59 protein-coding genes (1 of these 59 running past the window's edge) are annotated in these 57,671 nt (G+C 45.3%); 12 read left to right on the top strand and 47 right to left on the bottom strand.

The genetic code is table 11. The annotated features are described in order from the left end of the window. From BTA30_RS06385 to BTA30_RS06290, 20 genes are all read right to left on the bottom strand, one after another. A protein-coding gene (locus BTA30_RS06385) for a S8 family serine peptidase (protein ID WP_076760433.1) crosses the window boundary here: on the bottom strand, positions 1-1,023 show its 5' portion. Its footprint begins 480 nt before the window's first position; only the first 1,023 of its 1,503 coding nucleotides appear in the window; the start codon lies at positions 1,021-1,023; its stop codon lies beyond the left edge, outside the window. A 366-nt stretch (positions 1,024-1,389) separates the two neighbouring features. Then, positions 1,390-2,523 (bottom strand): cell division protein FtsZ, encoded by a 1,134-nt coding sequence (ftsZ, locus tag BTA30_RS06380; protein WP_076760432.1) that lies wholly within the window; start codon positions 2,521-2,523, stop codon positions 1,390-1,392. A 34-nt stretch (positions 2,524-2,557) separates the two neighbouring features. Next, a complete protein-coding gene (gene ftsA / locus BTA30_RS06375) occupies positions 2,558-3,856 on the bottom strand; it encodes a cell division protein FtsA (RefSeq protein WP_076760431.1) in 1,299 nt (432 codons plus the stop codon). Between the two features lie 183 nt (positions 3,857-4,039). Next, complete coding sequence (locus tag BTA30_RS06370; RefSeq protein WP_076760430.1) at positions 4,040-4,393, bottom strand: small basic family protein; 354 nt, start codon at positions 4,391-4,393, stop codon at positions 4,040-4,042. After that, entirely contained in the window at positions 4,393-5,118 is a 726-nt protein-coding gene (locus BTA30_RS06365) for a DUF881 domain-containing protein (RefSeq protein WP_076760429.1), read from the bottom strand. The genes BTA30_RS06370 and BTA30_RS06365 overlap by 1 nt, the downstream gene beginning before the upstream one ends. Positions 5,119-5,143: 25 nt before the next feature. Further along, a complete protein-coding gene (locus BTA30_RS06360) occupies positions 5,144-5,836 on the bottom strand; it encodes a DUF881 domain-containing protein (RefSeq protein WP_076760428.1) in 693 nt (230 codons plus the stop codon). Further along, a complete protein-coding gene (locus BTA30_RS06355) occupies positions 5,833-6,621 on the bottom strand; it encodes a cell division protein FtsQ/DivIB (protein WP_076760427.1) in 789 nt (262 codons plus the stop codon). Before BTA30_RS06355 ends, BTA30_RS06360 begins: the two co-directional genes overlap by 4 nt. A 204-nt stretch (positions 6,622-6,825) precedes the next feature. After that, on the bottom strand, positions 6,826-7,737 hold the full coding sequence (gene murB, locus BTA30_RS06350; RefSeq protein ID WP_076760426.1) for a UDP-N-acetylmuramate dehydrogenase: 912 nt from the start codon (positions 7,735-7,737) through the stop codon (positions 6,826-6,828). A gap of 28 nt (positions 7,738-7,765) precedes the next feature. After that, positions 7,766-8,863 carry an undecaprenyldiphospho-muramoylpentapeptide beta-N-acetylglucosaminyltransferase gene (murG, locus tag BTA30_RS06345; RefSeq protein WP_076760425.1) on the bottom strand — a complete coding sequence of 366 codons (1,098 nt, stop codon included), beginning with the start codon at positions 8,861-8,863 and terminating at the stop codon, positions 7,766-7,768. An 81-nt stretch (positions 8,864-8,944) separates the two neighbouring features. Continuing rightward, a complete protein-coding gene (gene spoVE / locus BTA30_RS06340; RefSeq protein WP_076760424.1) occupies positions 8,945-10,045 on the bottom strand; it encodes a stage V sporulation protein E in 1,101 nt (366 codons plus the stop codon). A gap of 51 nt (positions 10,046-10,096) precedes the next feature. Next, positions 10,097-11,452 carry a UDP-N-acetylmuramoyl-L-alanine--D-glutamate ligase gene (gene murD, locus BTA30_RS06335; protein WP_076760423.1) on the bottom strand — a complete coding sequence of 452 codons (1,356 nt, stop codon included), beginning with the start codon at positions 11,450-11,452 and terminating at the stop codon, positions 10,097-10,099. After that, a complete protein-coding gene (gene mraY / locus BTA30_RS06330; protein ID WP_076760422.1) occupies positions 11,453-12,427 on the bottom strand; it encodes a phospho-N-acetylmuramoyl-pentapeptide-transferase in 975 nt (324 codons plus the stop codon). 141 nt (positions 12,428-12,568) lie between these two features. Then, the gene (locus tag BTA30_RS06325) at positions 12,569-14,035 is read right to left on the bottom strand and encodes a UDP-N-acetylmuramoyl-L-alanyl-D-glutamate--2,6-diaminopimelate ligase (protein WP_076760421.1); all 1,467 of its coding nucleotides are present in this window, start codon (positions 14,033-14,035) and stop codon (positions 12,569-12,571) included. A 205-nt stretch (positions 14,036-14,240) separates the two neighbouring features. Next, a complete protein-coding gene (locus BTA30_RS06320; RefSeq protein WP_076760420.1) occupies positions 14,241-16,175 on the bottom strand; it encodes a stage V sporulation protein D in 1,935 nt (644 codons plus the stop codon). Positions 16,176-16,321: 146 nt separating this feature from the next. Beyond that, on the bottom strand, positions 16,322-18,460 hold the full coding sequence (locus BTA30_RS06315) for a penicillin-binding protein (protein ID WP_076760419.1): 2,139 nt from the start codon (positions 18,458-18,460) through the stop codon (positions 16,322-16,324). A 6-nt stretch (positions 18,461-18,466) separates the two neighbouring features. Beyond that, the gene (gene ftsL, locus BTA30_RS06310) at positions 18,467-18,820 is read right to left on the bottom strand and encodes a cell division protein FtsL (RefSeq protein ID WP_076760418.1); all 354 of its coding nucleotides are present in this window, start codon (positions 18,818-18,820) and stop codon (positions 18,467-18,469) included. A gap of 31 nt (positions 18,821-18,851) precedes the next feature. After that, a complete protein-coding gene (rsmH, locus tag BTA30_RS06305) occupies positions 18,852-19,790 on the bottom strand; it encodes a 16S rRNA (cytosine(1402)-N(4))-methyltransferase RsmH (protein WP_076760417.1) in 939 nt (312 codons plus the stop codon). A 68-nt stretch (positions 19,791-19,858) separates the two neighbouring features. Further along, entirely contained in the window at positions 19,859-20,290 is a 432-nt protein-coding gene (mraZ, locus tag BTA30_RS06300) for a division/cell wall cluster transcriptional repressor MraZ (RefSeq protein WP_009328555.1), read from the bottom strand. A 125-nt stretch (positions 20,291-20,415) separates the two neighbouring features. Next, positions 20,416-22,032 (bottom strand): bacillithiol biosynthesis cysteine-adding enzyme BshC, encoded by a 1,617-nt coding sequence (bshC, locus tag BTA30_RS06295; protein WP_076760416.1) that lies wholly within the window; start codon positions 22,030-22,032, stop codon positions 20,416-20,418. 84 nt (positions 22,033-22,116) lie between these two features. Further along, positions 22,117-22,998: a 2-dehydropantoate 2-reductase gene (locus BTA30_RS06290; RefSeq protein ID WP_076760415.1), complete on the bottom strand. Its 882-nt coding sequence runs from the start codon at positions 22,996-22,998 to the stop codon at positions 22,117-22,119. 184 nt (positions 22,999-23,182) lie between these two features. Here BTA30_RS06290 and BTA30_RS06285 point away from each other — a divergent pair, with 184 nt between their 5' ends. Further along, positions 23,183-23,662: an N-acetyltransferase gene (locus BTA30_RS06285; RefSeq protein ID WP_076760414.1), complete on the top strand. Its 480-nt coding sequence runs from the start codon at positions 23,183-23,185 to the stop codon at positions 23,660-23,662. Positions 23,663-23,698: 36 nt separating this feature from the next. On the opposite strand, the gene gerR is transcribed toward BTA30_RS06285, so the two are convergent. From gerR to BTA30_RS06270, 3 genes are all read right to left on the bottom strand, one after another. After that, positions 23,699-24,304: a sporulation-specific transcriptional regulator GerR gene (gene gerR / locus BTA30_RS06280; protein WP_076760413.1), complete on the bottom strand. Its 606-nt coding sequence runs from the start codon at positions 24,302-24,304 to the stop codon at positions 23,699-23,701. A 156-nt stretch (positions 24,305-24,460) separates the two neighbouring features. Beyond that, positions 24,461-24,634: a 50S ribosomal protein L32 gene (gene rpmF / locus BTA30_RS06275; protein ID WP_003181522.1), complete on the bottom strand. Its 174-nt coding sequence runs from the start codon at positions 24,632-24,634 to the stop codon at positions 24,461-24,463. 23 nt (positions 24,635-24,657) lie between these two features. Beyond that, complete coding sequence (locus BTA30_RS06270; protein ID WP_076760412.1) at positions 24,658-25,173, bottom strand: YceD family protein; 516 nt, start codon at positions 25,171-25,173, stop codon at positions 24,658-24,660. A gap of 218 nt (positions 25,174-25,391) precedes the next feature. On the opposite strand from BTA30_RS06270, the gene BTA30_RS06265 reads away from it, so the two are divergent. Beyond that, on the top strand, positions 25,392-26,639 hold the full coding sequence (locus BTA30_RS06265; protein WP_076760411.1) for a nucleotidyltransferase: 1,248 nt from the start codon (positions 25,392-25,394) through the stop codon (positions 26,637-26,639). 17 nt (positions 26,640-26,656) lie between these two features. Here BTA30_RS06265 and BTA30_RS06260 read toward each other — a convergent pair whose 3' ends face one another. Next, positions 26,657-27,679: a SepM family pheromone-processing serine protease gene (locus tag BTA30_RS06260; protein WP_076760917.1), complete on the bottom strand. Its 1,023-nt coding sequence runs from the start codon at positions 27,677-27,679 to the stop codon at positions 26,657-26,659. A 278-nt stretch (positions 27,680-27,957) separates the two neighbouring features. Here BTA30_RS06260 and ylbJ point away from each other — a divergent pair, with 278 nt between their 5' ends. Next, on the top strand, positions 27,958-29,178 hold the full coding sequence (gene ylbJ / locus BTA30_RS06255) for a sporulation integral membrane protein YlbJ (protein ID WP_076760410.1): 1,221 nt from the start codon (positions 27,958-27,960) through the stop codon (positions 29,176-29,178). An 18-nt stretch (positions 29,179-29,196) separates the two neighbouring features. On the opposite strand, the gene coaD is transcribed toward ylbJ, so the two are convergent. The 10 genes from coaD to BTA30_RS06215 all read right to left on the bottom strand — a co-directional run bounded on the left by coaD (position 29,197) and on the right by BTA30_RS06215 (position 34,389). Next, positions 29,197-29,682 (bottom strand): pantetheine-phosphate adenylyltransferase, encoded by a 486-nt coding sequence (gene coaD / locus BTA30_RS06250; protein WP_076760409.1) that lies wholly within the window; start codon positions 29,680-29,682, stop codon positions 29,197-29,199. Then, on the bottom strand, positions 29,675-30,241 hold the full coding sequence (gene rsmD, locus BTA30_RS06245; protein ID WP_076760408.1) for a 16S rRNA (guanine(966)-N(2))-methyltransferase RsmD: 567 nt from the start codon (positions 30,239-30,241) through the stop codon (positions 29,675-29,677). Before rsmD ends, coaD begins: the two co-directional genes overlap by 8 nt. 48 nt (positions 30,242-30,289) lie before the next feature. After that, on the bottom strand, positions 30,290-30,424 hold the full coding sequence (locus BTA30_RS24080; protein WP_275666933.1) for a hypothetical protein: 135 nt from the start codon (positions 30,422-30,424) through the stop codon (positions 30,290-30,292). 105 nt (positions 30,425-30,529) lie between these two features. After that, positions 30,530-30,802: a YlbG family protein gene (locus BTA30_RS06240; protein ID WP_076760407.1), complete on the bottom strand. Its 273-nt coding sequence runs from the start codon at positions 30,800-30,802 to the stop codon at positions 30,530-30,532. A gap of 68 nt (positions 30,803-30,870) precedes the next feature. Continuing rightward, positions 30,871-31,320, bottom strand: coding sequence for a regulatory iron-sulfur-containing complex subunit RicF (ricF, locus tag BTA30_RS06235; RefSeq protein ID WP_076760406.1), 450 nt, complete (start codon positions 31,318-31,320; stop codon positions 30,871-30,873). 282 nt (positions 31,321-31,602) lie between these two features. Continuing rightward, the gene (locus BTA30_RS06230; RefSeq protein ID WP_076760405.1) at positions 31,603-31,842 is read right to left on the bottom strand and encodes a YlbE-like family protein; all 240 of its coding nucleotides are present in this window, start codon (positions 31,840-31,842) and stop codon (positions 31,603-31,605) included. Between the two features lie 14 nt (positions 31,843-31,856). Then, positions 31,857-32,255 (bottom strand): YlbD family protein, encoded by a 399-nt coding sequence (locus BTA30_RS06225; RefSeq protein ID WP_076760404.1) that lies wholly within the window; start codon positions 32,253-32,255, stop codon positions 31,857-31,859. Positions 32,256-32,494: 239 nt separating this feature from the next. Then, positions 32,495-32,629 (bottom strand): hypothetical protein, encoded by a 135-nt coding sequence (locus BTA30_RS24075; RefSeq protein ID WP_275666935.1) that lies wholly within the window; start codon positions 32,627-32,629, stop codon positions 32,495-32,497. A 118-nt stretch (positions 32,630-32,747) separates the two neighbouring features. After that, a complete protein-coding gene (locus BTA30_RS06220; RefSeq protein ID WP_076760403.1) occupies positions 32,748-33,791 on the bottom strand; it encodes a CAP domain-containing protein in 1,044 nt (347 codons plus the stop codon). Positions 33,792-33,942: 151 nt separating this feature from the next. Further along, the gene (locus tag BTA30_RS06215; RefSeq protein WP_076760402.1) at positions 33,943-34,389 is read right to left on the bottom strand and encodes a CBS domain-containing protein; all 447 of its coding nucleotides are present in this window, start codon (positions 34,387-34,389) and stop codon (positions 33,943-33,945) included. A 173-nt stretch (positions 34,390-34,562) separates the two neighbouring features. Between BTA30_RS06215 and BTA30_RS06210 the strand changes: the two genes are divergently transcribed. Continuing rightward, positions 34,563-34,922, top strand: a complete 360-nt coding sequence (locus BTA30_RS06210; RefSeq protein ID WP_076760401.1) for a YugN family protein — start codon at positions 34,563-34,565, stop codon at positions 34,920-34,922. Positions 34,923-34,978: 56 nt separating this feature from the next. Here BTA30_RS06210 and ctaG read toward each other — a convergent pair whose 3' ends face one another. From ctaG to cyoE, 6 genes are all read right to left on the bottom strand, one after another. Then, a complete protein-coding gene (ctaG, locus tag BTA30_RS06205; RefSeq protein WP_076760400.1) occupies positions 34,979-35,872 on the bottom strand; it encodes a cytochrome c oxidase assembly factor CtaG in 894 nt (297 codons plus the stop codon). Positions 35,873-35,906: 34 nt separating this feature from the next. Further along, complete coding sequence (gene ctaF / locus BTA30_RS06200) at positions 35,907-36,236, bottom strand: cytochrome c oxidase subunit IVB (RefSeq protein ID WP_076760399.1); 330 nt, start codon at positions 36,234-36,236, stop codon at positions 35,907-35,909. A 1-nt stretch (position 36,237) separates the two neighbouring features. Beyond that, the gene (gene ctaE, locus BTA30_RS06195; RefSeq protein ID WP_076760398.1) at positions 36,238-36,861 is read right to left on the bottom strand and encodes a cytochrome c oxidase subunit III; all 624 of its coding nucleotides are present in this window, start codon (positions 36,859-36,861) and stop codon (positions 36,238-36,240) included. Beyond that, on the bottom strand, positions 36,861-38,729 hold the full coding sequence (gene ctaD / locus BTA30_RS06190; protein WP_083696856.1) for a cytochrome c oxidase subunit I: 1,869 nt from the start codon (positions 38,727-38,729) through the stop codon (positions 36,861-36,863). The genes ctaE and ctaD overlap by 1 nt, the downstream gene beginning before the upstream one ends. A gap of 32 nt (positions 38,730-38,761) precedes the next feature. Further along, on the bottom strand, positions 38,762-39,829 hold the full coding sequence (gene coxB / locus BTA30_RS06185) for a cytochrome c oxidase subunit II (protein ID WP_076760396.1): 1,068 nt from the start codon (positions 39,827-39,829) through the stop codon (positions 38,762-38,764). Positions 39,830-40,105: 276 nt separating this feature from the next. Next, positions 40,106-41,032 (bottom strand): heme o synthase, encoded by a 927-nt coding sequence (gene cyoE / locus BTA30_RS06180; protein ID WP_076760395.1) that lies wholly within the window; start codon positions 41,030-41,032, stop codon positions 40,106-40,108. 400 nt (positions 41,033-41,432) lie between these two features. Between cyoE and BTA30_RS06170 the strand changes: the two genes are divergently transcribed. Further along, positions 41,433-42,347, top strand: a complete 915-nt coding sequence (locus BTA30_RS06170; protein WP_076760393.1) for a COX15/CtaA family protein — start codon at positions 41,433-41,435, stop codon at positions 42,345-42,347. An 83-nt stretch (positions 42,348-42,430) separates the two neighbouring features. Here BTA30_RS06170 and pyc read toward each other — a convergent pair whose 3' ends face one another. The 4 genes from pyc to glsA all read right to left on the bottom strand — a co-directional run bounded on the left by pyc (position 42,431) and on the right by glsA (position 48,846). Beyond that, the gene (gene pyc, locus BTA30_RS06165; protein ID WP_076760392.1) at positions 42,431-45,877 is read right to left on the bottom strand and encodes a pyruvate carboxylase; all 3,447 of its coding nucleotides are present in this window, start codon (positions 45,875-45,877) and stop codon (positions 42,431-42,433) included. Between the two features lie 77 nt (positions 45,878-45,954). Beyond that, the gene (locus BTA30_RS06160) at positions 45,955-47,166 is read right to left on the bottom strand and encodes an FtsW/RodA/SpoVE family cell cycle protein (protein WP_076760391.1); all 1,212 of its coding nucleotides are present in this window, start codon (positions 47,164-47,166) and stop codon (positions 45,955-45,957) included. A gap of 339 nt (positions 47,167-47,505) precedes the next feature. After that, entirely contained in the window at positions 47,506-47,787 is a 282-nt protein-coding gene (locus tag BTA30_RS06155; RefSeq protein WP_076760390.1) for an Fpa/YlaN family protein, read from the bottom strand. Positions 47,788-47,916: 129 nt separating this feature from the next. Then, complete coding sequence (gene glsA / locus BTA30_RS06150; protein ID WP_076760389.1) at positions 47,917-48,846, bottom strand: glutaminase A; 930 nt, start codon at positions 48,844-48,846, stop codon at positions 47,917-47,919. A 117-nt stretch (positions 48,847-48,963) separates the two neighbouring features. Here glsA and BTA30_RS06145 point away from each other — a divergent pair, with 117 nt between their 5' ends. Further along, complete coding sequence (locus tag BTA30_RS06145; RefSeq protein WP_076760388.1) at positions 48,964-49,446, top strand: hypothetical protein; 483 nt, start codon at positions 48,964-48,966, stop codon at positions 49,444-49,446. A 75-nt stretch (positions 49,447-49,521) separates the two neighbouring features. Here BTA30_RS06145 and BTA30_RS06140 read toward each other — a convergent pair whose 3' ends face one another. Continuing rightward, a complete protein-coding gene (locus BTA30_RS06140; protein WP_076760387.1) occupies positions 49,522-50,850 on the bottom strand; it encodes a PhoH family protein in 1,329 nt (442 codons plus the stop codon). A 154-nt stretch (positions 50,851-51,004) separates the two neighbouring features. Here BTA30_RS06140 and BTA30_RS06135 point away from each other — a divergent pair, with 154 nt between their 5' ends. From BTA30_RS06135 to BTA30_RS06120, 4 genes are all read left to right on the top strand, one after another. Continuing rightward, positions 51,005-51,616, top strand: coding sequence for a YhcN/YlaJ family sporulation lipoprotein (locus BTA30_RS06135; RefSeq protein ID WP_076760386.1), 612 nt, complete (start codon positions 51,005-51,007; stop codon positions 51,614-51,616). 119 nt (positions 51,617-51,735) lie between these two features. Further along, entirely contained in the window at positions 51,736-51,942 is a 207-nt protein-coding gene (locus tag BTA30_RS06130) for a YlaI family protein (RefSeq protein ID WP_076760385.1), read from the top strand. Positions 51,943-52,083: 141 nt separating this feature from the next. After that, the gene (locus BTA30_RS06125; RefSeq protein ID WP_076760384.1) at positions 52,084-53,580 is read left to right on the top strand and encodes a monooxygenase; all 1,497 of its coding nucleotides are present in this window, start codon (positions 52,084-52,086) and stop codon (positions 53,578-53,580) included. 71 nt (positions 53,581-53,651) lie between these two features. Continuing rightward, positions 53,652-54,161, top strand: coding sequence for a MarR family transcriptional regulator (locus BTA30_RS06120; RefSeq protein WP_076760383.1), 510 nt, complete (start codon positions 53,652-53,654; stop codon positions 54,159-54,161). Positions 54,162-54,179: 18 nt separating this feature from the next. Here the strand turns inward: BTA30_RS06120 and BTA30_RS06115 are convergent, their stop codons facing one another. Together BTA30_RS06115 and typA are read right to left on the bottom strand one after the other, a co-directional pair. Further along, positions 54,180-54,503 (bottom strand): YlaH-like family protein, encoded by a 324-nt coding sequence (locus tag BTA30_RS06115; protein WP_076760382.1) that lies wholly within the window; start codon positions 54,501-54,503, stop codon positions 54,180-54,182. Positions 54,504-54,560: 57 nt separating this feature from the next. After that, complete coding sequence (gene typA, locus BTA30_RS06110; RefSeq protein ID WP_076760381.1) at positions 54,561-56,399, bottom strand: translational GTPase TypA; 1,839 nt, start codon at positions 56,397-56,399, stop codon at positions 54,561-54,563. A gap of 155 nt (positions 56,400-56,554) precedes the next feature. Between typA and BTA30_RS06105 the strand changes: the two genes are divergently transcribed. Both BTA30_RS06105 and BTA30_RS06100 read left to right on the top strand, forming a co-directional pair. Then, the gene (locus BTA30_RS06105) at positions 56,555-56,743 is read left to right on the top strand and encodes a YlaF family protein (protein WP_076760380.1); all 189 of its coding nucleotides are present in this window, start codon (positions 56,555-56,557) and stop codon (positions 56,741-56,743) included. 339 nt (positions 56,744-57,082) lie between these two features. Continuing rightward, a partial coding sequence (locus tag BTA30_RS06100; protein WP_076760379.1) for a hypothetical protein occupies positions 57,083-57,671 on the top strand: 589 nt, incomplete at its 3' end.

The following is a 57,671-nucleotide window of genomic DNA, read 5'->3' as shown; positions in this document are numbered from 1 at the left end:
ATACCATTCATTGAGTCCACGTTCGCCTGCCCAAGAATTGTTGACGACATCCGGAGCCTTTTCGGGGTGCGCTTTTCCCTTTGCATCTTTCGGCGCCAAAATCCATTCGCCCGCCGCCAACAGGTCTTTTTCACTGCCGCCGTCCTTTGAGAAAGCTTTAACAGCGATCCATTTCGCAGTGGGGGCAACACCGATCTGGTTTTTTCCGCCGGCCTCAGAACCGACCATCGTGCCGGTGACATGTGTGCCGTGGCCTAAATCATCGTACGGCGTTTTCTTTTTGCTTGTGGCGTCAAACCAGTTGTATTCGTTGTCCGGGCTATTCGGTTTGGACGGATTATATCCGCGGTACTTTTTTTTCAAAGCAGGGTGATCCCACTCGACGCCTGTGTCAATTGAAGCCACGACCGCTCCTTTGCCTTTATAGTGTTTTTTCCAAACATCTGGTGCATGCACTTGCTGAATGTTGGAAGCAGGACGTGCAGCTGCAGATGTGTTGGCGTCGATTGTCGCTTTTTCAGCTTTATTCAGGTTGATCTTTTTGTTCGGAAGCACCTTTTCCACTTCTGGAAATGATGCCGCTTTTTCCATGACGTCTTTAGTGGCTGTCACGGCAATGCCATTTACGATATAAAAAGATTCCAGTTGTTTTGCCGCACCTTTTTTCTCTTCTTTTTCCAAATAGGTTTTGACATCTTTCTGCGTTCTATCGGCTTTTGCCCGCAATGATGCCAAGACAGCTGAGCGCTTGAGCTGTTTTACCCTTTTCACCGTCATAATACTTGCTTTGGCCCTTTTCTCAGCGGCTTTAGCCGATTGCTGCAAGTTGGCCTGGTCTTTCATTTTAATTAAGAATGTGACTTTCTCTTTTTTTTCGAAGTTTTTGTAAAGAGAGTTTGATATTTTGTTTTGAACTTTGGCCTTTGCTTCTGTGCCCGCCTCGGCTTTGACAGTCCCCGGGGCGAGAAGCGTACCGATGAGTGCTGCACATATGAATGTCCGGTATAATGGCTTTTTCTTCAAACGACATCCTCCTTTAATTGACCTGCAAATGAGGTCGTTCTTTGACGCTTCTTGCATTTCTTTGACTGGAAAAAGAAGATATTTATACTGTAAAAGAAAAAGCTTATAGATTCTGTCGTTTTTTGTCATGTTTTCTGTATTGATTTGTAAATTCGTTCTTTTTACATATGACCTGTTTTTATAAATAGTTCGGTCTGATGACGGATAAAAAAGAAAACCGGTACATTCAGGAGGAAAGAGAGAGGTTTGGTACAAGTCTTTCGGAGTGGTTGGCTTCAGAAGACATGATAATTAAGGCTTTTGAAGGAGCTGGCGGATAAAAAAAGGCTGCCGACTTGATGTCAGCAGCCTCACATATGATGTAAATCAGCGTTTATTCCGATTTCTTAAGAATGTCGGGATATCAAGCGTGTCCTCGGCAGGCTGTGATGTGCTGCGGTGCGGCATGCTTGGTTCCTCGCGCTTCGGCTCCCGTTTCGGAGCTGGCTGATGATGCTGTTTTAAGCCTTGATTTAAAGGTCTTTGCGTCTTTGCGACATCTTGGTCCTGTTCAATAAAGCCGGTCGCGATTACTGTGACGACAATCTCATCTTTTAAATTTTCATTGATGACAGATCCGAAGATCATGTTGACGTCTTGGTCAGACGCTGCAGCAACGATATCAGCCGCTTCCTGAACTTCATACAGGCTTAGGTTTGTACCGCCTGTAATGTTCATGAGAACGCCTTGTGCACCGTCAATCGCCGTTTCAAGCAACGGGCTGGAAACAGCTTTTTTGGCAGCTTCGGCAGCGCGGTTTTCACCTGTTGCCACACCGATACCCATCAATGCAGAACCTTTATTGGACATGATCGTTTTCACATCCGCGAAATCAAGGTTGATCAGCCCCGGTGTCGCAATCAGGTCTGAAATTCCCTGTACACCTTGGCGGAGAACGTTGTCCGCTTCACGGAACGCTTCAAGCATCGGTGTATTCTTATCAACGATTTCGAGAAGACGGTCATTCGGAATCACGATCAGGGTGTCGACGGCTTCCTTCATTGCTGTAATGCCTCCAGCTGCCTGAAGCTGTCTTTTTCTGCCTTCAAAAGTAAACGGTCTTGTCACAACGCCGACAGTCAAGGCGCCCAAATCTTTTGCGATCTGTGCGATGACAGGAGCAGCTCCCGTACCTGTTCCGCCGCCCATTCCAGCCGTAACGAACACCATGTCAGCGCCTTTCAGCGCTTCTTCAATTTGTTCCTTGCTTTCTTCTGCCGCTTTTTTGCCGACTTCCGGATTGGCTCCAGCGCCAAGCCCGCGCGTCAGCTTCGCACCGATCTGCATTTTCGTTTCCGCTTTTGAAAGGTTTAGAGCCTGCGCATCCGTGTTGACCGCAATAAACTCGACTCCCTGAACGCCATTTTCAATCATCCGATTGACGGCGTTGTTTCCTCCGCCACCTACTCCAATTACTTTAATCGATGCTAAGCCGTCTATATTTGTTTCAAACTCTAACATGCTAAATCCTCCTAATCCGTCGAATGACTAATCTCTATTCCCAAAAGAAGTTAAATATTTTCTTCATTTTGCTCGGCTTTTTCTCAGCTTGAGCCTGCTGCTTAGATTTTGGTTTCGGACGCTGCTGCACTTCTTTCTGATGGGAAGCCGCGACTTCCTGAACCGCTTCCGTCGGCATTTTAAACCCTACTTTTCTGCCTTGGATTTTTGCGTTGCGGTAAGCGAATTGGATGAGACCCACACCTGTCATGTATTGAGGTTCTCTCACACCGATATAATTCGGGCTAGCCACTCTGACGTTATTTTGAAGAACATCCTGTGCAAGACTGAGGACACCAGGCATTCCCACCTGTCCTCCCGTGAGCACAAACCCGCCCGGCAATTCTTTAATACCCATGTTCTGCAGTTCTTCTGCCACGAATACAAAGATCTCCTCGAGCCTGGCTTCAATGATGTCAGCCACTTCCCGCTGAGTAAAGGTTTGCTTTTGGTCTGTCCCGATCACGGCGACTTCAAATGCTTCCTCTTCTGACGCTTCTTCATAGAAAGCATATCCAAACTGTTTTTTGACCCTTTCAGCCTCATCAGTGGAAGTGCGGAGGCCGATTGAAATGTCCTTGGTAATGTTCTCTCCTCCCAAGGGAACGACTCGGGTTGCAAGAAGATCGCCGTCCTCAAAAACAGCAACGGTCGTCGATCCTCCCCCAATGTCGATCAAAGCCACTCCGAGGTTCTTTTCATCTTTTGATAAGGCAACAGATCCGGTCGCCAGCGGCTGCAGGCATATATCCGTAATTTCAATGCCTGCCCGTTCCACACAGCGGAGCAGGTTATGTAAAATCGTTTTTGATCCGGTAATGAGCGATCCCTCTACTTCAAGCCGGACACCGAGCATCTTTTTCGGATCTGTTATATCGCCTCTTCCGTCAACGATAAACTGCCTCGGAATCACATCAACGATCAGCTGTTCCGGCGGGATGGAAACAACTTGAGCCGCCTCCATGACCCTGCGCACATCTTCAACTTGTATTTCTTTATTTTCACTGGAAACCGCCACTACACCGCTCGTTTCTTGAATATGGATGTAGTTCCCATTAACGCCGACAATTGCATGGGTCAGCGGAAAACCTATCATTCTTTCAGCTTGTTCAAACGCTTTTTTTATAGAATGAACCGTTTTATCTATATCAACGATTGACCCTTTTTTCAGCCCCTCTGAGGGAACATTTCCGACTCCGATAATGTTAAGAGATTCGTCTGACATTTCACCGACGATCACTTTAATATTGGACGTACCGATGTCTAGACTGACGTAAAGTTCATTGTTGTTCATTCTATGGCACCTCCTCACATTTCAGTCAATTCTATTCTATTATTTGCCGAACAACAATACAATGAATCTGGTTTTACAAGTGTGTAACAATCAATAAAAAACCAATACGCTTCTTTTTAGTTTTAGGATTACTGTGAATATTCGTTATATCCTATGTATATCCTCTTTTAAATCCGATTTTTTTTATTTTTTTCTTCTGGAAGCCGTCCATTTGGCAAGCAGTATTCTTCTGATCACTGCGATGTTTTGAAAAAGTCTGACGCCAAATGCAAACATGCCGACTAAATACAAGTCTACACCAAGATGAACGCCCAGAAAAGCCAAACTTATCGCGAGAATAATGTTGAAAAAAAAGCCGGTCACAAAAACTAGTTCATCATATGCACTTTCCAAATGAGCCCTTATGCCTCCGATCAGTGTATCGAGTGATGCGAGAATCGCTAAGGACAAATAATTAGAGTACTCTTCCGGAATTGTAAAATTCGAGCTGAACCCGATTGCAATTCCGAGCAAAAGGCCTAGAACCGGAAGCCACATTAGGAATTCTCTCCTTTTGATTTTTCGAGCGGTTTCAATGGCGAGGTATGCATTGAACCTTCGTAAGCTTTGATTTTGATTTGTTCCTCAGGCCTCTCGATTTGTAAATCCAGGTTTTCTCCCGCAAACAGATCTTGAAGGGTTGAAGCATTCATTCGGCTATATAGTTTATCGGCGTTTTTGCCGATGACTTTTACTGTTATCGGATAGTTGTCCAAAGGATATCCGTCAATTTTCGTCGTTCCGTTGATATCTCTGATCACTGTCGTATTGATAACCCTTCTGTCATTGATCGATATTTCCTCCGCCTCATACATATTTAATTCATTGATCAGTTTTTTCAGAAGATCAGGGGGCGGATTTTCAATCGGTTCTCCCGTCAATTCATCTGAGAACAGCTGAGAAATTTTAATTGTGATTCCGCTGCCGTCGACGTCTGTGAAGCCGGCCTGTTTTTTTAGGTTTTGAAGCGTTTCATTCAATGCTTTTGTCCGTGAGTTTTCTTCTTGATGCTGGTAAGTGCTGAGCATTTTTTCATATTTATCAATTTCGCCGATCAGATTCAGCTGTTTTTTTTGCTCTTCTTTCAAGTCTTCCCTGAGCTCCCAGACATCCCTCGTATCCCGTACTTCAGGCTCCTTCAGGGAATTAAACTGCACGGACAGCATGATTCCGAATATGAGCATCAGCACGCTTAAACTGATGAAACGATTGTTTTTCTTCAAGATCAGCCCACCAACTTTTCATCTTTCATTCCCCCTGTTTTAAAAGAGGCTCCATCTCGATCTTATCTTTTTTTTCAATGCTGACTGATACATGATCATGATTTAGCTGATCTACAAGTCCTCCTGCAATGTTCAGCGCGGGCATCAGCACATCAGCTTCACCGATGGCTGAAATGACAAAAGGAGCAGGATGCTGGTTGCCGTCAACTGTGATAACAGGGCCGTTGCAGGATATGTAGGAATGATGCGTCACACGCTGTCCGTTGATCGACACGGCCGCCGCGCCGGAGATCCAAAGTTCATTCAGTAAATGGAATATGTGGCTTTCATGGACGATATAGTTGTTGACGTTCTCCCCTTCAGGAATATATGAAGCATCCTTCAGCGTGACTTCAATTCCTTCGCCCTGAACACCGATTTCGCCGACAAACATTCTGTACCTCTCAACGTCTTCCAATATGTTGTAATATTCCTTTTTTTCCTTTTTGAGCGCCGCTTCCGTTTTCTGAACTTCCTGCTGCTTCTTATATAAGTCTTGCTCCAGCTTCTTGTTTTGCTTTTCCTGTGAGATCAGCCGGTCGCGCAGCGAATACTCCTCTTTCCAGTCCTCGGCGGTTTCATCGCGGTCTTTGTTCTCTTTTGCAAATTGATATGAAAAAGACAAAAGAAAACCGAGGACGAGCATGGCCAATGAGAGATTGACTGTATGTCTTTTCAACGTTCGTCTTCCTTTTTGCTGTCTTTCGTTTTTTTCAGTGGTTCAAAGTAAGTCGCAACTTCCAAATGAATGATTCCCTTTTCTCCTTTTGGCAGCTCCTTTACGATGGCTGGATAGCTGTCCATTTTCTTGGCAAAAGATTTTATCGAAGCGGTCACAATATAGCCGTCATTCATATACAGCCTGATCAGCCAAGGGTTTGATTTTTTAGGTGTATAGTTGATCTCGGAAATCGATTTTTTTACAGAGTCAGGAAGGCTGTTCAGCTGTTTTGCCATTTGAACGAGCTTATCATCGTCCGTCCAATGGTTCAGGATCGGTCCGACATCAGTCGGTGTCACTTCATCGGGAAGAACCGTTCCGTTTTCCAGGACGGAGTAGTACACATTATTTTTTTGCAAAAAAGCAATGCTTTTATACTCTTCGATAGAGATCGCAATTTTATTGGGCAGTTTTTTAGAGACTTCGGCTTTTTTTACTAATTTATTCTGCTCGATCTTGTCTTCGATTTTTTGCTTATTGAGGCTCCAGAATTCCGTTTGTCCTTCATAGATCGAAGACAGGGACATGATTTCATCTTTTGAAACGTTTTGATTGCCTTTAATCTCAACCGTCGACACTTTACTGATCGGCGTCTGCAGGTAGATGATGATCAGCATCATCGTGAAAAAGAGCAGAATAAATGTGATCAGCCGGCGGTTTGCCTTTTGCTTTCTCTGTTCTTTAATTTTGGGAATCCGTTCTTCTATATTCACTACTTTTTCTTTATCAATACCGGGTTTCACTAATGGCTCACCTCAGATTAAATAAAGCAGACAAAAAGACTTTTATTTGCTCTTTTTTTTTCGAAAAAAGACGCGCTCCCCCAATCGGGAAACACGGTATCAGCTAAAAAAGGAAAAACTTCCATTAGCGAAACAAACGACATACAAGGATGCCGTTTGCTTTTTGTTTATTATATCATAAGGCGATCTGATTTTAGAGGCTGTTTATCGTTTTTCTCCGATGATTTCAACCTCAGTGTGCATATCGATATCATATTGTTCTTTAATCGTTTTTTGAATAAATGCAATTAAATCAAGAACGTCTTTTGCCGTGGCGCCGCCCGCGTTAACAATGAAATTGCCGTGCATCTCGGAGACCTTTGCTCCCCCGATCTGATGGCCTTTCAATCCGGCTTGTTCAACTAGCCGGCCCGCATGATCCGGGAGCGGATTTCTGAAAATGCTGCCTGCGCACGGATTGGAAACTGGCTGTGTTTCTTTTCGGTAGTCTTTATTTTTTTGCATCTGTGCGACGATCGCATCGCGTTCTTTCTGTTCAAGCCGAAGGACGGCTTCAAGGCAGATTCCCGGCCGCTTGTTCTGCAGGATGGACGTACGGTAGCTGAATGCCATCTCTTCGTTCGTCAGCCACTCCATCTCTCCGTCTTCAAAGAGAATCAATGCTTTGACCAAAATCCGGCTGATATCAGAGCCGTGGGCTCCGGCGTTCATGTAAACGGCTCCGCCGACAGAGCCCGGAATGCCTGAAGCAAATTCGAGGCCTGAAAGCCCTTTTTTGCTGATGCCCGTTGCAAGCCTTACGACAGAATAGCCGCCGCCTACAGTCACTTGCTCGCCGTCGATTTCCATATGATCAAGGCCTGCGCCAAGCTTGATGACGACGCCTCTTATTCCTTCATCAAGAACAAGGAGGTTGGAGCCTCTGCCAATCGCCGTCCATTTTACGCCGTGCTTCTTGACCACCTTCATTGTATCCTGAACCGCCTGAAGGTTTTTCGGAACCACCAGCACATCCGCAGGCCCTCCGATTTTGATCGTTGTATGATTTGCAAGCGGTTCGTTTTCCAGAACTTTGCCGACTTCAAGCTCTTTTAATTCTTGTATCACCTTATCCATCGAAAACCTCCAACATCCTTCTGTCTTATCATTTTTTCGCTTTCAGTTCTTTCAGCACATTGTACAACCGCTGTGCTGCATCTGGCACACCGAGAGATTTTGTGCGCTCACTCATCTCTTTGAACGTCTTTTCATCTTGTAAAATATGATCGATCGCTTGAATTAAGCGGTCTCCATTAAGCTCTGATTCTTTTAAAACGACTGCGGCGTTCCGCGCGCCGAGCGAGCTTGCATTGACTTCCTGATGATTGGCCGTGACATACGGGCTCGGAATCAATACGCTTGGAATGCCGAGCGCCGTAATTTCCGCGATTGTCGTTGCACCGGCCCGCGCCACCACGACATCGAGCGCTTTTAAATACTCAGGCATTTGATGCAAAAACGGCTTAACGACCATATTGTCAGCAGCTCCTTCTTTTTCAAGCGCTGCTGTTACTTTATCATAGTGAACTTCTCCCGTGACATAAAGAACTTGATAATCCCGTTTTTTCAGCTCGCTTTGCATCGCGATGACTGCTTCGTTGATCGGCGCTGCACCGCGGCTGCCTCCAAAAATCAGGACCGCTTTTTTGTCCTCGCAGAGTCCGAGAGCGGCCAGAGACTGCCCTCCTTTTATAGAGACGACTTCAGACGCCCTTGGGTTTCCTGTAAACACAACTTTTTCTGCAGGAAAATGAGATTTTGCTTCCTCGAAACAAATCGCTACCTTATCAACATATTTGGATAAAAACTTATTGGTGAGTCCAGGAAGGCTGTTTTGTTCGTGGATGATCGTCGGGATCCCCAGTTTAGAGGCGGCATATACGACAGGTCCGCACACATAGCCGCCGGTTCCGATTACAGCATCCGGCTTAAATCGCTTTAATTCGTTCTTGCACTCTTTCACTCCCTTTAAAAAACGCATGACGGTTTTGACATTTTCAAATGAGAGCTTTCTTTTAAAGCCTGTAATTTCAATCGCTTTGAAGGGAATGCTTTCCCGCTCGACGATTTTTTTCTCAAGTCCTTTTTCCGTTCCGATATATAAAAACTCCACATCTGGATGATGCTGTTTGACTTCTTTAATAAACGCAAGAGCGGGATAAATATGCCCGCCCGTACCGCCTCCGCTTACAACGATCCGCATCTGTTTTCCCCCTTATTTCTTATGTACATGCCGATAACCCTGCTTTTGGCAACAGGGTTATCGGCAAATTGCTTCATGTGACTAATATCTTGAATACCTGCTGACATTCAGCAGCACACCGACCGCCATCAGCATCAAGGTAAGTGATGAACCTCCGTAGCTTAAGAACGGCAGGGTAATGCCTGTTACAGGAATCAGTCCGGTCACGACTCCAATATTGATCATCACCTGTATCGCTATCATTGAAATGACGCCGACGGCGACAAAGCTGCCATACAAGTCAGGCGCACCAAGTGCAATTCTGATGCCTCTCCATAAAAGGAAGCTGAAGAGCAAAAGAATCAGCGATCCTCCGATAAATCCGAGTTCTTCCGATAAAATGGCAAAAATAAAGTCTGTCTGCGGCTCAGGCAGATAAAAAAACTTTTGCCTGCTTTGGCCGAGGCCGAGGCCGAAAAGTCCGCCGGGACCGACGGCGTAAAGCGACTGGATGATTTGAAAGCCGCTTCCTAAAGGGTCTTCCCAAGGATTCAAATAGGATGTGATTCTTTTGATCCGGTATGGGGCCGACAAGACGAGGCCGATAAATCCGCTGAGACCGATCAGACCGAGAAACACAAAGTGCGAAATTCTCGCTCCCGCCACAAATATCATGATAATGCAAGTGCCGACCATGACTGTCCCTGTCCCGAGATCAGGCTGCATCATAATGATTAAAAAAGCGGAAAAGACAATGCCTAGAGCCGGCATAAAGCCTTTTCTGAACGATGTTATATTTTTTTGCTTTTCTGATAGAAATTTGGCTAAAAACGCAATCATCGCAAGCTTCATAAACTCGGACGGCTGAATGCTGAATGCGCCGACGCCGATCCAGCTTCGCGATCCGTTCCGTTCCATTCCGATTCCGGGAATCAGAACGATCGCCAGAAGAAAGAAACAGACGATGATGAGAATCTTCGCATAAGTCCTCCATGTCCAGTAGTCGACGTTCATGATGAAAAACATGGCGATGACCCCAATTCCGGCAAACAAGAGCTGCCGCTTCGCGAAGAAAAAGGAGTCATCATATTTGTATGTCGCCCATACCGCACTGGCGCTGTATACCATGATCAGTCCGATTGTTAGCAGTAATAACGTAATGATAACCAATAAAAAATCCGGTGACGTTTTATTTGTTTGCAAAGCCGAACACCCCAAGCTTTATTTCTTAGGGCCAGTGATCAAGACAAGCCCTTATTTAAGCATATGCACGGCGTTTACAAACATGTCACCACGTTCTTCAAATGTTTTGTACTGATCCCAGCTTGCACACGCCGGGGACAGAAGGATGACATCTCCTTCGTCTGACAGGCTGAACGCCGCAGATGCTGCTTGTTCAACATTATCGACACGTTTAACCTGTTGTATTCCCATTTCTTCCGCAAGCTTCTCGAACTTAGGGGCCGTTTCGCCGAATGTGATGATCGCTTTGACAAGCGCCATATGCGGTTTTAATTCATCAAATTCATTCCCGCGATCCAGTCCCCCGGCTAGCAGAATCACCGGTTTTTGAAAAGCAGACAGCGCTTTTTTTGTCGCCAGGATGTTTGTCGCTTTGCTGTCATTGTAAAACAATCGGTTTTTGATCGTTGTTACGTATTGCATTCTGTGCTTAACCCCTGTAAAGCTCGTCAGCACTTGGCGGACAGCCTGATCGGATACCCCTGCTGTCTTGACGATGCAAAGCGCAGCCAGAATGTTCTCAAGATTATGCTCTCCAGGCAAAACAACGTCTTCCAGCGGCATGATTTGTTTATCATTAAACATGATCATTCCGTCTTTGACGCAGGCGCCGCACTCCAGCACCTGGCGGACTGAAAAATAGACTTTCTCCGCTTTTGAACAATCGGCGAGCCGGACGACTGTTTCATCGTCCAAATTAACAACGGCAACGTCTGTTTCCGATTGGTTTCGATAGACCTGCTGTTTGGCATGCTCATAATTCTCCCGTGAATGGTGATAATCAAGATGGGCGTCAAATACGTTTAATAATAAACCGATTTTCGGCCTGAATTGATAAGTCCCCATCAGCTGAAAAGATGAAAGCTCTGTGACGATCCACTCGTCCCCGCTGGTCTGAGTCGCCACCTCGCTTGCCGCAGTGCCGATATTGCCCGCGACGACTGCCTTTTTCGAATCGGCTTTCAGCATTTCATAAACAAGCGTTGTCGTTGTCGTTTTTCCATTTGAACCGGTAATGCCGATAAACGGCGCATCTGTCAGATGATAGGCGAGTTCAACCTCCGTCCAGACAGGGATGCCTCTTTTCAGGGCCTCTTCGACCATCACATTTTCATAGCGGATTCCCGGATTTTTAATCAGAATGTCAATCGAATGCAGGTCGAACAGCTCTGTCGGGTGCGTACCGCAGATGACTTCTACTCCTTTTTCAGCGAGAATCTGTGCAGGTTCGTTTTCTTCAAAAGGCTTTTGATCGTTGACGATAACGCTGACGCCTTTTTCATGCAGGATCGAAGCAGCAGCATATCCGCTTTTCGCCAGCCCCAATACAAGCACATTTTGATTTCTTAATAGATCTTGAGTATCCACTTATAACCACACCTCGATGTAAATTCCTAAGACGGCAAGCAGAAGTCCCGCTGTCCAAAAAGTAACGACGACTCTCCACTCTGACCAGCCCACAAGCTCGTAATGATGATGAAGAGGGCTCATTTTGAAAATTCTTTTGCCGGTCGTTTTAAATGAAATGACTTGTAAAATGACAGAAAGGGTTTCAATGACGAATACACCGCCGATGATGACCAAGAGAATTTCCAATTTCGTCAGGATCGCGATTGTAACGATTGCCCCCCCGAGAGCAAGAGAGCCCGTATCCCCCATAAAGACCTTTGCGGGATGAGCATTAAATACAAGAAATCCAAGTACAGCGCCGACAACGGCAACAGAGAATATCGCAACATCATATTGTGACTGGTTCCACGCCAAAATCGCAAAGGCGCCGAATGCGATCGCCGCTGTTCCCGATAAAAGCCCGTCAAGCCCGTCTGTCAAGTTGACAGCGTTTGAGCCGCCCACAAGCATAAAGATGACGAGGATCAGGTAAGCCCAGCCAAAATCAAACGATACATCCGTGCCCGGAATGCGGATATCGGTCGGCAATCCCTGAACATGGTATACGACGTAAAACACCGCAGCGATGATGATTTGGCCGAACAGTTTTTGTTTTGATGTAAGGCCGAGGTTCCGCTTCATCACAACTTTAATATAATCGTCCAAAAATCCGAGAAGACCGTAGCCAACCGTGACAAACAGCAGCATGAACATGTTTATGCTGACTTCTGAAAATTTCATTGTCATAGCAATCGTTGTGACGATAATTGATAAAATGATCATCACACCGCCCATTGTCGGTGTGCCCGATTTTTTTTGGTGGGATTTCGGGCCTTCCTCACGAATGCTCTGCCCAAATTTAAGCCTTCTTAAAAACGGGATGAAGACCGGAGATAAAAGAACACTAATGAGAAAGCCCATGATGATCGTAAACAGAATCACTTGCTCCAGCATGGTTCTTCTCTCCTTTCCGCATCATCGTCTGCTTTTAAGAAGCAGCATACGCATTTATCATATTCATTGTTTTTTTTCATATGTTGATTTATTTTGAACGCATCCATCACTTTAACAACTCTTTCCTGTAGTTCTTTTTCTTTATTTCAGCTCAAGAATGGCTCTTTTTGCCACTTCAGCATCATCAAAATCAAATGTTTGGCCGCCGATCTGCTGATAGGTTTCATGCCCTTTGCCGGCGATCAGGACAACATCGCCTTTTTTGGCGTTGGCAATCGCAAAAAAGATCGCCTGCTCCCGGTTGACGATGCTGTGATAATAAGCCCCTTTAACGCCTTCTTCCATATCGTTCAAAATCGCGACAGGGTTTTCGCTTCTCGGGTTATCCGCAGTAAAGACCGGTTCATCTGCCAATTCAGCGGCGATTTTCGCCATCTTCGGCCGCTTTGTCTTATCGCGGTCTCCCCCGCAGCCGACGACGACAAAGAGCTTGCCTTCCGTCATCCCTCTGCACGTATTCAGCACATTTTCAAGGCTGTCGGGTGTATGGGCGTAATCGACGATCACCGGAAAGTCCTGGCCGGCGTCAACCAGCTCGAATCTGCCTCTGACCCCTTTGAGCCCTTCAATTGCTTCTGTCATCGTATCAAACGGAATGTCCGCAGCAATCGCGATCGCTGCCGCAGCTAAAACATTATAGACATTAAACCGGCCGACAAGCGGAATCGCAATCTGCTTTGTTCCTTTTGGCGTCACAAGGTCAAAGGTTGTCCCTTTTGCAGCCATTTTGATATTTTCGGCCTTAATATCGGCGGCATTTTGAATGCCGTATGTCAGAAGGTGTGCCGACGTTACCTGGGCAAAATACACTGAAGCGGGGTCATCCGCATTTAAAACGGCCCACTTTGGTTTTTCATGGTTAAAGGATCCGCCGAGCTGGGAGAAAAGAAGGCTTTTCGCATGTTTGTATTCTTCCATTGTCTGATGATAATCGAGGTGATCCTGCGTCAGGTTTGTAAACGCGGCGATATCGTAATCACAGCCGTGCACCCGGCCCAAATGGAGAGCATGTGAAGAAACTTCCATGATGGCTGTGTCCACATTGCGGTCTACCATTTTTCTGAATGTTTTTTGCAGTGTTACACTTTCCGGGGTCGTATTTTTTGCATCGAATGTCTCATCATTGATTTTTGTATACATCGTGCCGATTAAGCCCGTCCGGCTGCCCGCTTTTCTGAAAATCTCTTCTGCCATATGTGATGTCGATGTCTTTCCGTTTGTGCCTGTGATGCCGATCAGTTTCAGCTGCTTGGTCGGCTGGCTGTAAAAAGCATCAGATAAAACAGCAAGCGCTCTCTTCGAATGGCGGACGATGATGACGGGAATGTCGGCGTCCACTTTTCTTTCCGCCACAATCGCTGCCGCTCCTTTTTCAGCCGCCTGCCGCGCATAATCATGCCCATCGACTGTATATCCTTTTATACAAACAAAAAGACTCCCTGTTTTGACTTCCCTGGAGTCCATCTCAATTGAAGTTATGTCAGGGTCTTCTTGGCTGATAAAGGAAGGTTCGTTTTTTAAATATGTAAGAAGCTTTGTTAGTTTCATCGTATCAAACCTCTCCGAGTTCTATTCGTTCTAAATTCGTTTCATATTGATTGCTGTTTATTTTCTGCATTGACTTTGCAGGCATACAGTTCATATTTTAGCGTAAAAAAGAGGATACATCCAGTTAATCCTGTAAAATCTAAATATTTTTTAGTGTGAAACAGGCAGCCTGATTCATGCCGGCTGCCGTTTCGCTATAGCCGCATCAATCCTCTTTTTGATCTTCCTGATCAAGATAGATGCGGATGGTTGAACCTTCTGTTACCTTTTCCCCTGGCTTTGGAGATTGCTGGACGACGACATCGCCTTCTCCGGAAGCTTTCAGCTTAAAGTTAACGAGCAATGACTCAAGTTCGGTCACAGACAACCCTATAAGGTTCGGAACCTCGATCATTTTTTTGTCCAGCCATTGATACTTGCGCTCGATTTGGTTTTTTCGCTTTTCGACTCCGAGCTGCGGGAGGCTGTCCCGCATAATATTCCCAACGATCGGCGCCGCTACCGTACCGCCGAATTGAATCGTTCCTTTCGGATTATCAACGGCGACGTAGACGACGATACTCGGATCATCGGAAGGTGCTGTGCCGATAAACGAGACGATATGGTTGTTCTTTAAGTATTTTCCGTCTTTTACTTTTTGGGCTGTTCCTGTTTTTCCTCCTACCCGGTAGCCTTCGACAAACGCGTTGCGGCCCGTCCCTTGAGCGACGACGCTTTCGAGGGCATAGCGGATCTGCTTGGACGTTTCTTCAGAAATCACCTTCTTTTTGGCCATCGGGGTCTGTTTTTTGACCGTTTGCTTTGTGACGGGATCAATCCACTCTTTGCCAATATACGGTGTGTACAGCGTTCCTCCATTGACCGCTGCAGAAACGGCAGCCACCTGTTGTATCGGCGTCACCGATACCCCCTGTCCAAAAGCGGTTGTCGCTTGCTCTACGGGGCCGACGCGGTCGAGCGGAAATAAAATGCCGGTTCCTTCGCCTTGAAGGTCGATTCCCGTTTTTTGTCCAAACCCGAAATCTTTAATGTAGCTGAACAGGTTTTCTTTGCCAAGCCGCTGGCCAAGCTCGACGAAACCCGGGTTGCACGAATTTTGAACAACTTCAAGAAATGACTGTGAGCCGTGTCCGCCCCGTTTCCAGCATTTCAGCCTTGCGCCGTCTACTTCAACGGAGCCTTTATCATAGAATTGATCTTTTTGGAGATTGACTTTATTCTCCTCCAAAGCTGCGGCCAGCGTAATGATTTTAAAGGTAGAGCCGGGCTCATAGGTGCTCCAGACAGGTAAATTGCGATTATAGACTTTCGAATCGATTGATTTATAGTTTGCCGGATCAAAATCCGGTCTGCTCACCATGGCAAGGATTTCTCCGTTTTTCGGATTCATCGCCACACCCACCATCCCGTCAGGATGATACTTCGCTTCCGCGATATCAAATTCCCGCTCCATGATCGTTTGTACCTTTGAATCGATCGTCAGCTTCATATCGAGGCCGTCTTTTGGCGGGGTATAGTCATCTGCCTCTCCAGGCATCCTCTTTCCTTTTGCATCAGAGTAAAATTTCACATACCCTTTTTCGCCGCTCAGCTCCTCATCATAAAAGGCTTCAAGTCCGAGCAGCCCCTGGTTGTCAATACCGGCAAAGCCAAGGACATGGGACAGATAGCTTCCGAACGGATAGTGGCGTATGCTGTCTTCTGCGATATAGACGCCCTTTAAATTTAAATCTCTGACCTCCTTTGCTTTTTCGTGAGAAATTTTCCGGCCTTCAGGATTAATTCTTTCAATAGAAGTTTTTTTCGTCACATGTTGATACGCTTTTTCTTCGGACATATTTAAAACACTGGCCAGCTGTTTGCTCGTTTTGATGGGGTTTTCCACCTGCTTTGGCACGACCAAAACGGATGGCGCACTTTGATTTGTCGCAAGCTTGACCCCATTCCGGTCAAGGATCTCCCCTCTTTCCGGCTCAAAGGGGAGATTCCGGCTCCAGGAGTCCTTTGCTAAGGTAGTCAGCTTATCCCCCAGCACGAACTGAACGTATCCGAGTCTTGTATCGATAATCAGAAAGATGATCACACCAAAAAACAGAACAAAGATTAAACGTTTTCTGACTGTTACATTGGAAACGCGCAAGAGACCGTTCACTCCTTATTTAGGCTTGTTTCATTTTATGCCTTGGAGTGTTTTGATAGAACGGCTCCATTCTGCTTGAGGGTGAAAAACCTTCTTTCGCTTAAACAGAAGGCTATCGACTTTTGCCGATAGCCTTCTGTTTGGTCTCATTCATTTTTCAAGCTTATTTTAACGACCTTGTTGGTTTTCAGTTCTTTGCCTTTCTTCACGCTTTGGCTTGTCACATAGCCTTGTCCGCTTGTTTCGATATGAATGCCGGCCATCGAGCCGAAGCGGAGAGCGTCTCGCTTGGACCAGCCCGTCATATCGGGCATTTTAATTTTGCCGTCCGTTTTCAGGAAGACCCGTTCATTCGGCAGCACTTCTTCGCCCGCTTTCGGATACTGTTCTTTGACGGCCAACCCGTCGCCGATCGTGACGGGAACAAGGCTTTTTTCTTCCGCCTCTTTCACCGCTGATTCTTTGCGTTTCTCTGTTAAATCAGGCATTTCCATCTGTTTTTCTTCTGCTTTTTCGTCTTTAGTTTTGCTTTCATTCGGTGTGATGTTTAAATAGTGAAGACTGTTTTTCATCACCGGGTTGAAAATTTTAGACACGGGTGCAGAACCAGTCTCGGTATCTTTCAATTTCGGCTGCTGAACAGCTACATAGACGAGAAGCTCCGGATCATCCTTCGGCGCCATGCCCATGAAGGAGAAAACGTAGTTTTCCCGTCCGGTCAAATATCTGCCGTCAGAACCGGCGATTTGCGCGGTACCGGTTTTGCCGGCCACGTCAAACCCTTCGATCTGGTAAGGCCGCCCTGTTCCTTTTTCTGAAGTAACGACTTTCCCTAAAAGGTCGCGCACTTCTTTTGACGTTTCCGCAGAAATCGGCTGGCCGGCTTTTTCAGGTTTATTTTGCAGAACCGTTTTCTTGTTGTCCGAATCAACGACATGATCGATGACATATGGCTTCATCATCTTCCCGTTGTTGGCAATGGCTGTCGCCGCCTGAAGCTGCTGGATCGGTGTAACGGCTGATGCCTGTCCGTATGCTGTCGATACTTTATCGCGCTGATATTGGAAATTGATTTTGCTTGATGCTTCCCCAGGCAGGTCAATGCCTGTTTTGTCGTAAAAATTGAATTTTCGCAAATATTGATTGAAGCGGTCCGTGCCTAATTTGTCATTGGCAAGGATCGCAAAAGCGACGTTTGAGGAGCGTTCAACACCTTCATTAAACGTGATCGTCCCCCAGCCGTTTCCGTTGTTGTGGTCTTGAATCGGTTTATCTTTTTTGGAAACTGAGTAGCTCCCTGATTTGTATTGCTCGCCGCCATGATAGACGCCTTCTTCAATCGCCGCAGCCAGCGTGAAGATCTTCATCGTCGATCCCGGCTCAAAGCTGTAGGAGATCAGATCATTGTAATAGTTGGTCACATTTCGTTTGTTCGGGTTAAAGCTTGGCCTTTGCCCCATCGCCAGCACTTTGCCCGTTTTCGGATCAACGACCGCCGCCATGATTTTCTTCGGCTCATATTCTTTTTGAACCGTTGTCATGCTGTCTTCCAAGAAAGCCTGAATTTTTTGGTCGATTGTCAGATACACCTTGTCTCCATTATGCGGCGCTGTTATTTTTTCATTGCTGTTCGGCAGGCGCCAGCCTGATCTGTCGGTATCATACGACATGTATCCATCCGTTTCTTTCAAATATTTGTTCAGTGTTTTTTCAAGGCCCATCATGCCTTCCATTTCGCCCGTTTTTCCGTTTACCTGCGCGTAGCCGAGCAGGTTGGAAGCGAATACTCCGTTTGGATAATAACGCTTTGTGTCACGGGTAAAAACGATTCCGGGCAGCTTGAGATTTTCGATTTTTTCTTTCTGAGCGAAAGTCAGGTCACGTCCCGCTGATCCGAACTCGACTTGAAACGGTTTTTCTTTATTGAGGATGTCAAGTATGTCTCCCTCATCCATGCCGATGATCGGCGCGAGCTTTTCAGCCGTCTTTTGCTTATCTTGGACATAATTCGGCTTCATCTTTTTATTCAAAATCGCAACAAGCTTATACGTTGAGGTGTCTTCGGCAAGCACCTTCCCGTTTTGATCCAGAATCGATCCTCTTTGGGCTTCAATCGTCCGTTTTTTCTCGTATTGTTCATTTGCCTTTTGTGCAAGGACTTCTCCGTTTACTTTTCCCGTTGCTTGAATAAATGCGTATCGTCCTAAAATGACAAAGAAAAAGAGGGCAAAACAAATACTGAGTATTGCCGCTCCTCTGTTCATAAATTTATTTTTTTTCGGCATTTTGCATCATTCCTGTATATTTTTCACTTTTTTGTCGGTTAGGTTAAGGCCTTTTTTACGCGCAATTTCCATAATCCGGTCAGGTTCTTTCAGCTCATCTGCCGTCTTTTCGAGGTCACCAACTCTATTTTTTGCCGTTTCAACCTTTGTTTCGAGCTTTTGTATTTCAATATTTGTCTGATAAGCAGCAAAAGCCTTTGAAATCATAAAGAGTGAAGCACTGAGTACCGCCAGGGCAAAAAGGACGATCAGCACCTTTTCCCCTAATGTAATGGATGCTCTTCTTCGGATGATAACGGATTGCTCTGCACTTTTCGTTTGTCTTTGTTGTTTTTCCACTTTATAAGCTAAATTGCTCATAGACTGATGACCTCCTTTTTATTCGTACAGCTCATTCTCGTGCTTTTTCCGCGACGCGCAGCTTCGCTGACCGCGCACGGTTATTGTTTTCAAGCTCCTCTGTTGAAGCTGTGATCGGCTTCTTGTTAATCAGCTTTAATTTCGGTTCAAACTCCTCGGGAATCACGGGTAAACCGTGAGGCAATTCAGGAAGTGAAGCCATTTCTTTAAATGTCGTTTTGCAAATCCGGTCTTCCAGCGAGTGGAATGTGATGACCGACACCCTTCCCCCTGGCTTCAGCACCTCGATCGCCTGCAAAAGTGCTTCTTCAAATACTTTCAATTCATCATTTACCGCAATTCGAATCGCCTGAAAAACCCGTTTAGCCGGATGCCCGCCGCTTCTTCTCGCCGGCGCGGGAATCGCCTCTTTGATGATATCGACAAGCTGGCCTGTCGTTTCAATAGGGAATTTTTCTCTGGCCTCTTCAATTTTCCTGGCGATTTGTTTGCTGAACTTTTCTTCTCCATATTTAAAGAAAATTTTCACGAGATCTTCATAACGCCACTCATTGACGACTTCTTTCGCTGAAAGTCCCGCTGATTGATCCATCCGCATATCAAGCGGGGCATCATGGTGGTAGCTGAATCCTCTCTCAGGTGTATCCAGTTGAGGAGATGAGACGCCTAAATCAAATAAAACACCGTCCACCTTGTCAATACCGATTTCATTTAGACGGTCTTTTAAATACCGAAAATTACTTTTTATAAAAACGACTGTTCCTTCTTGATCCGCCAGTTTTTCCTTTGCATGACGGAGTGCTGTTTCATCCTGGTCGAAAGCGATTAATCTGCCGTCCTTTGACAGCTGTGAAAGCAAGTATGCGCTGTGACCCGCACCGCCTAATGTACAGTCTACATATGTACCGTCTTCTTTTACATTTAAACCATCAACTGTTTCTTCTAATAATACTGTTTTATGCTGAAACATTTTCTTTTCTAGTCCCACCTTTTTTCAAATGAACTGATTGCAGAAGCGCTGACTCGCGCAATGATTCATTATATATCAAATCCGATCATATTTTCAGCTATTTCGGCAAATGAATCTTCCTGCTCTTCTACATATTGTTCCCAAATTTCTTTACTCCACAATTCAATTCGATTTGAAACTCCGATGACCACGCATTCCTTTTCAAGCTTTGCATAGTTTAACAGCGGTGACGCAATGTTGATTCGGCCTTGCTTGTCCAATTCGCATTCCGTGGCTCCGGAGAAAAAAAAGCGGGTAAAAGCGCGTGCGTCTTTCTTTGTGAGAGGAAGAGCCTTCAGTTTTTCTTCGATGAGTTTCCATTCGGACATGGGGTATCCAAACAGGCACTGATCAAGCCCGCGCGTCAGTACGAACTGTTCGCCGAGGCCTTCTCTGAATTTTGCCGGAACGATCATGCGGCCTTTTGAATCAATCGTATGCTGGTATTCTCCCATAAACATGATCTCGGCCCCCACTTCCCTTCCTCAACTCACCACAATCCACCACTTCTCTCCACAAGTTCATTTTACACTGTTTTAGAACAAAAAAAAACCCTGAACTACTCAGGGTTTTTTAAAAAATTATTTCAAAGTTTGACAACTTGATGCATGTTTTGAAATGAATATGGCAATTCTTTGTATTTTTCCAAGAAATCTGGACCGTATTTGTTCAAATAATACATGATATTCCAAATTCTTTCTTGAGGTGCGCCTAAAGGCCGCAAACTCGTTTGAATCTTGTCAAAATCGCGGAGAATGTTGTTTTCCCGCTCTTCAACCTTTCTCACGGCTGCTTTCTCTAAAAATTCAAGCTGGTCTTGAATAAAGCCTGCATTCTTCATTAAAAGAGGCTCCAGGCTCCGGTCGATTTCCAGCGCTTCTGACCTTACCGAAGAATGAATGCTTTCAATCTTTTCTTTTGCGCGTTTGACCGAGTTTGTAAATTCACTCGGCACTCTGCTTGCAAAAAACCGTTCTTTTTTGGAAGCTGCTCCTTTTTCAAGCGATTCCTGAAGTTCAACATTGCGCTCAGTCAGCTTTTTTTCAATATGGCGCTCCAAAAATGTAATCGACAGCCTCGGGACAACGGGCGGGATTTTAAAGCCCATCGCTTTGAAAGCGCTCCTCAGCTCTCCCCAATAATTGATTTCTCCCGGGCCTGCAATAAAAGCCAACGTCGGAAGGAGAAATTCCTGCATTAACGGTCTTGTCACAACATTATTGCTGAAGGCTTCGGGGTTTTCGCCGATCAGGTCATGAAGCTCAGCACGCGTCCATTTCAGATCTAGCTCTTTCACGAAAAACGCGCCGTCTCCTTTTTCGATTAAAAACCGCTCCCCGTCATGTTCATAGAAAAGGTTCGCATGCTGTGATGCCCCTTCAATGATCGGAGAATAGTCCATTTCCTTCATGAATTCCTGCTGTTGTTTAACAGACTCCGCCAGTTCATCGCTTTTCTTTAATATTTGCTGAAAAAATTCAGCTTCAAGAGCTCTCAGCCCCGGATCGCCGGAATTCAGCAGGATCAGGCCGTCTTTTTCAAACATATCGGCTGCAATGTATTCAAAAAATTCCGAGAAGGTGGATGATTTGCGCAAACATCGCTGCAAATGAGCGAGAAGGTCATTCGTATATTCCGTCTCTTCAAAAGAAGCGAAAACACCGTGCAGCCATTTTTCAGCTTTGTCGGCATCCAGCTCTGTTTTTGCCGCCTGGCTTTTTTTCCAATGGGGCTGTGCCAGCTTATATTTTTTCACATGTCCGCTGTCCGAAATATACAGATGGTTGATCTCTTCTAAATCATGGTCTTCTCCCGCCACCCAGAATACCGGAATGACCGGAACGTTCAGTTCTTTTTCTTTTTGTTTTGCAAAAACAAGGATCGAAATGATTTTATGTATCGTATAAAGAGGACCTGTCAAAAGGCCGGCCTGCTGGCCGCCGACAACGGCGACGCTTGCGGGGTCGCGAAGGCGTTCAATGGCTTCGTTCATCCTTTTCGATCGAAATTTGCGGTGGTAATCGAGCAAATAATCGGCCAAGGCGCCGCGGTTATATGTCCGGGACGTAAGATCATTCAGACGGATTTCCCAATCTTCTTTATTTAAGCCGTAATCAAAAAACGGCCCGATCAATTTGTTTCCATTTATGTAGTCTCGTACAAAAGGGTTTTGACTTTGTATGGAAAGTTCAGTAAGCTGCATCTCTCGAACTTCCTTTCTCCAATAAATAGTTAGCTTTCCGAAACGAGTATAGCACGTTCGGCGATTCGGTCAAAAGATTTAGCTTCACCGCTCTGTTACAGCCTTTATGCTGTGATATAGAAAGGCGAGATGAGGGGCATCGCTCCCAGTTTCTTTTGCCCTTTTCAGCAAATAGCCCATAATGGCATCTGCTTCCGTTTGTCTTTCCGCGAGGACATCCGCCAGCATGGAAGAAGTGTTCAGCTCTGTCTTCCGGCAGACTGAAAGAACGTTTTCCCACGCTGCTTCCAGATCGTCAATCGCCAAAATCCGGCTTGCCTCTTCAAACACCAATTTCATAAATGACAAATACATCGGCTCCTCAATAAGCTTTCCGTTCTTCACCCGCAAAAGAGCTGTCAGGGGATTAATGCAGGCGTTGACAATTAATTTTCCGGCAAGCATTCCATACCAGTCTTCACACCAAATAAAAGGAAAAGCCTCATGAACGGACGCTAGTTCTTTTTTCAGCCCATCGGCTGAAGCGGCTCGGAATGCGCTCCATTTCACAGCCCCTTTCCCTGTGTGCCGCAGTGTGCGGTCATCAACCCGGACGGCTCCGTGTTCAACAGCTCCGGTATAGATCCCGTGTCCAGCATTCCATTTCTCAAGCACCGGAATGTGGGCCATTCCATTTTGCAGAAACATGATATCGAGAGGGGCCGCTTTTTCTAATTCAGGTAAAACAGCAGCAAGCTGGTGCTCCTTTACCGCAACAAAAAGAAGATCATAGCCCGAATCCAGTTCAGCCCTGCCCCTGACTTTAACGGTTTGTTCTTTTCCATCTGCCAAAAGACAGATCCCGTTTTTCTGAATCGCTTCCGCCTGTTCTTTTCTCCTGGTGACCACCGTCACCTGGTGGCGGAACGAAAAATAGTACGCAAAAAGAAGCCCGATCGAGCCTCCGCCGATAACTCCGATTCTCAAATTCTCACATCCTGATTTTTTTCATATACTCTATATCATAGCAGAAATTTTAATGGTTGACTTGTAAGTTGTTTCAAATTTTCAGAAAACCATTTCACTACATTATATAGAAAATTTTTATCATTTGGATTTTTTTAAAAAAGCGTTTACAATATAAATAGACCACTAACAAGGGGGTAACATAATGGTCAAAGTGGAACGTTTGCTGATCAACTATAAAACGCTTGAGGAATTTAAAAAGTTCAGGGAGTATGGGATTCAAGAGCTTTCTATGCTGGAAGATCTTGAAAGCAACATGATTGAAAACGACAGCAACTCACCGTTTTACGGCATCTATTACGGGAATCGGCTCGTGGCCAGAATGAGCCTGTATCAAGTAGATGGAAATTGCAACCAATATTTTGAGGAAGGCGAAGACTATCTAGAGCTTTGGAAGCTTGAAGTTCTGCCCGGATATCAGCGCAACGGTTACGGGACAAAGCTCGTGGATTTTGCCAAATCATTCGGACTGCCGATTCGCACAAGTCCTCGCGTGAAATCGTCCGATTTTTGGAGCAAAATGGGCTTTACGCCGGTGAAATACGATATGGCCCGAGACAAAGGGGAAAATCCGCTCGTTTGGCACCCTGACAGCGAGCCTAATCAAAGCTCCGAATCAGCTTAATACGAAAAACCGGCCGAAAAGCGTATGGCCGGTTCTCTATTTTTCCATTCTTTCAAGGTTTCCATTCGGTTCCATTTGAAACTTGACCTTTTTATTTCTCTCATCTTCTTGAAGAACGACCATTTTTCTGGCCCGCTCCATGATTTCAATCAGCGCTTTGTAATCCTCCTCTGTCAATTCAAGCTGCTTCTTCAGCGATTCATTTTCACTTTGGAGCTTTTCAACCTCTCGTTTTAGTTCATCGACCTCTTCAGCGAGCCGTCTTTTCTCTTCAGTAAAGTCTTGTTGAGCCGGGGCTTCTTTCAGCTTTTCGAGGAATTGAATGACATCCTCAAGCGTCAGGTTTTCCGTTTTGTCTTCGGATACGGTTTTGACGGAGTTCGGCAGATTTGCCGAGTGGATGCCGATTTTCTTACGGCGTTCTTTGCGCTGTTTTTTTGCCAGTTCAATGCCTGATTGATATTGTTTTCTGACAAAAGAATTCCAGCGGAAGCCGCAGGCGGCTGCGGTTCTGCTTAACGCTTTTCCGACTTCCTCAAACGCTGAAAGCTGGGTTCCCCCTTCCCGAATATGCCTTAATACGACCTCAGCCAGCAATATATCTTCATCCTGTGTCCATGCATCCTGTCTTGTAATCGTCAACGATATCCCCCTCCATGACTTGATGAATTTACCTCATACATATGCGGCTAATAGAGTAGATAGACTATTTTCTTTTTAGGAAATAAAAGGATGGAGGGAGCCGATCTGCATACAAAAAAACACAAGACCAAAAGTCTTGTGTTTTCGTTTTAGCAATTAGTTGCTTTTTACGTCTTTTCCTTTGTATGATCCACATGCTTTGCAGACGCGGTGTGAGAGTTTCATCTCACCGCAGTTTGGGCATTCTACCATACCAGGCACTTGCAATTTAAAGTGTGTACGACGAAGTCTTTTTTTCGTTTTAGAAGTTCTTCTAAAAGGTACAGCCATTATTCCCACCTCCTTAAAGAGCGTTAAGTTTCATCTTCTTGTTTTAAGAGCTTCTCAAGTCCGGCAAGTCTAGGATCGATTCGATTTTTCCGGTCATCTTCTGTAATGACCTGCCAATCCTTGCCCTCTTGCGGAGCACCTTCTTCTTTTTGAACAGTTTCACAAAAGATTTGCATAGGGATCTCAAGAAGGATTTCTTCTTTCACGACCGGTGTCAAGTCGATGAAGTCATCTTCTACAATATGGACATCTTCATCTTCCATTTCTTCGGTCTTATGAAATATAAACAGTTCTTTTGTTGAAATACTGAATGGATAATGAACATCAACAAGCGTTCTAGAACAAGGCAAGATCATCTCGCCCGAAATCGTGAAATCAAATGCGGCCTGCTTTGAACGGATTTCCGCTTTCCCTTTCACCCGCACCGGTGAAATGCGGCGTATATCCGAGTTTTGAGAGAGTTCGCTTAAATCAACTGTTTCATCAAATTCAAAGTCTTTCTTCGGCATTTGATTCAGCTGATGTATCGTCCATTTCATTGTATCACCTCTAAGAGAGCAACAAACATGATTATAGCTTTCATCATGTTTTTTGTCAATATTTTTTCTTTACAGATCACACACCCGCGTCTTTCGTTCGTTGACAACCTGCACAACTATTCATACACTTAGAAAAAACGCTGTAACTCAGGGCGTCCTGCACATTCCATGTGTAAATGTATCACAACTATTTCAAGAGATGCAAGAGAGGTGAAAAAATGAAAGCGGTCGGCCTTGTTGTTGAATACAATCCTTTTCACAACGGACACTTATATCATTTGAAAGAAGCAAAGGCACAAACTGAAAGCGATGTGGCGGTTGCCGTCATGAGCGGTTCTTTTTTGCAGCGCGGCGAGCCCGCCATCGTGTCCAAATGGGCCAGAACGAAAATGGCGCTCATGTCCGGCGTCGATATCGTTGTTGAACTGCCCTACGCATTCGCCGTCCAAAAGGCGGAAACCTTCGCAAAAGGCGCCGTCTCTATCTTAAATGAGCTCGGATGCCGTTCATTGCTTTTCGGCAGTGAGCACGGTGATATTCAGGCGTTTACCACTACAGCCGCATACACCATGAAACATGAAGAAACCCTTAACCAAGAAGTAAAAAAACAGATTTCAATGGGGCTGAGCTATCCGGCAGCAATGGCGAAAGCATTTCAAGCCGTGGCAGAAGGCGAACGAATGCTTGACCTTTCCAAGCCGAACAACATCCTCGGATTTCACTATGTAAAAACCATTATATGTGAGCGTTTTCAGATGGAGCCGGAAACTGTCAAACGCCGCTCCTCCGACTATCACGATTCGTTTCTTCCCAAAACAAGTCAAATCGCAAGCGCGACAAGCATCCGCAAATCGCTGCTTGAAAAAGAAAGCCTAAGAGACAGCCGCTGCTTTCTCCCTGAAGCATCCGCTGATGAACTGAACGAGTACGCGCGGATTTTCGGACTTTGGCACTCGCCGGAAGACTATTTTCCATTTTTGAAATACAGTCTATATATGATGGATACAGACGAACTGTCACAGATTTACGAGGTTGAAGAAGGGCTTGAACACAGGGTGAAGAAGGCGATTCGCAAAGCCGGCTCTTTTTTGGAGTATATGGAGCTCTTAAAGACGAAACGCTATACATGGACAAGATTACAACGGATGAATACACACATTTTAACGAAAACGACAAAAGTCGACATCCGCCGCATTCTTGGTGAGAGGCGCCCTCCCTACCTCAGGCTGCTTGGCATGACAAAAAAAGGACAGGCTTACCTTGCCGATAAGAAAAAAAGCTTGAGCGTTCCGCTCATCACTAAAATCGGGTCCTTCTCCCATCCGTCCCTTCGCTTGGACATTAAAGCAGGACAGGTGTACAGCGCACCGCTGAAGGAGCCTGAACAAACGATGCTGACAGAACAGGAGTATTCTCTTTCTCCAATTAGATATGATGAAGACAGCCGGACATTTTTGCGCAAATAAAAACACCTGATGCAGCATCAGGTGTTTTTTGCTTTTTCTTCCAAATATTCAATCGCATCATCCATCGTGTCAACAGGGACGATCTTCATGTCTGTCTTGATGTCTTTAGCTGTTTCGACCGCTTCCTCATAATTCGAAGCTTTTTTGCCGCCTTCATTCGGCGCGAAAAAGATGTCGGCTCTCGCTTGATCTGCGGCAACGATCTTTTGGCTGATTCCCCCGATCGGACCGACTTTTCCTTCATCATCAATCGTTCCTGTTCCAGCAATATGATGGCCTTTCGTTTCATCCTCTTTTGTCAGCTGATTATAGATTTCCATTGACATCATCAGCCCCGCCGATGGACCGCCGATATTTTCTATGTCCATTTTGACTTCAGGCTTCACCTTGACATCACGGTCTGTTATAAGAGATACACCAAGTCCGGCTCTCGTTGGATCATCTTTAAAGGTTTTCAGCTTCATGTCATACGTCTTTTCTTTTTTATCCCTTTCAATGACGACTTTCACAGTATTTCCGGCTTTTTTTGACTCGATATAGCGGACCAGGCTTTCCGCCGACTGAAATGTTTTCCCGTCAGCTTTTTTGATTTTGTCTCCGGCCTCAATTTTTCCTTCAGCAGGCATGCCGGGAACGACAGACATTGCATAAACGCCGTCAAATGAATAGGTGACTTCTTTTCCCGCCCGCTTATATGCCGCGATCATCGCATTTTCCTGAGAGTCTCTCATCATTTGCAGCTGCCTTTTCATATATTCCTGATCAGATTCCCCTTCTTGTTTAAAATTGTCTTCAGGAAGGATTTCACGATAAGGGCGGACCTTTGCCCAAATGTATGTCAACGGATTTGCAGGTCCGACTTTGACAGTCATTAAAGAAAAGCTGCCTTTTTCCGAGTAGCCGTCATCGACTTTAATCAAAGGATTCAGCTCTGTCGCTTCACCCGGCTCAGTAATATAATAAGGCAGCTTCACAAATGAAAGGGCGGCCCCGATGATAATGATCAATAATAAGATACGGATAAATCTTCTTTTTTGCATGAATATGTAACCCTCCATCTTTATTTTAACCGGATGCCTGCATAAATTCACGGCTGTCTGGATGCCTTCTGATGGTGCATCTACAATGCGAAGGACTTTCAGGCTCAAATTGTTCCGTCTGTTTAACAGAATCTTGTGGTCTAAAATCATGACCAAGCTTCGTATAATGATAAAGAAGTTTCTGGAGGAAGCTCCTAAACAAGGCGGACCAGCCCCAGTTTATATTTTATCATGATCCAGTTTCCAATGTGTATTCACAGCCGTAAGGGGGGTTAGAAATGGACATGTCAAAGGTAAAGACTTTCATCATTGCCGTTTTGCTGATTTTGTTTACTGCCGCGGTCATTACCCACCCGCAGGAATCATTTGACGCTTCAAAAAGCGGACTTGCCATGTGGTGGGAAGTCGTATTCCCTTCCTTATTGCCTTTTTTTATTTTATCGGAGCTCTTGATCGGGTTCGGAATTGTCAGGTTTGTCGGGCTGCTCCTTGAACCTTTCATGAGGCCCGTGTTCCGCGTTCCCGGTGTCGGAGGGTTCGTGCTCGCCATGGGCATGGCTTCCGGTAATCCGGCCGGCGCCAAACTGACCTCAAGGCTTAGGCAGGAACGGCAGATTTCCCGGGTTGAAGCAGAGCGGCTCGCTTCATTCACCAATTCATCTAACCCGCTGTTTATTTTCGGAGCTGTCGCGGTTGGCTTTTTTCATAATCCATCTCTCGGCGTCGTACTCGCAGCCGCCCACTACTTAGGCAATTTCGCTGTCGGGTTGACTATGCGTTCCTACGGAAGAAAAGAAGAAATCCGCACCGCGAGAAAAAAGAAACTGCCCCTGCCTTCTATTAAAGAAGCATTAAAAGCGCTTCATCAAGCAAGACTTGAAGAAAAAAGGCCGCTTGGCAAACTGCTGAGCGACGCTGTCATCTCATCAGTGCAGACCTTGCTGATGGTAGGTGGTTTCATCATTCTTTTTTCTGTCTTTAATAACATTCTTTCCGTTATTCACATGACGGATATTCTTTCTCAGGCAACAAAAATGATCCTGACTGCCCTTCAGTTCCCCGCTGATCTTGATAAACCTTTATTATCCGGATTGTTTGAGATTACGCTTGGCAGCAAGCTCGTCAGTGCAACGGACGCTGCTTTGCTCCAAAAAGCCGTTATCGTCAGCTTTATTTTAGGATTCAGCGGTTTTTGCGTACAGGCCCAGGTTGCCGGAATCCTTGCGGAAACGGATATTCGCTTCAAACCGTTTTTCATCGCCCGCTTCCTGCAGGGAATTTATGCAGCTTTATTTGTGCTGATCCTTTGGAAGCCTCTCTACACATCTTTCTATTCTCCGACTGAAACGGTCTTCTCATTTTTTCGGGATGGGGAGGCGGAATCTCTCTTTGTTCAGATGTGGAACGTCTTAGTGCAGGTCGGACCCCTTCTGACGATCAGCACCCTATTCGTCTACATCATCCTTTACGCAAAAACATGGGCTCCCGCGAAAAAATGAGCAGCCTTCAACGGCCGCTCATTTTTTTGCAAACTTTTCTTTGAGTGCAGATTCAACCGCTTCAGGCACGAGCTCTGCTACAGATCCTTTGTATTTTGCCACTTCCTTGACAATGCTTGAACTCAAAAACGAGTATTGATTGTTCGTCATCATAAAAAACGTCTCGATACTCTCATCAAGCACTTTGTTCATTGAGGTCCCCTGCATCTCATATTCAAAATCAGAAACAGCCCTTAAGCCCCGAAGGATCACGTTGGCCTGTTTGCTTTTGGCATAATCAATCAAAAGCCCCCGAAACGATTCAACATGGACATTCGAGATATCCCGCGTGACTTCGCGCAGCAAATCACAGCGATCTTCGACTGTAAACAGCGGCTGCTTTGAAGAATTGTTCAAAACGCAAACATATACGCGGTCAAACACTTTCGCCCCGCGCCTGATAATATCCAAATGTCCAAAGGTCACCGGATCAAAGCTTCCGGGACAAACAGCAATGCTAGCCATCCCCATTCCCTCTCTTTCTGTATATGGTTACTCCTGTTAAGCCGTATATTTCCTGTCTGACAATCCGGAGTTCGCCCACCGCTTCCGGGAGTGCGACTTCTTTTGCATGCTCCGCCAGGATGAACCCTTTATCAGTCAGCATATCCGCTTCGTCAATCGTCGATAAAAGCGCTTCCAGCTTTTGTTCTCCATATGGCGGGTCCAAAAATACCGCATCAAAGCGTAAACCCCTTTTCACCAATGCGTGCAAGGCCCGTTCCGCATCATTTCTATAAACTTCAGCATGCTTTTCCAAACCCAGTGTTTTCAAGTTCCCTTTCACGGTTTGAATCGCTTTAAAATCCCGGTCTATAAAAACGAAACGGTCAAAGCCCCGTGATAGCGCTTCAATGCCCAATCCTCCGCTTCCAGCGTACAGATCAAGGCCGTTTCCTCCGTCAAAATACGGACCGACCATATTAAAGATGGATTCTTTGACCTTGTCGGTCGTCGGCCGTGTTGACGTGCCGGGAACCGCTTTTAATGCGCGTCCCTTATGCGTCCCAGAAATCACTCTCATACTTCCACCACTTTTTCTTAAAACTCGAAAAAAATCATCCCTATCTTATCACAAAGTGTTTTTTGGCACAAACACCCAAAGTGGAAATTCATATGTATAGCTGTCCGGCCTCATGGTGATAATAATAGCAACAGCATCGATTGATGTTGTTGCCAACCGCGGAGAAGACTTACGTTTCCCCATAAGTTCTTCCTCCGGTTTCTCCTCTCCCTTTGCCTTCTCCTTAAATCTTTAAGGAATAGAAGGACCCCGCAGGTTATGCTGCGGGGATTTTTTTAAACAAGGACATTATATTCCTGCTTTATAGTCATATTCTTTTGCTTTGTCCAGCTTGGACTCAAATTCCATTTTTAAAAACGGCTTATAGGATAGGTCCACCTGTTTCACAAAGGAATAAGAACGAACCTTGGCCATGATCTTCTCGGCCTCATCCATATTGCAATAAATCACGACATATTTCAGCCGTTTTGAAACGTAATGAACATTTCCGAATTTCCTGAGCATTTTCGCCTGCTTCAAAGAATGCAGCCACACGATTAATCCTTGACGTCTTATATCCAAATTGTTCACCTGCCTGTCGCTATGTACCTTTTCGTTCTATGAAAAAGACGAGACTAAAAAGGGTCTCGTCAGGAAACTTTACAGCCGCAGCTGCCGCCTGATCCGCAGCCTCCGCCGCAAGATGAAAGATTATCAAAATAAGGGTTGCCGGTCGGTACCTTAATATGTTTTGAGACCGCCTGGCCGATTTCTACGCTGACCTCATCAAGTATGCTTTGCAGCTCGGTTTCGGCTTTTTTGAATTCGGCAACTGTATGATGAAGGTCAAGCTCTCGTTTAATATCCCTCATTTTTTTTGAAATCTCTTTATAATCAGGATGATACTTTCCGAAACGCTGTACATCCTCATACTGTTCTTTTATTTTGGCAAACGAAGCGATAATTCGTCCGGCCTCTTCATCTTCACGGAGACGCTTGTAGCACTTTCTGTAATGTTCAGCCGCCTCTGATTGAAGAATCATGTTGGCCAAATCATACGCTTCATTCTGAAGCCGCAGCGATTCCATTGTGGCATACATAGACATGCACCTCCAGCTATAGTGTATCACAAAACAGCCGTTTTCAAAATGTCTATGTCGGTTTCGGACTATTTTTTTCCAAAATAAAGCGTTAGGTACATATCGCTCTGACCGCTCAATTCTGAAAATCCTTTAGGCTTAGGTTTATAGGTCGAACAGCCAGCCAGCAGAAAGCATAAAAATAAAATCAGCCAGCATTTCTTCATCTGGATCAACTCCCTTATAGCCCTATCTTTTACGAATTGCGGAGTTTTTATAATCCAAAAAAAGACTCAGGTTCGGCTAATCCTGAGTGCGCATGGCATGGAACATTTGAATCATCATTTGAGCCATCTGAATGCCGTTTGAAAACTGGTTAACACGATGGGGAATCGTTTTTTCATAAAAATTCATCATATCCAGCTCAAAGGCCTGAAGATCATTCGGGCTTCGCGAAAGCTTGCGGTACCAGAGCGGCTGCTCACGGATGAAGCGGCGCCGTTCCTCATTGGCAAATACATATTCCTGCACCTCTTTGCGCATAATAATCCCCTTTGCTAATCTTTTCGGAAAGAAAATGGATGCTGCCCGCCGCCATGGTTTTCATTCTTTTGGCTTCCGCCCGAAAACTGGCTGAGCAAGCTTTGCAGCGAAGAAATAGACTGGCTCATTTTATCGATTTGTTCATTCATCTGGTTGGCGTCCATCCTTTTGACAGCGGTCACCATTTTAGAGATAAAATCGTTTTTGCCGCTCTCTCCAGACGCCTTTTCTTTTGTTTTTTCATTTTCTCTGTACGGATCCCAAATGGCGTCATCTTCCCCCAGCAAAACCCAGTTTTCATAAACTTCCTGCCAGCTCTTTTCCCCTTTTCGAACTTCGGAAATCAGCTTAGGATGCCGTTTAATAAACTGCTTAAATTTATCAATAGATGATTGGGCGTTTTGATTTGCCAACGTCTACACCCCCTCCGAAAACAAGTGCCTAATATAATGTATCCGGCCCGAACCAAATTTGTTCGCCTAATTTGCACCTTGGGACGCCTGATTTTGTGTGGCTGAAACGTTGTCCGTCCGCAAACTTTAGGCGGTTTTCTAGGCTGCATTCGGATACCGGAGGTTTTTTTGCTGTTTTTGAAATGTATACTGGCTGGCTACACCCAAGGCTCCGGGCGTTTACAGGCCGGACTGAACCGCTAGATCTCTTCCCTTGCAAGCGGCCGTGTCGAGCAATGAATGCCGCCTCCCATTTTCCTGATTTCAAAAACATCAATCGGAATCGTCTCAATGCCGTTTTTCTCCAAAACCTCCAGCATACGCGCCTGATTCATGTCAAAACTTCTCTCTATACGGCGGCACATCAAGTATGGACAGTCAAAACTCAGTCAATCGAGGGTGCTGCATAAAAACAAGCCCGGGTTTTTCCCCCGGGCTTGCCATGCTTTTTCACTATTGCCATTGCTTAATAAAGTTTTGCGTATAATATTTTTCATCCACCCCTACTCCGAGATGGGTATAGTCCGCATGTAACAGCGCTTTTCTATGTCCTTCACTGTTCAGCCAGCCTTCAACGGCAGCAGGTCCGTCAACATAGTTGAGCGCGATATTTTCTCCCGCCTGCTCAAAATTCACTTTTCCTTTTTCAAGACGGTCTTTTAGTGTACCTTCCGTTTCTGAAACATGTGAGAAATAGCGATGTTCTTTCATATCACTGCTGTGTCCGTATGCAACCTTTGAGACGGAGTCATCCCAATTCAGCTGAGAAAGGCCATGCCTTGCACGGATCACATTGGTCAAATCAAATATCTGCTTTTCATTTGCCTTCTCAATTTCCTTCCAATCCGATTCTGTCAGAGCTTTCGGTTCAATCAGTGTTCCTCTGTATACCACTTCATACGGCCTTTGTTTGATCAACGTTTCCGCATCAAATGCCCTGATGCTCGATAAAGTTCCTTCAAATTTATCCATATACAGCTGAACATAGAGATCATCAGCTTTCACAGTGGGCCTCGTGTTCATGTCTTCCTCTGAAAACTCAAACCGGTATGAATTGCCGTCGTATTTGACATTGACATACGGTGCGATCTGGGTTGTTTTAAAAACGTCTCTCGTAGGCTGTCCAATTTTAAATGGAGATGTGTTGACACCATCGCCTGTGGCGAAAAGCGTCACCGCCTTGTTGTTTAGAATGCCAATTTGCACATACTGTTTTTTCCCTTTATTGTAAACCCACCATTCATAATCATATGCTGAAGGATCGACTCTGTCGGGCTTTCCTAATTTCTTTTCGACTGTTTCAGCTGATTCTCCGATAAACGAAAGCAAACCAGACGAAGGAATGTTTAAAGATTTTTCCTTCTTCGTATCATTGCTGGAGACTTGCGGCTTGTCTTCTTTGACAATTTTTTCGGGATTTGAACCGTATTGAATAAAAAGAGCGTACGATGCCGCGACGATCAGAAGAATCACAAAAGCTCTAAAAACATTTTTCAAATTTTCACCTCCAGCTAATCGGTCAATCTATCCATAAAAACGGTAACCATCACTAACCGCCAAAAACTTAGTCTTTAGTGTCATTTAAACAGAACTGACGTGAATTTTCAATGATAATACAGCCTATTAGAATTTGATACCAAATATGTTTTTAATGAAGAAAATCTCCGGATCTCTCTTCGTTTTCTGAAATAAACGTCAGAGCGTCTCCAGCCTGCTCATTTGATTTTTCATAAGTTGAAACGTCACCAAGCGTGATGATGCCTGTCAATGTTTTTCCATTCATCACCGGAATCCTTCTGATCTGAAAATCTCCCATGAGATCGATTGCTTTCTCAATCGAATCATCTTCATTCAATGTAACAAGCTCTGTCGTCATCACATTTGTCACCTTCTGCGAATTCGGTTTTTTTGCAGCTATTCCGCGCAAAACCAAATCCCTGTCCGTCACGATCCCGACCAGTTCTCGATGATCGTCAAGCACCACCGGAATCGCTCCGACATCTCCGTCTTTCATTTTCACTGCTGCCTCGTATACATTATCCAGCACCGTACAATATAAAATATCCTTTGTCATGATATCCTTAACGCTTGTCAACAAAAAGACCTCCCTCTTGTCTTTAGACTTTGTTCATATTGTCGTCAAGCCTCCCGTGATTCATACTTTTCATAAAATATTTCGTTTATCGGCTTAAGCCAGGATTGAAAGTTTAACGCTTTCATACTATGATTGTCAGTAAAGGTAATTTTTTAAAAAGGGGGCTTTAAGGGATGAAATTTGAAAAATCCGGTATTGAAGGGCTGACCGCTGATCTTAATCGGCTGGACGATATCATGGAAAATGAAGGATTCGTCAGGGCTGGACAATGGGATTATGAACGTGTGACATATGACCGCAAATTTGACATGGTGGAAGGCAGATACTATCTGCGCGTCTTCGGGTATACGATGGAAGGCGACGTTGGAGCAAGACGTGCCGTCATTAAGCTGATGACGCCGCTCTTAGGAAAATATTATTATCCGCATGGGGTGGAGTACGGAGAAGAAGAGCATTTTCCAAAACAATTGCTTCAAACAAGCCAATCTGTTTTAAAAAATATTAAAGAAAAAGTTTCTGCACTTGAGGTTTAAAAAGATGTACATAAAAAAGGTACAGCCGGTTTTAAGGGCTGTACCTTTTTTTCGTGTCAATGTACTGTTGATGGAGAATACTCATCCAGCTCTTCTTCATCCTTTGCTCTTTCTTTTTTAGCCCAGCTGAAGAAAATAATCGCCAAAAACGTACCATACACAATTTCCTGGATGATTTTCATCACGATGGCGCCCAACTGCTGGTCTTCAAGAACGGGCATGCTGCTGAACATTTCCGGCCCTGTGAGCGACATCCCGCTCAGCATGTCAAGCGGAACGCACAGCTTCATCGCTTCTACCCAGGCTGACGGGTCTGAATACGTCGAATATAAAGCGGTATTGCTGAACATAATCAAAGCGCATGCAGGCGTCAGCAATATGCCGTCCGCCATAATGTAGCCCATTTTTAAAAGGCCGTTCATTTGCGGCAGCTCTTCGATCCGATGAATCAGCGGCCACCACATGAAAAAACCGGCAATAAAAATCAAAACCGTGATCACCGCGTGGTAAACAGCATCTGTTTTAACAAAATCAAAGACAAGCGGAATATGGTACATCGAAAATAAACCGTTAAACACAATGATCGCGATCAAAGGCTTTGTGAAAAACCGAAACAGCGGTTTGACAATCGGCCGAAAAATCAATTTCTTCCATAGCCAGGCCGGTACCCCAAGAATGATGAGGGGCGGTACCATCAAGTATAAAATCGCCATCTGTGCCATATGAGCGCTGAACAGGATATGTCCGAGCAAATCAAGAGGACTTCCCTTTGAAACATAGAGAAGAATCATAGCCGACAGAAACAGGCTGATTTCTTTCCTGGAAGCCCGTTCATCTTCAGATCCGAAGCGTTTGATCAGAAAAAAATAAAGGCCGATAATGAAAAGGACAGCCCCTAGGAAATAGGGGCTCCAAAGGGCGCGAAAACCAAATATTTCAAGGCTGCCCATCATGAGCATCCTCCTTTCTGTGCATCGCGTAGAACTACCACCAAATAAGCGTCATAAAAGCCAAAACGGTAACGAATGCGACCAAAACTCCTGAATAGAGGAATAAAGATGGCGCTTCATGCCCCCGCTGACTCATATGCATAAAATAATAAAGCTGAAACGCAACCTGAATGACCGCCAGCAAAAGAATGAACGGTACCGTAAACCAAACTCCGGCGTCTGAAGCGACTGTCAAAAAGGCAACAATGGTCAGGCCGATCATTAAACCGAATGAAATGACCTGATATCTCATGTCCTCCGCATTTTTCTTTCTGCGGTAGATGAGGTCTGTTTTGGGGTTTCCTCTGTTTTCGTTATTCACCATTCTATCCCACCATCCCCATTAAGTATACAACGGTAAAGATAAATACCCAGACAACGTCGATAAAGTGCCAGTAAAGGCTCGCAACAAAATATTTCGGCGTGTTGTATAAGCTCAGGCCGCGTCTCATGTTCCGGATCATTAATGTGAGAATCCAGAGAAGCCCGAAGGTTACGTGGGCTCCGTGCGTGCCGACAAGGGTATAAAAAGCAGAACCGAGAGCAGAGCTTGTAATGGTAAATTCATATTCGTGAACATAATGCGTGAATTCATAGATCTCCAGTGCAAGGAAGCCGGCGCCGAGCAAAACGGTAATTCCAAGCCAAATCTGCATTTTTTTAAAGGCAAAATTCTTCATGTGATACATGGCATATACGCTTGTCAAACTGCTCGTCAACAGGAGCATCGTCGCCACAAATACAAGGCCGATATCAAACATTTCATTCGTTTTCGGCCCCCCTGCATTCGATTCCTTCAGCGCAAGATAAGTCGCAAAGAGAGACGCGAACAGAACCGTCTCTCCTCCGAGAAATAGCCAAAATCCGATAAACTTATTTTTCCCTTCTAAAGTTGCTTTCTCAGGAGAAGCCGGGAAGGTTTCAGCTGTTAATTTCTCTTCTGTATGCATTATGCCTTCACCCCTTTGTCATCGTCATCCATCAGATCTTCTTTATGAATATGATACCCGTGGTCATCAATAACAGACCGAAGGAGCATCGACAGGAACGTGATTCCCAGTCCGATCAGGATGACAGGTAGCCCCCAGGCAAATTCCGTTCGATACATAAAGCCAAATGCCGATACAAAAAGCCCCAAGGACATAAAGAAAGGAAGAATGGAGCCGTTCGGCATGTGAACATCCTGCAAAGGCTCAGCCGCTGTCATCGAACGCTTGCCGGCTCTTTTCTCAATCCATAAAGCATCAAGTCCTCTGACCAGCGGCAGCTGTTTGAAATTGTATTCCGGCGGCGGTGAAGATACGGCCCATTCAAGCGTTCTTCCGTCGCCCCAAGGATCGCTGCCGACTTTCTCCCCTTTTGCGGTCGTCATAATAATGTTGATCAGCAGTATAATGACCGCTGCCGCCATAAACAATGCGCCGATTGAGCTGACCATGTTCGCCATGTCAAATCCCTGGTTCGGCAGAAATGTGAACACGCGCCGCGGCATCCCCCATAATCCAAGCCAATGCTGGATAAAAAATGTCAGGTGGAAGCCGATGAAAAAGAGCACAAATGTAATCTTTCCTAAAGGCTCGCTGAGCATTTTGCCGAACATTTTCGGCCACCAGTAATGAGCGCCTGCCAAGAGGGCAAATACAACTCCGCCTATGATGACGTAATGGAAATGGGCAACGACAAAGTACGTATCATGAAACTGATAGTCCGCGGGTGCCGCAGCAAGCATGACCCCTGTCACCCCGCCCATGACGAAAGACGGAATAAAAGATATCGCATAAAGCATCGGCGTCGTAAACTTGATGCTCCCGCCCCAGGCCGTCAGAAGCCAGTTGAAGATTTTGATTCCCGTCGGAACGGCAATGGCCATTGTCGCCACCGCAAAAATGGCGTTTGCCACAGGTCCGAGCCCTGTCGTAAACATGTGGTGAGCCCACACCATGAAGCCTAAAAAGCCGATCAGTACGGTCGCGAACACCATCGACGAATAGCCAAAAAGCCTTTTCCGGGCAAAAACCGGTATGATTTCTGAAAAGATTCCGAACGCCGGCAAAATGAGAATATAAACTTCAGGGTGGCCGAAGATCCAGAACAGATGCTCCCAGATTACCGTATTTCCGCCTAATTCAGGATTGAAAAAGCTTGTGCCGAACAATCTGTCAAACATCAAGAGCGCGATTCCGACCGTTAAAGGAGGGAAAGCGAACAGTATGAGTGCGGAAGCCACAAACGTCGTCCACGTAAACAGCGGAAGTCTCATATACGTCATTCCGGGGGCTCTCATGTTAATGATCGTCGCCAAAAAGTTGATCCCTGCAATCAGTGTACCGATTCCTGAGATTTGCAGACCGAGCACAAAGAAGTCGATTCCATGCCCCTCTGACTCAAGGGACAGTGAAGCATATGACGTCCAGCCGGCATCAGGCGCCCCTCCCAAAAACCAGCTTAAATTCAGAAAGAGACCGCCGAAAAGGAACAGCCAAAATCCGAGTGAATTCAAGAATGGAAATGCGACATCCCGCGCTCCGATTTGCAGCGGAACTACGGCATTCATCAAGGCAAACAGAAGCGGCATGGCCGCCAGAAAAATCATCGTTGTGCCGTGCATCGTCATGATCTCATTGTAGACCCCCGCGCTGACGATGTCATTCTCAGGTATCATCAGCTGGATCCGGATCATCATCGCTTCTAGTCCTCCGAGCACAAAGAAGAATCCGCCAGCCACTAAATAAAGCACAGCAATCTTTTTATGATCGACAGTTGTTAAATAGTCCCATAATACAGCCCCAAAACCTTGCTTTTTTCTAAGCGTACTCACAATGTAACCTCCCTCATTCTCCCTTTGAAGCGTTAGTCTTCCGTTTTTAACCCCTTGAGATATTCAGTCAATGCATCAAGTTCCCTCTCATTTAAATCAGGGTATGTTCCGGTCATCTTATTGCCCGGTTTAATGCTTTCAGGATCCTTGAGCCATGCCTTTAGGTTCTCATCATTAAACTCCTTGACACCGGCAATTTTTGACCTTTCTCCAAAGGTCGCGAGATTCGGCGCCGTTCTGGCGGCCTCTGCCCTTTGATCCTTTGAATCGGTCGCATGACAGCTTAGGCAGTTCTTCTCTTTGAAGACTTTTTCTCCTTCAACAGCAAGGTCTGTTTTCGGCTTCGCATCATAGTTTTCCATCTTGTTCATCCACTTATTGAACTGATCCTTAGAAACCGCTTTAACTTTAAAATCCATTAAAGCGTGGGATGGCCCGCAAAGTTCAGCACACTTGCCGTAAAAATATTCACCCGCGTCTTTGGCCCGTTTTGAATCGAACGTCAAGAAGAATTTGTTTTCGTTGTCTGTATTCGTGTCAACTTTTCCGCCGGCTGAAGGCACCCAGAATGAATGCTTGACATCCGAGGCTTTCAGTTTAAAATAAACGCGTTCATCTGTCGGCACAACCAGTTCCTGGCTTGTTACAACGCCGTAATCAGGATACTCGAATTCCCACCAGTACAGGTTTGCCCTGACATTGACGACCAGCGCTTTCTCAGGGTCTCTGTTTTTCTTATCCATCGGCTTTGTATCCGCCAAATCAAATGTCTGTGCGACAACAGGTACGACAAGGACAAGAAGAAGAAGAATCGGAATAACAGTCCATAAGATTTCTAAATTGCGGTTTCCTTCTACCTGTTTCGGCATGTGGTCATCACCGAGCTTAGACCTTCTGTATTTCACGATGACAAACACAAATATGAAGCTCACCACTACAACGACGACCACCATGATCAGCGTGCTGAGAACCATTAAGAAATATTGCTTATCAGCCACTTCTCCCGCAGGCTTCAGCGTTGATAAAAACGGTTCTCCGCACCCTGTTAAAACGAGCGCCAAAATAGTGAACAGCGAAATCAGACGCCATTTTTTTAACATTTCATCCCAACCCCTTTTCAATCAATCCTTTTGGAACTTTCACTACTTAAGCTTTTATAGGACACCCCATTCATCCACCTGACTCCCTACCCTAAATTAAAGCACTTACATTTCCTCTTTTCTTAAATAATGAGGTTTTTTACTCAAAATACCATCTATGTATGAACGTAAAGCCGCCTATAAACATAATCGAAAAATCGATAAGGCGGCTTTTACATGATTGTTGTCTGCTTGAAGTGTTAAGTGATAGCCTTCAATGTGATGAATTATAGAGTTCTATCCAATTTTAAAAAGTGTAAATACGACCATGGCCACGAAAAAAATGGTCAAGTAATTTAATGAATATACAAACATGAGCGTTGCCCACTTCATGACATTTTTACTTCTGAAGCCGATAAGGCCGCAAATGAGCCAACCGATATTTAATACTGTGCCCAAAATCACGATCGGCAAGCCAAGTCCGCCAAGGAAAAACGGCAGCGGCATTAAGCAGGCAATCCAAATGATAATTTGTCTTTTCGTCACTTCAAAACCATGTATAACGGGCAGCATCGGGATGTTTGCGGCTCTGTAGTCCTCCGTTTTCTTAATCGCAAGCGCGAGAAAGTGAGGGATCTGCCAAATAAACATAATTAAAAACAGCACCCATGCCTCCACACCGATGGAGCCTTGGACAGCGGTCCACCCGATCAGAGGAGGAACAGCTCCCGATATGCTTCCGATAATCGTATTGATGGTATAGCGGCGCTTTGACCACATCGTATAAAGAAAAACATACGTAAAGACGCCGACAAACCCTACGACAGCAGCAGTCACCGTGGTCATAAGCAGCATGATAAAACCGAGTGCAATCAGCAAAATGCCAAACCACAGCGCCTGTGAAGGCTGGATTTTGCCAGTCACAGTCGGCCTTGTTTTCGTCCGCTGCATAAGCTGGTCAATATCGCGGTCATAATAGTTGTTGATGACGCATGACCCTGCGATAATCAGCGATGATCCAGCTAAAGTGAACAGCACGATATCCAGGTTTCCTAAAAAGCTCAGATTAGATAAATAAAAAGCGAGCCACATACCCGTAAAAGTTGTTATCAGGTTTGAGTAAACAATCCCGACTTTGATAAGGGCGAGGAAATCCTTCCATGCTGTCGTTTCTTCTATTTGTCCATTCATTGCTGTATCAGCTGTAATTCTGGATTCAGCCATAATATTAACCCCCCTTACTCAAACCTTCATCACGTCAAGAGAAGCGGTATATTCATAAAAAACCTACAACTCTATCATACAAGATTACCGGTTGGAAAAAAACAGCCTATTAAATATTAATCGACAAACCGGTTTATATTTGTGAACTTTTTATGACTTCCATTACAGATGAAGGAAAAATTGTGAACAAGGGCGAAAAACCACCGTCATTCAAATATAGTTCTATCAAACGAAACCAGAATAATCAAGTCTTCAAATCCAAGAAAAATGTGAACTCCTTCTATTGCATTTTTGTGAACAATCAGGATTATGAATTGCACCAGAACATCAATTCGCTTAAACTTGAAGGTGGATTATCATTTTTTTAGTCAGTTTGCATTAAAAGGAGAATTGAGTTTATATGAATAAAGCATTAAAAGGCTTGGGAATTATCACAACCATTGCCATGCTCTTCGTGCTGATCGGCGGAGCGCTCGTCACGAAGACAGGCTCGGGAATGGGCTGCGGCAGATCATGGCCGCTCTGCAATGGAAGCATATTCCCGGCTTTAACGTTGGAATCGATCATTGAATGGAGCCACAGGTTTGTCAGCGGAACTTCCGGGATTCTCGTGCTCGCCCTCGCCATTTGGTCCTGGAAAAAAATCGGCCATATTAGAGAAACGAAATTTCTCGCCATTATGTCGGTAATCTTTCTCATTCTTCAGGCCCTTTTGGGAGCCGCAGCCGTTGTGTTCGGGTCATCAGATTTAATCATGGCGCTGCATTTTGGTATTTCGCTTATTTCCTTCGCTTCAGTTCTGCTTCTGACGCTCCTGCTCTTTGAAGCTGACAGCCGGGAAAAAGCCGAAGCTTTTTATATAGGAAAAACCATGCAGTTTCATATAATAGGAACCATTATATACACATATATCGTTGTTTATACAGGTGCCTATGTCCGGCATACGACCTCAAGCCTTGCCTGCCTCGATTTTCCGATGTGCAGCACGGCGAACGGCTGGCTGCCGACGAAGTTTCATGAATGGGTGCAGATGGGCCACAGAGCAGCCGCATTCCTTCTTTTCGCCTGGATTATCATAGCTGTGATTCATGCTGCAAAACATTATAAAAACCAAAAACGGATTTATTGGGGCTGGATCATATCCCTGATTCTAATCATTCTTCAGGCAGCGTCAGGAGTGATGGTTGTCCTGAGCCGCCTGGACCTGGGATTCGCGCTTGCCCACGCATTCTTTATTTCTTGTTTGTTCGGGATTCTCTGCTACTTCCTGCTGCTGGTTGTCCGCTACCGCTGTCAAGCCAAAACACAAAAATAAACGCCAAAAGCCCCTGTATGGAAACAGGGGCTTTTTTTCATGCTAGAGAAAAGGCCGCCGACTAAAGCCGGCGGCACAGTTACTTAGATTTTTTTCATTTCAAGGAGAAGATCACCGGTTTGAATGGCTTCTCCGTTGGCAACATGAATGTTCTCAATCGTTCCTGAAAACGGAGCCTGGACAGTCGTTTCCATTTTCATCGCTTCGTTGATCATCAAATGATCGCCTTTATTGACTTTATCGCCTTTTCCAATGAGAAGCTTAATCACCGTTCCCGGCATGGAAGCCGCGATATGATTAGGGTTTGAACGGTCTGCTTTGACTTTTTGGTGAACAGACGATTTAATGCTCTCATCTTTAATGACCACTTCACGAGGCTGTCCATTCAGTTCAAAATAGACGATTCTGGTCGCATCAGGACGGGGTTCGCCGATTGAGACCAGTTTAACGATCAGCGTTTTTCCTCTTTCAATCTCGACTTCAATCTCTTCACCGAGCGTCATGCCGTAGAAAAAGGTCGGTGTATCCAGTACGGAAATATCCCCGTACAGCTCTGCCGTTTTGACATACTCTGTAAACACTTTTGGATATAGCGCATATGCGACAGCATCCTGATCCGTAAGCTCAGCATCATGCTTTTCTAAAAATTCAGCTTTCAAGTCAGCAAAAGAAACCGGTTCAAGCAGTTCTCCAGGACGGACGGTAATCGGCTCCTGCCCTTTCAAAATCAGCTTTTGCAGCTTCTCAGGGAGCCCGCCGTGAGGCTGTCCGAGATAACCTTTAAAAAGCTCGACGACTGAATCAGGGAAATCAAGGGATTCTCCTCTTTCAAAGATGTCTTTTTCAGTCAGCTTATTTTGCACCATGTAAAGCGCCATATCCCCTACCACTTTGGATGACGGTGTAACCTTTACAATATCTCCAAACAGATGGTTGACCCGGCTGTACATCTCTTTCACTTCATTCCAGCGGTCGCCGAGACCGACTCCTTTCGCCTGCTGCTGAAGATTGCTGTATTGGCCGCCAGGCATTTCATGCTTGTAAATTTCGGTATGAGGCGCGTTCATTCCGCTCTCAAACTCACTGTAGTATTTTCTGGCCGATTCCCAATATTGAGACAAAGATTCAACTGCATCAACATTCAGCCGCGGACGGCGTTTATCCCCTTCAAGCGCATGATAAAGCGAGCTTGCACTTGGCTGGGAAGTTAACCCCGCCATTGAACTTACCGCCACATCGACGATATCAACACCCGCTTCAATCGCCTTGGCATACATGTAAATGCCATTGCCGCTCGTATCATGTGTGTGCAGATGGATCGGTATGTCGATCGACTCTTTCAATGCGGACACCAGCTCATAAGCTGCCTGAGGCCGTAACAGACCTGCCATATCCTTAATGCCGAGAATGTGGGCTCCGGCCGCTTCAAGCTCCTTGGCCATCGAAGTATAGTACTCAAGATTATATTTCGTTCTGTTCGGATCAAGAATGTCGCCGGTATAACAGATCGCTGCTTCGGCGAGTTTTCCTGTGTCACGGACCGCATCAATCGCAAGCGTCATGCCTTTAACCCAGTTCAGGCTGTCAAAAATACGGAACACATCGATTCCGGCTTCCGCCGATTCACTGACGAACTTTTTAATCAGGTTGTCAGGGTAGTTTTTATATCCGACGGCATTTGACGACCTCAAAAGCATTTGGAACATCGTGTTCGGAATCTCTTTTCGCATTTCTTCAAGCCTTTTCCAAGGGTCCTCTTTTAAGAAACGGTATGCTACATCAAAGGTAGCCCCGCCCCACATTTCAAGGCTGAACAGTTCAGGCCAGACCGCCGCTGTCGGGTTGGCAATTTTCTTTAGGTCATGCGTGCGGATTCTTGTCGCGAGCAATGACTGATGGGCATCGCGGAACGTCGTATCGGTGAGAAGGACTTCTTGCTGGTCTTTCACCCACTTGACGAGTCCCTCTGCCCCCCGTTCATCAAGGATCTGTTTCGTACCGTCGGCAAGCGGCTGATCCACATTTGTTTTGATGATCTGCGGCTTGTCAAATTCCGGCTTCTTCTTCTTGTCGATTCCAGGGAATCCGTTCACCGTTACATTGCCGATATACGTCAGCATTTTTGTGCCGCGGTCTCTTTGTTTTGGAAACACAAAGAGCTCAGGCGTTGAATCAATAAAAGAAGTATCGTATTGTCCGGTCAGGAATTTTTCGTGCTTGGCGACATTTTCAAGGAAAGAAATGTTGGTTTTGATTCCTCTGACCCGGAATTCCTGAAGGTTTCGGACCATTTTGGCGGCCGCCTGTTCGAACGTCAGGGCCCATGTTGAAAGCTTTACGAGCAGAGAGTCATAATAAGGCGTAATCACGGCCCCCTGAAAACTGTTTCCCGTATCAAGGCGAACCCCGAATCCTCCTCCTGAGCGGTATGCCATAATCTTTCCTGTGTCAGGCATAAAGTTGTTTGACGGGTCCTCAGTTGTCACCCTTGACTGAATCGCGTATCCGTGCAGGGTAATGGCGTCTTGATTCGGGATGCTGACTTCAGCGCTTTTCAGGCTGAGTCCGCCGGCAATCATAATCTGCGTCTGAACGATATCGACGCCTGTCACCATTTCTGTAATGGTGTGCTCAACCTGAACGCGCGGATTAACTTCAATAAAGAAAAACTCATCGTTTGCGACTAAGAATTCGACTGTGCCCGCATTGACATAGTCGACGTTTTTCGCAAGTGCAACAGCTGCGTCGCAAATGTTTTCCCTGAGTGAATCGGAGAGGGAAACGCTCGGCGCCACTTCGATGACCTTTTGATGACGCCTTTGCACAGAACAATCCCGATCATAAAGGTGCACCACATTTCCTTCTTTGTCTCCGATCACTTGAACTTCAATATGCTTCGGCTTTTCAATCAGCTTTTCCACATAGACTTCATCATTTCCAAAAGCGGCTTTCGCTTCTGATTTTGCACGGTCATAAGATTCCTGGAGCTCAGACTCTTCTCTGACAATCCGCATGCCGCGGCCTCCGCCGCCAAGAGACGCTTTAATAATAAACGGATAGCCGTACTCTTTCGCAAAGCGCTTTACATCCCCTATATCGGCCACAGGCCCGTCGCTTCCCGGGATCACAGGGATTCCAGCTTTTTCAGCCTGTTCACGGGCTTTGACTTTGTCTCCGAACATATCCAAATGTTCTGAGGTCGGTCCTATAAAGATGATCCCTTCCTCTTCACATCGCTTGGCAAATTGGATGTTTTCAGATAGAAAGCCGTATCCGGGATGGATGGCGTCCACATGGTTGCGCTTGGCAATCTCAATGATCCCTTCAATATCGAGGTAAGCATCGATCGGCTTTTTCCCTTCGCCAACCAAATATGCTTCATCCGCTTTGTATCTGTGATATGATCCGCTGTCTTCTTTAGAATAGATGGCTACCGTACGGATATTCAGTTCTGTACAAGCGCGAAAAACGCGAATTGCGATTTCCCCTCTGTTTGCAACAAGAACTTTTTGTATAGACTGTTGTGACATGTCGTTCCCCCTCATCCGCTGTTTTAAGTATGTATCTATTCTAAATGAATCCAGCATGCCTGTACACGCTTAGTTTTTTAAAAATTTATACTTTTTTTATATTGATTTTCTTTGATTTTTGTAGTATTGACAGGCTGTTTTCGTTTGTACCGATCAAAATAATCATTAAACATGCTGATATTCACCAATATCCCCGCGCTTGCCATCAGCACGACGAGCGAAGAACCGCCATAGCTGATAAACGGGAGCGTAACCCCTGTCAAAGGAATCAAACCGGAGATGCCTCCTAAGTTTATGAACGACTGGATGGCGATCATGCTTGATATTCCGATTGCAAGCAGGCTGCCAAACGGATCATCGCATTTCCTGGCGATATAAAATCCTTTTAAAACGATGAAACCGAGCAGCAGCACGACAAACAAGACGCCAAAAATGCCAAGCTCTTCGGCGATGATCGCCATGATAAAGTCGGTATGCGTTTCAGGCAAGTATCCGTACTTTTGTACACTCTCTCCAAGCCCTAGGCCAAACAGTCCTCCCGAACCGATCGCAAGGTAGGAATTCACGACCTGAAATCCTGAACCTTTTGCGTCTTTGAAAGGGTTTTGATAGCTTTCAAAACGGTTCAGCCGCCCTTCCGTTAAGATGTTGTCCAAATTTAATAAAATCAGGGGACTGACAAGCAGAAGAACAATACCTGTCAAAAGGACGAGTTTAAGCAGCGTTTTCCCGCTGAATCCCGAGCACAGAATAATGCACAAAGCAATCAATCCGATAATGGAAGCCGTCCCGATATCGGGCTGAACGGCAACCAATGCGCAAATGAAGAGCGTGATGATCGCAGGGGGGGCGATTCCAGCTCCCAAGTTGTCAATATAGCTTTGTTTTTTGGCATAAACGGAAGAAAGATACAAGATAACGGTCAGCTTGGCAAACTCCCCCGGCTGGATGCCGTAGTTTGCGATTCTGAACCAACTTTGGGCGTTCCCGGCCACATGGCCGACAAGAAACAGCGCGAACAAGGCGAGAACAGAAACGAGCAGCAAAATCTTTTGAAATTTTTGATTGGCAAAAGCCTTATACGGAAAAAGCGCCATGAACAAAAAGATGATCATTCCGAGCGCCAAAAACATGAGCTGCCTGTCAAAAAAGAAGTCGCTCTCCTTTCCGTATCTTGTCACCGCTGTGATCATGCTTGAGCTGTATACCATGACGAGACCGAACCCGCACAGGAGAAATACAGCAAAAATTAATGAATAATCATAGGATTTGAGCATTCTTTTTAACATATTATCCTCTTCCTTACTTGCCTTCAAAATGTTTGTGATAGCTCCTTCGTTATTTTACTACAATTTCTTAAAAAGAACGAAGGATACCCTTTTATAAACTTCGATATTCTTCAGAAAGAAAGTCCGTCTTTCGGTGCACAATTGCAGTTCTGTTTTTTTATCGGCAAAGTATGTGTCTTCGTTTATTCGTCATAAACAATGTCCATTCCTCCATAAACGATGAAAAGGACGATTTCATTCTGGTGAACATAATAAAAAAAGCCTGTCGGCAGTCTGTTTTCACAGACATCATCGTCGACAAGCTGACTCAGACTAAAGTAGTTCTACTGAGTGATTCATTTATTTTTTTGTAAATGCATCATGCAATGCAGACAATTCACGCTCCAGCCTGTAAAGCAAATCTTTTCCCTCTTCTTCATCTACCAATCCAAGGCGGACAGCGAAGTCAATTTCTCTAGAGAGTCCGAACATTTGTGTATCTAAAACCTCTTCATAAAGAGGACATTGAGGCATCGTTAAGTTGTCCATTTGCACTTGAATCAGCTTCAAGATTTTATCAGCATCACGTTTTAACAAGGCAAGTGCTTTTTCACGATGGTCGACTATAATCTCAGACGCCAAAAGTATCCCTCCGTTCCCCAGGCGAGTACCTAATTCTTCTATTTATAATAAAGCCTATACTAAAAAAAAGCAAGCTATTTCTGCCCTTTCGCTGTATTTCATAAATGGCTTCTCCATTCCGCCGGCCTCTTAAAAAATGCTTAAACTGTAATTAGCAGATAAGAGCTCAAGCAGCCGGATTCCGGCAATGCTGTTTCCTTTTTCATCCAAAGCCGGACCGAATATTCCGATGCCAAAGCGGTATGGGGCCAGCCCCATAATCCCCCCCGAGACACCGCTTTTTGCAGGTATGCCGATTTTAATCGCAAATTCGCCGCTGGCATTGTACATGCCGCATGTGACCATAAACGTTTTGCAGATTCTGGCGATATCTTTCGAAATGATCTGCTCCCCTGTTTCGGGATGCTTGCCGTTCAAGGCAAAGACACAGCCGATTTTAGCCAGGTCAAGACTGTTCATTTCAATGGCGCATTGCTTTGTATAAACATCCATGACATCTTCGACTTTTGCCTGAAAGATACCATGCTCTTTCATATAATAGCACATCGCCCGATTGACCATCGAAGTTTTAAACTCGGATTCCGCGACCTTTTCACAAAAGGTGATGCCCGGGTTATTCGCAAGCGTTCTGACAAAATCGAGGAGCTTGGTGATTTTGTCAGATGTCGTCGTTCCTTTTATCATGCTTGTCACCACTAATGCGCCGGCGTTTATCATCGGATTCAGCGGCTTGCCCGGATTGACGGTTTCAAGTTTGATGATGGAGTTGAACGGATCACCTGTCGGCTCTTGTCCTACATAATGGAACACTTTTTCCGGGCCGTGGTCGATTAAAACAAGAGCGAGCGACAGTACCTTTGAAATACTTTGAAGCGTGAAGGCTTTTTCTACATCTCCCGCAGAAACACATGTCCCGTCCGTATAGTAGACCGCGACTGACAAATCATCTTCTGATAATTCGGCCAAAGCCGGTATGTAAGATGCGACCTTCCCTTCGCCGGTTACTTTTTTTGCTTCCGCGACAAAATATTCGAGCTCTTCATTATGCCGGCAGTTCACGTTTTTTCCCTCCATCCGAGCGTCTTTTCTCTTAGCTTTCCCTAAGAAAGCCGTTGTTATGAGAAGTGACAATTCGAAAGAAAGCGCTTATAATCGCTGTGAGGGAGTGGTAAAGAAATGGAGATAGTGACGATTACAGGGAAAGTAAAATATCCGATTACACTCGATCCAAGCGTATGGATTTTTGACGACCGAAAATTCGATCTCGATCAGTTTTTTTCAAGTCAAGGAGCCGATCATCATGAGGCCGAAGAGCTGGAGATTGACCGGGAGCGCTTAATCAGGGAGGGGGCTGTAGCGCCGCCGACACTGAAATCAGAGAAGAAATATGAAAAAGAAAAACTGCTTGATGGTACATTTGCGATCAGGCTTGAACCGTTTTTAAAAAACGCGGAGGTGTCTGAATCCGCTGTTCAGTGTCTCTTTAAAACAGAGCATGATGAGTTTTCAATCTCGATTGAAGAAGCTTGCCGGGCGATTCTCTGTTTCAGCAAAAAGGGGAAGCCTCTGACAGAAGACGGTCCTGTACATGTCTATTTTGAAGACGGTTCAAACCGCTCGAATCCGATTAAACATGTAAAAGAAATTCACATGATATAATCGGCCTGAAAACGGATGTTCACCGTTCAAACCTCAGGCAGGCTGAAAAACCTGGATGACCTCCAGGTTTTTTCTTTACAGCAAATCGGCTGCAAGCCTTGCAAGTCCTGAACGCTCCCCTTTTAAAAGCTTCACGTTTCCGGAAATCTTTTGTTCTTTAAAGCGCTCCACAACATAAGCCAAACCGTTATTCATCGCATCCAGATACGGATGGTCAATCTGTTCTGTATCCCCCATCAATACGATTTTGCTGCCTTCCCCGACTCGTGTAAGAAGCGTTTTAACCTCATGCTTGGTCAGGTTTTGGGCCTCATCAATGATAATGAATTGATCAGGAATGCTTCTGCCCCGAATATATGTGAGGGCTTCCACTTGAATGGAGCCCATTCCAGCTAAAATATCATCAAGCTCCCCGGGCTTTTTGGCATTAAACAAATATTCCAGGTTATCAAAAATCGGCTGCACCCAAGGACGAAGCTTTTCTTCTTTTTCCCCGGGAAGATAGCCGATATCCTTGCCGACAGGGACGATCGGTCTAGTGACGACCAGCTTTTTGAAATGACCCAAGTCCTCCGTCTGCAGCAGGCCCGCAGCCAAGGCAAGCAGTGTTTTCCCGGTGCCGGCTTTTCCGATCAACGTTACAAGCGGAATGTCTTGTCTTAAAAGAAGTTCCAGCGCCATCGTCTGCTGTACATTTCTCGAACGGATGCCCCAAACCTGTTCCTGATCGAAAATCAGCTTTTTGACGGCTTTTCCACGTTGATCAACGATTCCGATCGCAGAGGATGAACTGCCGAGCGCATCCTTCATGACGATAAACTGGTTCGGACAAAGCGGTTCACTGCTGATCCCGTCAAGCGGCAAATAGTGGTTCTCATAAAATGAATTCATCTGATCGGTTTGGATGTACATTTCGGTAAATCCGCTGTATATATCATCATTGTCAACAACCCTGTCATGCAAAAAATCCTCGGACATCAAGCCGATGGCATCGGCTTTAACGCGGATCAGCATATCTTTGCTGACGAGTATGACGGGACGCCCGCCTTCTTTTGTTTCTTCTTCAAGGCTCAGGTTTTTCGCCACTGCTAATATGCGGTTGTCGTTTGTTTTTTCTATAAAAATATCCTGAAGCTGCTGAAAGGAGCGGTGGTTGAGTTCGATTCTGATACTCCCCCCATTGTGAAGGGGCACGTTTTCATACAGTCTTCCTTTTAAGCGCAAATCATCTATCAGTTTAGATACGCGTCTTGCATTCCTCCCAATTTCATCCATGTAACGTTTCTTTGAATCGACTTCCTCCAATACGACAGCCGGAATGACAACCTCATTATCTTCGAAAGAAAAGATTGAATTCGGATCCTGCAATAGCACATTCGTATCTAGCACATAAATTTTACTCAATCTTTCGCCTCCTGATCAGGATTTTTAGCCTTTTATTCTTAAGCGGGTTAAAAGCTGATGGAGCGCCCGCTAAAATATATGTTTTTGTGAATAAAGATAGAAGGTTAATTCAACAATAAAAATATTGAAAGCATTTTTAAGGAGGCAAGCTCAAGTGCGAATCATTTTTTTGATCTTCATTCAAACCGCTATTCTGCTTTCAGCCTGCGGCATTCAAAACAATGCCCAAAACGAAGCAAATGAACTGCCGGGCAACAGGCCGATTCATGTGAAAAATACCGCTCAAGAGCCAGTAAACAGAGAAGACGGGCAGGCCATATCAAGGCGTCTTGTCAAAATAACCGAAAACGTTCCCGGTGTAAATGACGCTACCGCCATTGTCCTCGGGAGGCTTGCCGTCGTTGGAATTGATGTAAAAGATAATTTGGAACGCAGTAAAGTCGAATCGATTAAATATTCGGTCGCAGAAGCCCTGCAAGATGATCCTTACGGTGCAAACGCGGCCGTCGTAGCAGATCCCGACACCGTTAACCGCCTCAGGGCAATGGGAAGAGAAATTCAGGCAGGACGACCTGTTAAAGGCATCCTTGATGAACTGGCAGCGATTGTTGGACGCGTTCTTCCAGAAGTGCCGAATGATGCGACAGACGACCAAAAAACAAATCCGACCAAGTCAAACAATGACCAGCTGAATGACAACAGGCAAAAACAGCTTGAAAAACAGCAGAATGATCAATCAAATAAGCATATGAAAAACAGACAATAACGGCAAAAAAGCTTGTGCCTTTACCTTTCTTGACGGCATGAGCTTTTTCCTTTTTTCTGCTGAAAATTTATTTGCCGCCTTCATTAGTGATATAATGAAGCATAAGCGAGGTGAAAAAAGTGAGGGTAAAGTGTTCATTATGCGACAAAATCGACAAAATCGATGATGACACACAAATTGCCAAACGGCTTCGAAATCGGCCTATACATACCTATTTGTGTGATGAATGCCACGAACGAATCAAACGAAAAACAGAGAACCGGATAAAAACCGGCCGCTTTAAATTATATCCGCACAGAAAAGAAAAAGAGCAGGTAAAGTCATAAAAAAGACATGGACGAGCGTTCATGTCTTTTTTTATACTTTTTTGTTACGAACGAAACAAAATAAATCAAAATGGTTGATAAACATTTTGATTTGTATTATTTTTAAATTGTTTCTATCGTAACAAAAAAGGAGTGATTGATATGGATTTTGATGTATTCATTGTAGGAGGAGGCCCCGTCGGTTTGATGACAGCTTCCGAACTGGCGCTGGCCGGAGTCCGCACATGTATCATTGAACGGCGTCATACGCCTTCCCACTATTCAAAAGCGCTGACTCTTCACCCGCGTTCAATCGAAATATTGGAAATGAGGGGCCTCGCTGAACGATTCAAGGAAAAAGGCAGGCCGCTTCCCGCCGGTCACTTTGCAGGGCTTAACCAGGCTTTGGATTTCTCTGTGCTCGATACACGGGCAAATTATACACTGTTTATCCCTCAAACTGAGACTGAGAAAGTGCTTGAAGAACACGTGCAACATCTCGGTGTTTGCATTCTTCGCGGTCATGAGGTATTGGCTGTCCGTCAACGTGAAGAAAGTGCTGAGCTTGTCGTCCAAGGCCCTGATGGTCTGTCGTTTTTAACGGCGTCATATATCGTCGGCGCAGACGGAGCGGGAAGCACCGTCCGTAAACAGGCGGAGATCGCTTTTTTCGGAACGGATGCAAGCGTGACCGCCAAACTCGGGGATGTCGCGCTGGAAAATCCGCCGAAATCTCACTTTCATACATGCATCAATCAGGAAGGCGCCGTCGTCATCGTACCTTTGTCACCCGGCATCTACCGCGTGATCAGCATGGCATCGCACAAGCCCCAGCCATTGCTGCATGAACCTGTCACATTGGAAGAATTAAAAAAGGATATCACCAGCATCTGCGGGACCGATTTCGGTATCAATCATCCTGTTTGGATGTCCCGTTTTGGAAATGCCAGCCGGCTGGCGGAATGTTATCGCTCAGGAAGATTATTCTTGGCGGGAGATGCCGCACACATTCATTTCCCAGCTGGAGGACAAGGTCTGAACGTAGGCCTCCAAGACGCGATGAATCTCGGCTGGAAGCTTGCCGCCGTCATCAACGGACGGTCTTCCGACTGGCTTCTTGACACCTACCACACGGAAAGGCATCCCGTTGGAGCAGAGCTTCTCCGCAATACGCAAATTCAAACAAAACTGTTTGATTTTACACGAGAAGGGCTTTACCTCCGCGACTTATTGTCCAGCCTCCTGACTTTCCCAGATGTGAACCGATATCTCGCAGAACAAATTACGGCTCTCAGCGTAGATTATGAAGCTGATGAAAAGATGCCCGAACATCACCTAAACGGAAAGCGGCTTCCCGATTTTGAACTTACGCTTGCTGGCGGCAATACCAAACACCTTTACTCATTCCTTCATAAAGGAAGCTTTTTATATGTGACGTTTGGAGAAGAGCAAATCAAACTTCCAGATCTTCCTCACGTCCGAATCATCAGAGCAAAAGCGATTGATGACCGGCCGGAATGGGATGATGTTAAAGCAGCCTTGATCCGTCCCGACGGTCATGTTGCCTGGGCAGTCAGCCGCTCTCAAGCAGAGTCTGAACAATGGATTGCAGACGGAATTCGGCGCTGGTGCGGAAATGTTCACATTCAGTCAGCATAGCCACTTTGTTTCACGCGCAACAAAATGATATAATCATAGCAGAAAATGGACCAAAGGAGCCGGCTTTCTGCATGGAATATTTAACACACGCCAAGCAAGAGATTTTTGACATGTATATCAAGCTTATCCATCAGCAGGAACAACAAGAAAGTCTCATGAAAGAAAGAATTACTGAAGAGATCGAACAGATGGAGCGCGAATTGGGATCCGAGCTGAAATTAAACATGTCTGACATTCATACGATCTCCTGCATTGGTGACAATGAACCCATCAATGTCACGTCGATTGCCGAGAAAATGGAATTTTCGAAGGCGACTATATCAAGAATCAGCACAAAGCTGATCAAAAAAGACCTTATAATCAAAACACAGCTCAGCGACAATAAAAAAGAAATTTACTTTCGCTTAAGTCAAAAAGGAAGACAAGTGCATATCATCCACCAGCGGGAGCACGAGAAAATTGAGGGCCGCTTCAAACGCTTTTTAAGCCGCTACTCATCAGAGGAAATCCTTTTTGCCAGAAGACTGTTCCACGATTTATTAGCAACTGATTTTTTGGCGGAAGACATCAAAAAGACATAGCCCTTGGCTATGTCTTTTTTAAGGGTTTGTCCCTGTTTCCTGTTCCTTCTTAGAACGATGTAAACGGACTTTGTAAATCGAAAGGATCAGGACGGCTACGATCAGCCCTTCCCCAACCGGCAGAAAAACGCCGAAAAAGGTTAAGAACGTGCAGCCTAAAGCGAGAAAAAAATAGATGATTGCCGTTTTGAACAGCGGCAGCCGTTTGGCAAACCCCAATTTAAAGACGACGGCAGACAGGACGAAGATGGTGGCATAGAGCCACCACATCCCCGCTTCAGGATTTTGATCCACTTTATAAAGAGCGGCAAAAAATGAGAGCCGTTCACTTACATCAGTCAAAAAGATTCCCCTCCCCTTTGCTTAGTTGGGTTGCTCTTTTTTTAGGTTCTGCAAACTTTACGACAATCCTGCCAGCTTCTTCTTTTTCGCTGCTTTTTCCCGTTCGTTTTTATCAAGAATTTTCTTTCTTAATCTGATGGACTCAGGTGTTACTTCGCAATATTCATCTTCATTCAAGTATTCAAGCGATTCTTCAAGCGACATGATGCGCGGTTTTTTCATGCTGACTGTTTGATCTTTTGTAGCTGAACGCACGTTTGTCTGCTGCTTCATTTTGTTAATGTTGACGACAAGGTCGTTTTCACGATTATGTTCGCCGACGATCATGCCTTCATACACTTCTGTCCCAGGCTCAACAAAAATGACGCCGCGCTCTTCAACGCCTTGAATACCGTAAGCTGAAGCTTTCCCTGTATCCATTGAGACGAGGACCCCTTGACGGCGGCCTCCGACTTGGCCTGGCTCGATCGGCTGATAGCTGTCAAACGAATGATTTAAAATCCCAAAACCGCGTGTAAGAGAAAGAAACTCGGTTGAATAGCCGATTAAACCGCGTGAAGGAACATTGAAAATCAGGCGGACCTGACCGTTTCCGCTGTTGATCATGTCGATCATTTCGCCTTTGCGGGCGCCCATTGATTCCATAACAGAGCCTGTGTTTTCTTCAGGCACGTCAATTTGAACGCGCTCAACAGGTTCACAGCGTACGCCGTCAATTTCCTTTACGATGACCTCAGGTTTTGACACTTGCAATTCATAGCCTTCACGGCGCATGTTTTCGATTAAAATAGACAAATGAAGCTCACCGCGTCCAGAGACGACCCAGGCATCCGGTGAAGGTGTCGGATCGACCCGGAGGCTAACATCTGTTTGCAGCTGCTGTTCAAGACGCTCTTCGATCTTTCTTGCCGTCACATATTTGCCTTCGCGGCCTGCGAAAGGACTGTTGTTGACGGCAAAAGTCATTTGAAGTGTCGGCTCATCAATGCGAAGCACAGGGAGTGCTTCTTGATGATCGATCGGACAGACGGTTTCACCGACGTTGATGTCTTCCATTCCTGATACCGCGACAAGGTCACCGGCTTTTGCTTCTTCAATCTCAACCCTTTTCAATCCTTGGAAGCCAAAGATTTTTGTTACGCGGAACGGCTTAGCAGAACCGTCAAGCTTCATTAAAGCAACCTGCTGCCCGACCTTCATCGTACCCCTGAATACGCGTCCGATCCCGATACGGCCGACATAATCATTGTAGTCAAGCAGTGCCACCTGGAACTGCAGCGGCTCCTCATGGTTGTCGACAGGACTCGGAATATGGCCGACAATCGCTTCAAATAGAGCTTCCATATTTTCATCCTGCTTTTTTGGATCTGCTGATGCGGTGCCGTTGATCGCCGAAGCATACACAACAGGGAATTCAAGCTGCTCTTCATTTGCATCAAGCTCAATGAAAAGATCAAGCACTTCATCAATAACCTCTTCAGGCCGGGCAAAATCACGGTCGATCTTATTCACTACCACGATCGGCGTCAAGTTTTGCTCAAGCGCTTTTTTCAGCACAAAGCGGGTCTGAGGCATGCAGCCTTCATAAGCGTCAACGACAAGCAAAACGCCGTCAACCATTTTCATGATCCGTTCTACTTCTCCGCCAAAGTCTGCGTGTCCAGGAGTATCCAAAATATTAATACGTGTTTCTTTATAATTAATCGCTGTATTTTTCGCCAAAATCGTAATGCCGCGCTCTCTTTCCAAATCATTGGAATCCATGGCGCGCTCAGCCACATTTTCATTCGCACGGAATGTACCGGCCTGGTGAAGAAGCTGGTCTACAAGCGTCGTTTTTCCGTGGTCAACGTGGGCGATAATAGCGATATTGCGTAGGTCTTCTCGAAGTTTCACGTTTTCATCTCCTAAAAATTTAGATAACTTTCATATTATAACCGAGGATTGAAGTTATTTCAATTTGTTTCAATATTCCATCCGGCTGACCCCTTTATATTCAGGCCGTTTTTCTGTAAACTAACAGTAGACTGAAAAAGGGGATGTAAAACAGAATGAAACAAATCAAATGGATTTTCTTACTGCTCGCTTTGGCCGCTGTCATCAGCATTATGATGATCGGGGTTGCAATCGCTGAGAAAAGCATGATCGGCGTCATGATCGCCATTGCGATTCTTATCGTCATTATGGGAACTGGTTTTACCTTCAAAAAAAGAATGCGGGAAAAAGGCATACTTGAGTAAGCGCAAAGCTCCTTTACGGCTAAAGGGGCTTTTTTCTTGGACGAAAAGCCTCCCTCATTTTACATTTTATAAAAAAACCCCGCCGTTAGATTGTTCTTAATAAAGAAAATCAAAGTACACATCATACAACGATTTTTATTTAAAGTTTATATTTCCAATTTTCAGAAGGATGATTAAATTCTTTTAAAAGAACAAACGGAAGCCTGATTCAGCTTTTTTTCCAGCTGTCCGGCAATCACTATCGGACTATGGTAAAACTCTTCCTTTTCCCTATTTTTTCTCAATTTTCCTCTCGTTATAATAAAACTGCTACAAAAAATTGCAGGAAGGAGAAAAAGCATGACAAAGATTGTAAAACACATTGTAAGGTTAGTCGTTCTAACTGCCGCTGCACTGCTTCTCGTATTCAGCACGGCTTTTTCAAACTCCGCTAAAGCCGCCGGGGAGAACAAGGATGCGGCATACAAAATCGAAGCTGGAGCAAATGAAGGTGCAACTAGAATTTTCGGAATTGTCATTCAATCCATCATTGTGGAAGATGGAGAATATCAGTTTGACAGTGAAAAAGCGCAGCAGCTGGGGCTGACCAAAACGGAGGCTGCAGCCGTTCAGAAGATTTGGGACCTGCTTTCTGAAAAGCTTGAAATCCTCTCTCAATCTTTCTATGTGAAAGACGGGGAACTGATCTTTGACAGCGAAAAAGCCCAAGAATTAGGATTGTCCGAAGAAGAAGCGGCTGCTGTCGAACAAGTTTGGGATTCCGTTTCCAAGGTCATCACCGCCTTGTCCGTCTCTATTTATGAAGAAGACGGAGAGTACGGATTTGATGCCGATCTTGCCATAGAAGCGGGCCTTGCTGAAGAAGAAGCAAAAGTGCTTGACACGTTCTTCGGCTCGCTGACGCAGGAGCAGCTAAAGTCCATTTATG

This window comes from Bacillus swezeyi, from assembly GCF_001969815.1.
Taxonomy (GTDB): Bacteria; Bacillota; Bacilli; order Bacillales; family Bacillaceae; genus Bacillus; species Bacillus swezeyi.
The sequence above is the reverse complement of the archived record's forward strand: the minus strand, read 5'-3'. Positions and strand labels throughout refer to the sequence as shown.

Bases quoted from the DNA above. Each gene is read 5' to 3' on its own strand.
- ftsZ (WP_076760432.1), bottom strand. From the start codon at position 2,523: ATGTTAGAGTTTGAAACAAATATAGACGGCTTAGCATCGATTAAAGTA.
- ftsA (WP_076760431.1), bottom strand. From the start codon at position 3,856: ATGAACAACAATGAACTTTACGTCAGTCTAGACATCGGTACGTCCAAT.
- BTA30_RS06370 (WP_076760430.1), bottom strand. From the start codon at position 4,393: ATGTGGCTTCCGGTTCTAGGCCTTTTGCTCGGAATTGCAATCGGGTTC.
- murB (WP_076760426.1), bottom strand. From the start codon at position 7,737: ATGGATAAGGTGATACAAGAATTAAAAGAGCTTGAAGTCGGCAAAGTT.
- murG (WP_076760425.1), bottom strand. From the start codon at position 8,863: ATGCGGATCGTTGTAAGCGGAGGCGGTACGGGCGGGCATATTTATCCC.
- mraY (WP_076760422.1), bottom strand. From the start codon at position 12,427: ATGCTGGAGCAAGTGATTCTGTTTACGATCATCATGGGCTTTCTCATT.
- BTA30_RS06325 (WP_076760421.1), bottom strand. From the start codon at position 14,035: ATGAAACTAACAAAGCTTCTTACATATTTAAAAAACGAACCTTCCTTT.
- BTA30_RS06315 (WP_076760419.1), bottom strand. From the start codon at position 18,460: ATGCCGAAAAAAAATAAATTTATGAACAGAGGAGCGGCAATACTCAGT.
- ftsL (WP_076760418.1), bottom strand. From the start codon at position 18,820: ATGAGCAATTTAGCTTATAAAGTGGAAAAACAACAAAGACAAACGAAA.
- rsmH (WP_076760417.1), bottom strand. From the start codon at position 19,790: ATGTTTCAGCATAAAACAGTATTATTAGAAGAAACAGTTGATGGTTTA.
- mraZ (WP_009328555.1), bottom strand. From the start codon at position 20,290: ATGTTTATGGGAGAATACCAGCATACGATTGATTCAAAAGGCCGCATG.
- bshC (WP_076760416.1), bottom strand. From the start codon at position 22,032: ATGCAGCTTACTGAACTTTCCATACAAAGTCAAAACCCTTTTGTACGA.
- BTA30_RS06285 (WP_076760414.1), top strand. From the start codon at position 23,183: ATGGTCAAAGTGGAACGTTTGCTGATCAACTATAAAACGCTTGAGGAA.
- rpmF (WP_003181522.1), bottom strand. From the start codon at position 24,634: ATGGCTGTACCTTTTAGAAGAACTTCTAAAACGAAAAAAAGACTTCGT.
- BTA30_RS06270 (WP_076760412.1), bottom strand. From the start codon at position 25,173: ATGAAATGGACGATACATCAGCTGAATCAAATGCCGAAGAAAGACTTT.
- BTA30_RS06265 (WP_076760411.1), top strand. From the start codon at position 25,392: ATGAAAGCGGTCGGCCTTGTTGTTGAATACAATCCTTTTCACAACGGA.
- BTA30_RS06260 (WP_076760917.1), bottom strand. From the start codon at position 27,679: ATGCAAAAAAGAAGATTTATCCGTATCTTATTATTGATCATTATCATC.
- ylbJ (WP_076760410.1), top strand. From the start codon at position 27,958: ATGGACATGTCAAAGGTAAAGACTTTCATCATTGCCGTTTTGCTGATT.
- coaD (WP_076760409.1), bottom strand. From the start codon at position 29,682: ATGGCTAGCATTGCTGTTTGTCCCGGAAGCTTTGATCCGGTGACCTTT.
- rsmD (WP_076760408.1), bottom strand. From the start codon at position 30,241: ATGAGAGTGATTTCTGGGACGCATAAGGGACGCGCATTAAAAGCGGTT.
- BTA30_RS24080 (WP_275666933.1), bottom strand. From the start codon at position 30,424: ATGGGGAAACGTAAGTCTTCTCCGCGGTTGGCAACAACATCAATCGAT.
- ricF (WP_076760406.1), bottom strand. From the start codon at position 31,320: ATGTATGCCACAATGGAATCGCTGCGGCTTCAGAATGAAGCGTATGAT.
- BTA30_RS06230 (WP_076760405.1), bottom strand. From the start codon at position 31,842: ATGCGCAAAGAGGTGCAGGAATATGTATTTGCCAATGAGGAACGGCGC.
- BTA30_RS24075 (WP_275666935.1), bottom strand. From the start codon at position 32,629: ATGAATCAGGCGCGTATGCTGGAGGTTTTGGAGAAAAACGGCATTGAG.
- BTA30_RS06210 (WP_076760401.1), top strand. From the start codon at position 34,563: ATGAAATTTGAAAAATCCGGTATTGAAGGGCTGACCGCTGATCTTAAT.
- ctaG (WP_076760400.1), bottom strand. From the start codon at position 35,872: ATGGGCAGCCTTGAAATATTTGGTTTTCGCGCCCTTTGGAGCCCCTAT.
- ctaF (WP_076760399.1), bottom strand. From the start codon at position 36,236: ATGGTGAATAACGAAAACAGAGGAAACCCCAAAACAGACCTCATCTAC.
- ctaE (WP_076760398.1), bottom strand. From the start codon at position 36,861: ATGCATACAGAAGAGAAATTAACAGCTGAAACCTTCCCGGCTTCTCCT.
- coxB (WP_076760396.1), bottom strand. From the start codon at position 39,829: ATGTTAAAAAAATGGCGTCTGATTTCGCTGTTCACTATTTTGGCGCTC.
- cyoE (WP_076760395.1), bottom strand. From the start codon at position 41,032: ATGGCTGAATCCAGAATTACAGCTGATACAGCAATGAATGGACAAATA.
- BTA30_RS06170 (WP_076760393.1), top strand. From the start codon at position 41,433: ATGAATAAAGCATTAAAAGGCTTGGGAATTATCACAACCATTGCCATG.
- pyc (WP_076760392.1), bottom strand. From the start codon at position 45,877: ATGTCACAACAGTCTATACAAAAAGTTCTTGTTGCAAACAGAGGGGAA.
- BTA30_RS06160 (WP_076760391.1), bottom strand. From the start codon at position 47,166: ATGTTAAAAAGAATGCTCAAATCCTATGATTATTCATTAATTTTTGCT.
- BTA30_RS06145 (WP_076760388.1), top strand. From the start codon at position 48,964: ATGGAGATAGTGACGATTACAGGGAAAGTAAAATATCCGATTACACTC.
- BTA30_RS06125 (WP_076760384.1), top strand. From the start codon at position 52,084: ATGGATTTTGATGTATTCATTGTAGGAGGAGGCCCCGTCGGTTTGATG.
- BTA30_RS06120 (WP_076760383.1), top strand. From the start codon at position 53,652: ATGGAATATTTAACACACGCCAAGCAAGAGATTTTTGACATGTATATC.
- BTA30_RS06105 (WP_076760380.1), top strand. From the start codon at position 56,555: ATGAAACAAATCAAATGGATTTTCTTACTGCTCGCTTTGGCCGCTGTC.